We start from the raw sequence: 55,092 nt of genomic DNA on the forward strand, positions 1-55,092 counted from the left end.
CTTGATCAACTGACCTTTGCCCGGGACCACGGCCGCTTCGATGGTGAGCAACTCACCGCCAACTTGCGTCCAGGCCAGACCTGTAACCTGACCAATCTGATCCTGCTGCTCGGCCAGGCCGTAGCGGAATTTGCGTACGCCCAGGAAGTGCTCCAGCAGCTCGGAAGTGACCTTCACCGAGAAGCGTTTTTCCATGGCGTGCTCTTTCACCGCCTTGCGGCAAACCTTGGCAATCTGACGCTCAAGGCCCCGCACACCGGCTTCACGGGTGTAGTAACGGATGATGTCGCGTATCGATTCATTGTCGAATTCCAGCTCGCCTTTTTTCAGGCCGTTGGCCTGAATCTGCTTGGGCGACAGGTACTTGACCGCGATGTTGATCTTCTCGTCCTCGGTGTAGCCGGGCAGACGAATCACCTCCATCCGGTCCAGCAACGCTGGCGGAATATTCATCGAGTTGGAGGTGCACAGGAACATCACATCGGACAGGTCGTAATCGACTTCCAGATAATGGTCGTTGAAATTGTGGTTCTGCTCCGGATCGAGCACTTCCAGCAATGCCGATGCTGGATCGCCGCGCATATCACTGCCCATCTTGTCGATTTCATCGAGCAGGAACAGTGGGTTGCGCACCCCAACTTTTGTCATCTTTTGAATCAATCTTCCCGGCATCGAACCGATGTAAGTCCGTCGATGACCGCGAATTTCTGCCTCGTCACGCACGCCACCCAGGGCCATGCGCACAAATTTGCGGTTGGTGGCATGGGCGATCGACTCCGCCAGGGATGTTTTACCCACCCCAGGAGGACCCACCAGGCACAGTACCGGACCGCGAATCTTCTTCACGCGCTTTTGCACGGCGAGGTATTCAAGAATACGTTCTTTGACTTCTTCAAGGCCGTAGTGATCGGCGTCAAGAATGTCTTCTGCGCGCGCCAGATCAAGGCGTACCTTGCTCTGGGCTTTCCAAGGCACCTGGACCAGCCAGTCGATATAGGAGCGCACCACAGTCGCTTCAGCCGACATGGGCGACATTTGCTTGAGCTTGTTCAGCTCCGCCTGGGCCTTGGTCAGGGCATCCTTTGGCAAGCCCGCAGCATCGATACGTTTTTTCAGCTCTTCGATTTCGTTGTGACCTTCGTCACCGTCGCCCAGCTCTTTCTGAATGGCCTTCATCTGCTCATTCAGGTAGTACTCGCGCTGGCTGCGTTCCATTTGCTTTTTGACGCGGCCACGAATGCGTTTTTCAACTTGCAGCAGGTCGATCTCGGCATCCAGCAAAGCCAGCACGTGCTCGACACGGGCCGACAAATCGATGATCTCGAGGATTTCCTGCTTCTGCTCGATCTTCAACGCCATGTGCGCAGCCATGGTGTCTACCAGGCGGCTTGGCTCATCGATGCTGTTAAGGGACGACAGCACCTCGGCAGGGACTTTCTTGCCCAACTGCACGTACTGCTCGAACTGAGCCAGCAGGCTGCGGACAAAGACCTCCGATTCGCGCTCGGGAGCGTCGACTTCGTCGATCAGGGAAACTTCGGCACGGCAGTGGCCGTCCACTTCGCTGAAGCGTTCGACAGCGCCACGTTGCTCGCCTTCGACCAGTACTTTGACAGTGCCATCAGGCAGCTTGAGCAACTGCAGGACAGTGGCGATGGTACCTACGCGATAGAGTGCATCTTCACCGGGATCGTCATCAGCAGGGTTTTTCTGAGCTAACAGAAGAATCTGCTTGTCGCCCGTCATCGCGGCCTCGAGGGCTTCGATAGACTTCTCGCGCCCCACGAACAGCGGGATAACCATGTGCGGATAAACCACAACATCACGCAATGGCAAGAGAGGCAATTCGATGGTTGTCTTCATGATTTCGCCTCTACGGCGGCCATAAGGCCGTAAACAGATGGAAGTAAGCTTGAAACCAAGATGGGGGCTGCCTTGAAAAAAAACAAGCTCAAAGACAGCACTTTGACAGTAAAAACAAAGGGGCCCGAAGGCCCCCTCTTTTTAAGCAGCAGTGCGACGCTTACGCGTCTGGCGCCACCTTGGCTGCCGGCTCACTGTTCTCATAGATGTACAGTGGCTTGGACTTGCCTTCAATAACGCTCTCGTCGATCACTACTTTACTCACCTCGGACTGCGAGGGGATTTCATACATAGTGTCGAGCAGTACACCTTCCAGAATCGAACGCAAACCACGAGCACCGGTCTTGCGCTCAAGGGCGCGTTTAGCGACCGACTTGAGTGCATCGGTACGGAACTCCAGATCTACACCTTCCATCTCGAACAGCTTGGCGTACTGTTTGGTCAGGGCGTTTTTCGGCTCGGTGAGGATCTGAATCAAAGCAGCCTCATCCAACTCGTCCAACGTCGCCAGAACCGGCAGACGACCGACGAACTCCGGGATCAGACCAAACTTGACCAAATCGTCAGGCTCGACTTCACGCAGGGACTCGCCCACCTTCTTGCCTTCCTCTTTGCTGCGAACTTCGGCGTTGAAGCCGATGCCGCCGCGAGTGGAACGGCTCTGAATAACCTTTTCCAGACCGGAGAACGCACCACCGCAGATAAACAGGATGTTGCGCGTATCGACCTGAAGGAACTCTTGCTGCGGATGCTTGCGGCCGCCCTGTGGCGGAACGGAAGCAACAGTACCTTCAATCAGCTTCAGCAACGCTTGCTGCACGCCTTCACCGGAAACATCCCGGGTGATCGAAGGGTTGTCAGATTTGCGCGAAATCTTGTCGATCTCATCGATGTAGACGATACCCATCTGGGCTTTCTCTACGTCGTAATCGCATTTCTGCAGCAACTTCTGAATGATGTTCTCGACATCCTCACCTACGTAACCCGCCTCGGTGAGGGTGGTCGCGTCGGCAATGGTGAAGGGTACGTTCAACAGGCGCGCCAGGGTCTCTGCCAGCAGAGTCTTACCCGAACCTGTAGGGCCGATCAGCAAGATGTTGCTCTTGCCAAGTTCGACGTCGTCATTCTTTTTGTCACGCTGATTCAAGCGCTTGTAGTGGTTATACACCGCTACTGCGAGAACCTTTTTCGCACGCTCCTGACCGATTACATACTGATCAAGGATGCCGCTGATTTCTTTAGGCGAAGGCAATTTATGCGCGCTGCTTTCAGCCTGTGCTTCCTGCACCTCCTCACGGATGATGTCATTGCACAGGTCGACGCACTCGTCGCAGATAAAGACCGAGGGGCCGGCAATCAATTTGCGCACTTCATGCTGGCTTTTGCCACAGAAGGAGCAATAGAGCAGTTTGCCGTTGTCCTCGCCGTTGCGGGTGTCAGTCATTCGATCGATCCAAATCCGATAGGCTTGCAACACAAGATGAAGGCAATTGCGGGCTTTTTCAAGCCCGCAGGTGGCCAGTTACCCCAACCACCGACATTTGAGTTGCTTAGGCAGGCATTTGACGCTTGTTGATCACGGAGTCGATCAGGCCGTATTCCGCCGCACGCTCTGCGCTCATGAAGTTGTCGCGTTCGGTATCGCGCTCGATGGTTTCCAGGCTCTGGCCAGTGTGATGAGCCAGCAGCGAGTTCAGACGCGAACGGATGTGGAGGATTTCCTTGGCATGGATGTCGATATCCGACGCCTGACCCTGGAAACCGCCCAACGGCTGGTGAATCATCATCCGCGAGTTAGGCAGGCAATGGCGTTTGCCCGCAGCGCCGCCGGCGAGCAGGAAAGCACCCATGCTGCAGGCCTGGCCAATGCAGATGGTGGAAACGTCGGGCTTGATGAACTGCATGGTGTCGTAGATCGACATGCCTGCAGTCACCGAACCACCTGGTGAGTTGATATAAAGATGGATGTCCTTGTCCGGGTTTTCCGCTTCAAGGAAGAGCAATTGCGCCGCCACCAGGTTGGCCATGTAATCCTCTACCGGGCCAATCAGGAAGATCACTCGCTCCTTGAGAAGGCGCGAATAGATGTCATAGGCGCGTTCGCCACGGGCGGACTGCTCGATAACCATCGGGACCAGGCCGCCTGCGGCCTGGATGTCAGAGCTCTGCTGATAATAAGAATTGCGGGACATGTCCTGCAGTCACTCCCAAATAGTCATGTCTTGAATACGCATAAGCCAGCGCGAAGGCTGGCTTATGGTGTGTATTTTCGAACGAGTAAAAAATCAGTCGGCTTGTGGTGCTTCTACCGGCTTGACCGCTTCTTCGTAAGAGACCGATTTGTCGGTCACGCTAGCTTTCTGCAGAACAGTATCCACAACTTGCTCTTCCAGCACAACCGAACGGACTTCGTTCAGTTGCTGGTCGTTCTTGTAGTACCAAGACACAACCTGCTCAGGCTCCTGGTAGGCCGAGGCCATTTCCTGGATCAGCTCGCGAACACGATCTTCGTCTGGCTTGAGGTCGAACTGCTTGACCACTTCAGCCACGATCAGGCCCAGCACAACGCGGCGCTTGGCTTGCTCTTCGAACAGCTCGGCCGGCAGCTGGTCAGGCTTGATGTTGCCACCGAACTGCTGAACAGCTTGTACGCGCAGGCGGTTGACTTCGTTGTCCAGCAGCGCCTTAGGCACTTCGATCGGGTTCGCTTCCAGCAGACCGTCCATGACCTGGTTCTTGATCTTGGATTTGATCGCCTGACGCAGTTCACGCTCCATGTTCTTGCGAACTTCGGCGCGGAAACCTTCCAGACCGCTTTCCTTGATACCGAACTGAGCGAAGAACTCTTCGGTCAGCTCTGGCAGCTTAGGCTCGGACACAGTGTTGACGGTAACGGTGAACTCGGCAGCTTTGCCGGCCAGGTCCAGGTTCTGGTAGTCCTCAGGGAAGGTGAGGTTCAGAACGCGCTCTTCACCGGCTTTGGCGCCAACCAGGCCGTCTTCGAAGCCAGGAATCATGCGGCCGGAGCCCAGAACCAGCTGAGTGCCCTTGGCGGAACCACCAGCGAATACTTCGCCGTCAACCTTGCCAACGAAATCGATGTTCAGTTGATCTTCGTTCTGTGCGGCACGATCGACCGACTCAAAACGAATGTTCTGCTTGCGCAGGATTTCCAGCATGTTGTCCAGATCGGCATCAGCCACGTCAGCGCTCAGGCGCTCAACGGCGATGGACTCGAAACCGGCAACAGTGAACTCAGGGAATACTTCGAACGTTGCGACGTATTCCAGATCCTTGCCCTTCTCCAGCACTTTAGGCTCGACCGAAGGTGCGCCAGCCGGGTTCAGCTTCTGCTCAACCACTGCTTCGTAGAAGGAAGCCTGGATCACATCACCCACAGCTTCTTGACGCGCATCAGCTTCATAACGCTGACGGATAACGCTCATTGGAACTTTGCCAGGACGGAAGCCTGCAATTTTGGCCTTTTGGGCAGTCTGCTGCAGACGCTTGTTGACCTGGCTCTCAATACGCTCGGCCGGCACGGTGATGCTCATGCGGCGCTCAAGAGCAGAAGTATTTTCAACAGAAACTTGCATGGATATTCCTCGTTGCACAGACGTTAGCCGGCCGTTTCCGACCCCAGAATCAAGGGCATGCATTCTAGTGGGTCAAACTCAAGAAGTCACCCTACTGAAAACGGGTAAAAAACAGCTGGCAATTTAAAGGCGGGGACAAACGGTTGAGCCTCACCCACAGAGCAAATACAGCGAATCAAACCAGCGCCTCTAAACCGTCCCTCTATATATAGAAGAGACCAGTCGTCAGCCGCCTGGCCGCCAGACCTCGATGGCCCGGCAGATCAACCCGAACATCCAGTGACAAAAAAAGACGAACACTTCGCCAACTCATTCAGCCCACTACCGGCAGCCGCACTGAAAACCCGAACTTCTGAAACGAAAACGGCGCAGCCCTTTTCAGGTGCTGCGCCGTTATCTGCTATTAAATAGCTACTTAATTGGTGCGGACGAAGAGACTCGAACTCTTACACCTTGCGGCGCTGGAACCTAAATCCAGTGTGTCTACCAATTCCACCACGTCCGCGTATCAAGCCTTTTAAAGCAAAGGCGCCAGACTATTAATCTGGCGCCTTTTCGAAATATGGGGTGGACGATGGGGATCGAACCCACGACAACAGGAGTCACAATCCTGTGCTCTACCAACTGAGCTACGCCCACCATATTGCGTTGTTGCGTTACTTGTGCCAAAGCTGCCTAATGGCGCACCCGGCAGGACTCGAACCTGCGACCATCCGCTTAGAAGGCGGATGCTCTATCCAGCTGAGCTACGGGCGCCTTATTAATCTGTATTCTTTAACGATTACAAACTAAGTGCTTTCAGTCGTTGTGAGTTAACCATCAACTCTGCCCGACCTTCTTAACCAGTGCTAGGCTGTGCCCGACAAGTGCGACGAATGTTATAGGTGGTCGCTAAGGTCGTCAACTCTTTTTTGAAAAAAATTCATTTAATTAAAGGGGTTAGGGGAATTTGCTGACCAAGCGCCTTTGCCCTCACGTCCCGACATGCGAGAATACGTTCTCTTTTTCTCTCCCTCTCGATGGTTAATCACGCGTCATGACTGCACAACTAATCGACGGCAAAGCGATCGCCGCTAGCCTGCGCCAGCAGATCGCCAAACGTGTCGCCGAGCGTCGCCAGCAAGGCCTGCGCCCCCCCGGCCTCGCGGTGATCCTGGTCGGCAGCGACCCAGCGTCTCAGGTTTATGTCTCGCACAAGCGTAAAGACTGTGAAGAGGTCGGCTTTCTTTCCCAAGCCTATGACCTGCCCTCCGACACCACTCAAGACGATCTGGCCAGCCTGATCGATCGCCTTAATGATGACCCGAACATTGATGGTGTTCTGCTGCAATTGCCTTTGCCCGAACATCTCGATGCCTCCAAATTGCTGGAACGCATTCGCCCGGATAAAGATGTGGATGGCTTCCATCCTTATAACGTCGGTCGTCTGGCACAACGCATTCCACTGCTGCGACCCTGCACCCCCAAAGGCATCATGACCCTGCTGGAAAGCACCGGGGTCGATCTTTACGGCCTGGATGCAGTGGTGGTCGGCGCCTCTAATATTGTCGGGCGCCCGATGGCCATGGAGCTATTGCTCGCTGGCTGCACCGTGACCGTCACCCATCGCTTCACCAAGGACCTGGCAGGCCACGTTGGCCGCGCCGACCTGGTGGTGGTTGCCGCCGGCAAGCCGGGTCTGATCAAAGGTGAGTGGATCAAGCCGGGCGCCATCGTTATCGACGTGGGCATCAACCGCCAGGGCGACGGCAAGCTGGTGGGCGATGTGGTCTACGAGACGGCCCTGCCCCGCGCCGGCTGGATCACTCCCGTACCGGGTGGCGTTGGGCCGATGACCCGTGCCTGCCTGCTGGAGAACACACTGTACGCGGCGGAAACCCTGCATAGCTAAACCAGGAAGTGCATCTGTTCCGCTAACAAAGAACCCCGCCATTGGCGGGGTTCTTTGTTTATGGGGTATGCCGGACTAGCTGCGCTCCGCCAGCGCCGCGCTGACCTGGGCGCGATACGCCACTTTCTGCAGGCGTTTTTCCAGGTCGAGCATCACCACCCGATCGCTTCGCCCGCTTTCCAGCTCATCGACCAGGGTTTGGGCGAGGAGGCGCAGGTCATGGATGATGACAATCCGCTCATCGTTAACATCGCGTTTGTGGGACTCGAACACGCGGTGCAAAAAATCCTCGATATTGCGCTGACAACGATGACGATCAGTGGCCCGCAAATGCGCCAGATTGGCTCCAATACGCCCCAACAACTCCAGCAACTCCAACGTGAAGTAGTGCAGGCGTCGGCCATACCCCACATTGCGCTCACGCAGTTGAGCGCGTTGCGCAGCAAACTCCTGCCGCCGTTGAATAGCGGGAACGGCAATGGCCACCATTAAACCCACTATCAGCCCGACTGCCTGGATCCAGCCATACCAATCAGCCGACTTGGGGAAAAACGCGAACGCCAGCAACAGCACCGCCACCATTCCCGCCCACACCACCATGGGCAGATACTCTTTGCTGATAAAGCTTTTCGGCATTGCCCGACTCCCGTTTATTCCAGGGTGATATGCAGCAAAAAAGGCGATGCTAATCCCCGCCCGGGTGGCGCACCATGTTTATTAAGTACCGGCCCGGATACCAAAGCGCCATCACTCGGAAAATACCTGTTTTTTCTTAGTTCTTAGGGGGTTTCATCGACCATTGGAAGAACAATCGACAGTTCTTCAGCCATACTCATAAAATGTAACGTTTTTTTCGAAAACGACCCGTTGCCAAACGGCATATCCATACTTTTTTCGAGTCCGCCCGCGTGAAAATTCGTCTTTCTATCCTGAGCCTATTTTTTGCTGTTACAGGCACCTTCATCACGCAGACCGTCGTTGCCGGCGAAACCACCGCCGCGCCCCGAGACACTTCACAGTTGCATATCGCTTCGGGCAGCGCCTTGCTGCTCGACCTGCAGACCAACAAAGTCATCTATTCCAGCAACCCGGACGTGGTGGTACCCATTGCGTCGGTGACCAAGCTGATGACCGGCCTCATCGTGCTGGAAGGCAAACAGTCGATGGATGAATACATCTCGGTGTCGATCAGCGACACCCCGGAAATGAAAGGCGTGTTCTCCCGGGTCAAGCTCAACAGTGAGCTGAGCCGCCGCGACATGCTGCTGATCGCTCTGATGTCATCGGAAAACCGCGCCGCCGCGAGCCTGGCCCATCATTATCCGGGCGGTTACGCGGCCTTTATTGCGGCGATGAACGCCAAGGCCAAAGCATTGGGCATGACCAGCACCCACTATGTGGAACCCACCGGGCTGTCGATTCACAACGTGTCCACGGCTCGTGACCTGAGCAAGCTGCTGCTGGCCGCACGCAAGTACCCGATGCTCAGCGAGTTGAGCACCACCAAGGAAAAAACCGTGGCCTTCCGCAAACCCAACTACACCCTGGGTTTTCATAACACCGACCACCTGGTGAACAGGGCCAACTGGGATATCAAGCTGACCAAGACCGGCTTTACCAATCAGGCTGGTCATTGCCTGGTGCTGGTCACCAGCATGGGCAATCGCCCGGTCGCGCTGGTGATTCTCGATGCCTTTGGCAAATACACCCACTTCGCCGATGCCAGCCGCATCCGCAACTGGGTCGAGACCGGCAAAAGCGGCTCGGTGCCGGATGCAGCCTTGCGCTACAAGGCCGACAAGAACCTCAAGGACCGCCAGAGTGGCGTCGCCCAGCGCAGCCAATGAGTCCTCTTTAAATGAAAACGGCGCCTCAGGGCGCCGTTTTCACATCTGCTCAGATCAGTTGCCAATGGCCTTGACCGCCTTGGCTGCTGCCTGTTCCTGACCGGCCTGGGCCAGTTCATCCGCTGCCCGCAACCAGCGTTGGCGATCGACCTTGGCTGGCACTTGGTTCGGCGCTTGGATCAACACCGCCCAACTCCCGGCATTCTTCCAGGCTGACTCAAACGAACTGAAGCTCATCAACATCCGCCGATTCTGCCCCGCACGCAGCAGCACCGTCTGCTTGTCGCGGTTGTAGCCGGCCAACACCGCGTAACGCGGCTGCGACCAGAACGACGAACCTTCGGTAAAGCGCAGCATCACCGGAAAACCGGCTGCCACCTGGGTCAGCAAGGCTGGAAGGTTGTCGTCCAGGGGGTAGACCAGCATCCCGTACTCACGGGCGAGTTTCTGCATGTTCTGCTGCAACTGCGCCTCGGCGCCCGGCAGATGCAAGGGCTTGTCGAGCAGCCCGGGCGTGATCACCACACCTTGCTGGGACAGCATGCTGGCCAGGGCGCCGGGGCCACTCTGATAGATCTCGCCTCGAAAGAACGGCACACTGCTGAGCTCGACCCGCTCGGGCAGGCGCTGGATCTCCGGCTGCACACCCGTGGCGCAACCCGCCAGGCTCAGGACACAGGCGCTGGCCAGCAACGCCGTTCGAATTCGAGGAAATACCCGCACCATCTTCGCTCTCTTGATCAGACGCCGGCCTGACAGTCTTCCGGCTGGGGGCCTGATCATAGGGCCCTCTGGCTCAGTGGTATAGCGTTAGGTCGCAGTTAATTGCCGGCGATAGAGCGAAGCAGTCGATCACTCTCGACTATTGGTCAATTGTTTGAAACACGGCAACGACTAGACTGTCCATTGCAAAGAGTGTGTGCCCTGGACAGGGCAAAGAGGAGGCACGTATGAGCCTGACAACGACGATTTTCCTACTGATCTGTGGCTGGCTGGCCGTTGCCGGCGCCATGCTCTGGGGGGTGTTGCGGATCACCCGCCGGCATCACCACCCTCTCCCACCGCCAACCCCGGCAAAAGTCAGCAAACCGGCGCCACGTCCCGCGATCGCGCACTGAGTCATCCACCCGGCAAAAAAAAGCCGCCTGCATTCTTTCGAAGGCAGGCGGCCAAATGTCACGCAATCAATCAGGCATCGAGTTCACGCTTCTGCCGCGCCCGTCGCGCCAGCATGTTCAGGCTCTCGATAGCCGCCGAGAACGCCATCGCCGCATACACATAACCTTTTGGCACGTGGGCACCGAAGCCTTCGGCGATCAGGGTCATACCGATCATGATCAGGAAGCCCAGGGCCAGCATCACCACGGTCGGGTTGTCGTTGATGAACTTGGCCAGCGGCTCGGCGGCCAGCAACATCACCAGGACCGAGACCACCACCGCGATGATCATGATCGGCAAATGCTCGGTCATGCCAACGGCGGTAATGATGCTGTCGATGGAAAACACCATGTCCAGCAGCAGGATCTGGCCGATCGCAGCGGCAAAGCCGATGGACACACCCGCAGTGGCCTTATCGTCGTGCTGAGCCCGCGGGTCCATGCTGTGATGGATCTCGGTCGTGGCCTTCCACAGCAGGAACAGGCCACCCGCGATCAGGATCATGTCCTTCCAGGAGAACACCTGGCCAAACACGTCGATCACCGGCTCGGTCAATTGCACGATAAAGGCGATGGTGCTGAGCAACGCCAGACGCAGGATCAGGGCCATGCCGATCCCGATGCGTCGCGCCTTGGCTCGATGCTGCTCGGGCAATTTGTTGGTCAGGATCGAGATAAAGATCAGATTATCGATGCCAAGCACGATTTCCATCACCACCAGGGTGGCCAGGGCGACCCAGGCGGTGGGGCTGGCGGCGAGTTGTAAAAGGTATTCCATGGGCAATCCTGGCTCTGTGGTACGAAAGGGTTAGATTTCCTGCGACGACGGCTCTTTATTCTTGCTGTCGTCAGCGGGTTTTTCCTGTTTGCTGATCAAGCCACCGGTGGCGTCGCTGATGGCTTGCTCGGCCGCCTTGTGGGTGTCGTCAATCGCTTGCTTGGCCGATTCGGCAGCCTTGCCCATCAATTGCTGGGCGCTTTTTTCTGCTTGATCGCAGCCAGCCAGGCCCACTAATGCCAGCGCCAGCAGGGCTGCGGCGCCGATGTTTTGAATTTTCATGGTGTTGCCCTCGATAGAACAGACGGGCCCAACCGGCAGGCCGTCGATAGCGGGGGATTCTAAAGAGCTGGATACTTCAGGAAAATTCGTATTTTTTGCAGTTATAATTCGGTTTTTACGAAGTGAGATCGCCATGCTCAATTATCGTCAACTGCATTACTTCTGGGTCGTGGCCAAAACCGGCAGCATCGTGCGCGCCTGCGAGCAGCTCAACCTCACCCCGCAAACCATCAGCGGTCAGATTAGCCTGCTGGAGCAAACCTATGGCATCGAGTTGTTTCGCCGGGTCGGACGCCAGCTGGAACTCACCGAAGCCGGGCGCCAGACCCTGCCTTATGCCGAACAGATGTTTCAGCTGGGGGGCGAACTGGAAGCCATGCTCCGCGCCCAGCCCAATGAGCAGCAGATCCAGTTTCGGGTGGGGGTGGCCGATGTGGTGCCCAAATCCATTGTCTACCGGCTGATCGCGCCCACCATGGAGTTGAGTGAGCCGATCCGCATCACCTGCCGCGAAGACAAACTCGAACGGCTGCTGGCCGACCTGGCCATCCAGCGTCTGGACCTGGTGATTTCCGACAGTCCGATGCCGTCGCACCTCGACATCAAGGGCTACAGCCAGAAGTTGGGCGAGTGCGGCATCAGTTTTTTCGCCACGGCCAACCTGGCCCAGGCCTACGGCCAGGATTTCCCCCACAGCCTGCACGGCGCACCGATGTTGATACCGGGGCAGGAAACCGTGGTCCGCAGCCGCTTGCTGCGCTGGTTCGCCGAACAGCAGATTCAGCCGCGGATCATTGGCGAGTTCGACGACAGCGCGCTGATGCAGGCCTTCGGCCAATCCGGCAGCGGGATTTTCATCGCCCCCAGCGTGATTGCCGATGAAGTGAAGCGCCAATACGGCGTGGAGCTGATCGGCCAGACCGATGCAGTGACCGAGTCCTTCTATGCCATTTCAGTGGAGCGCAAGGTCAAGCACCCCGGCATCGTCGCGATTACCGAGGGTGCGCGCCGCGAGCTGTTCACCGCCCTGCCCGCCTGAGGTATCAGGCGCAAGCTCTGCGCGGCTTGGCGCCCATCAGCAGCAAGGCCAGGACAATCGACACCAGGATGAACCCGGCAGCGGCGAATCCCAGGCTGCCCAGGCCCAGGGTGTCGATCACCCGGCCACCGACCATGGCTCCCAGGCCGATCCCGAGGTTGGCCCCGGCGATGTTCAGGGACGCGGCAAAGGCCGGCGCTTCAGGTGCGGCCTTCATCAGCCGCACATGGCTGACCAGAAACAACGCCGCCTGGGTCACGCCCCAGATGCCCATGGCCGCCGCCAGCCCCAATGTCGAATGGATAGCCGGTACCAGGGCCACCATGCCGCCGATCATAAAGGCGCAGAACACCATCGACGCCATCAGCGGATGCCGGTCCACTGCCCGTCCGCCCAGGGAATTGCCGATCAACCCGACCGCACCAAAGCCCATCAGGCACCAGCCCACCACGGTGCCGTTGAACCCGGCCAGGCGCTCAAGGATGTCGGCGAGGTAGGTGTAGGCGGTGAACATGCCGCTGAACACCAGGATCGACAGCAGCACATGCCCCTGCATCAGCGGGCTGCGCAGGATCTTGAATTGCGAACCCAGGCTGACCTGCTGCTTATGCAGCTCGGTCTTCGGCAGGTAGATAAACAGCAGCAAGGCCTTGGCGAACGCCACCACCGCCAGGATCGCAAAGGCGCTGCGCCAGCCGAAGGCATCGGAAATCAGGGTCCCTACCGGAATCCCGAAAACCGTGGCACACACAATGCCGAAGCCGATTTTAGCGATGGCGCGCCCGGCGTAGTCCGGGCCGACAATGCCGACCGCAGTTTCACTGGCCAGGGCCCAGAACACCGGCAACCCCAACGCCGGGATCAACCGGGCCACAGCCATGACCCCGATATTCGGCGCCAGCGCCGCCAGGGTATTGGCCAGGCCGAACATCACCAGCACCGTCACAAACAGGCGCTTGCGTTCGAAACGGGCGAAATAGGCGGTGAGAAACGGCCCGAATGCAGCCACGGTGAAAGCGAACAGCGTCACCAGCAGGCCGGCCTGGGGCACGCTGACCTCAAGATCCCGGGCGATCGACGGCAGCAGACCGACGATGATGAATTCCGTGGTCAGCACGGTAAAACCCGCAGCCGACAACAGCAGGATGGGCAACAGCATGAATAACTCCAGAAACGACAACGCCAGCGCCAGCCCGAGGGCCCACTGAGGGGATATGAAAAAAGGATGGCGAATGTTAACAGAATGTTTGATCCGCCGCTGAAGCGCGGGCTGTGCGGCAGATCGTCATACACCTCCGGGGGACCACCGGCGCTGTGATAAAGTCCGCCCCCCTAAAAAACCCGGCACGGTCATCGTCTACCCTCGGTGATTCAGCGCAAAGCGTTGCTGCCGCGTACGGTGGGCAATCCTTGAGACAGTCGGCCGCGTCTATTACTGTCGCCCCATCCAATACCTCAAAAAAAACAGAGATACCGTTATGACTGCTTCGCCCCCTTCGCTTCTGCAAAAACTCAAGGGCATCAGCCTGGTCACGCAGATCATTATCGGCTTGCTCGCCGGGATCGCCCTGGCGCTGTTGCTGCCCGAAGTGGCCAAGTCCACCGCTTTTATCGGCAAGGTGTTTGTCGCTGCGCTCAAGGCCGTGGCGCCGATCCTGGTGTTCGTACTGGTGATGGCCTCCATCGCCAACCACAAACATGGGCAGCAGACCCATATCCGGCCGATCCTGGTGCTGTACCTGCTGGGCACCTTCGCCGCGGCCGTGGTCGCGGTGATCGCCAGCAGCCTGTTCCCGTCGGCGCTGGTGCTGTCCACCCACGACGTCGCCATCAGCGCCCCCGGTGGCATCGCCGAAGTCCTGCAAAGCCTGTTGCTGAGCGTGGTCGAGAACCCGGTCAGCGCGCTGATGAATGCCAACTTCATCGGCATCCTGGCCTGGGCCATCGGCATGGGCGTCGCCATTCGCCATGCCGGTGAGACCACCCGCACTGTGCTCGGCGACCTGTCCAACGGCGTGACCCTGATCGTGCAGGTGGTGATCCGCTTCGCCCCGCTGGGGATTTTCGGCCTGGTGGCCTCGACCCTGGCCACCTCCGGCTTCGGTGCGCTGCTGGGCTATCTGCACCTGCTGGCGGTGCTGATCGGCTGCATGCTGTTTGTGGCTCTGGTCATGAACCCGGCCATTGTCTACTGGAAAATCCGCCGCAACCCCTTCCCGCTGGTGCTGATGTGCCTGCGCGAAAGCGGGATTACCGCGTTTTTCACCCGCAGTTCGGCGGCCAACATTCCGGTCAACCTGGAACTGAGCAAGCGCCTGGGCCTGCATGAAGACACCTATTCGGTATCGATCCCCCTGGGCGCCACCATCAACATGGCCGGCGCGGCGATCACCATCACCGTGCTGACCCTGGCGGCGGTGCACACCCTGGGCATCAGCGTCGACCTGCCGACTGCGGTGCTGCTCAGTGTGGTCGCGGCGATCTGTGCCTGCGGCGCCTCGGGCGTGGCCGGTGGCTCGCTGTTGCTGATTCCCCTGGCGTGCAGCCTGTTCGGCATCCCCAGCGAGATCGCGATGCAGGTGGTGGCGGTCGGCTTCATCATCGGCGTGCTTCAGGACTCGGCGGAAACCGCCCTCAACTCCTCCACCGATGTGCTGTTCACCGCAGCCGCCTGCATGGCCCAGGACGATCCGGTCCAACCGACAGCCTGAGCGGCACAGCCTTCGACGCGGCCCTGAACGCCGCGCACAAAAAAGCCCGGCAAGGCTCACACCTTGCCGGGCTTTTTGCAGCGTGGGGCTTAGAAAGCGCCCATGTAATCGCGCTTGCCGACTTCAACACCGTTGTGACGCAGCAAGGCGTAGGCGGTGGTGACGTGGAAGAAGAACTGCGGCAGGCCGTAGGTCAGCAGGTAGGACTGGCCGCTGAAGCGCTTCTCTTTCGGCGTGCCAGGGCGGGTGACGATTTCGATGCCTTCCTTGCCATCGATCTGCGCGGGCTGGATCCCGTCGATAAAGGCCAGGACCTTGGCGATCAGGGCTTGCAGGTCGGCGAAGGTGACTTCGCTGTCGTCGTACTTGGGCAGTTCGACCTCGGCCAGGCGGGCGCTGACGCCTTTGGCGAAGTCCACGGCGATCTGCACCTGCCGTACCAGGGGGAACATGTCCGGGTACAGACGGGCCTGCAGGAAGGCATTGGGGTCGATGTTCTTCGCCGTGGCATGGGCTTCGGCCTTGTTCAGCACATCGCTCAGGGCAGTGAGCATTTGCTTGAAGACAGGAACGGAGGCGGCGTACAGGGAAATAGTCATGACAGTCTCGACATGGGTGGCAGAAATACAGCGTGGCGCGATTATAGACATCCTTGCGCTCGGCGGGCGGCTTGTCTTTTCTTGCGCAAGGATTAGGCTAGTCGCCTTCCATAGCATAGGGAAAGCGCGATGAGCACTGAGCAAGAGACCTCCGTTGATGAACTGCGGCTCAACAGTACGGAAATCCGTATTCTTGGCTCCTTGATCGAAAAACAGGCCACCAGCCCGGAAACCTATCCCCTGACCCTCAATGCCCTGGTGCTTGCCTGCAACCAGAAAACCAGCCGTGAACCGGTGATGAACCTGAGCCAGGGCCAGGTTGGGCAAAGCCTGCGCGCGCTTGAAGGCCGAGGCTTTACCCGACTGGTGATGGGCAGCCGCGCCGATCGCTGGGAGCATCGCGTGGACAAGGCCCTGGAGCTGGTGCCGGCCCAGGTGGTGCTGAGCGGCCTGTTATTTCTGCGTGGCCCGCAAACCGTCAACGAGCTGCTGACCCGCAGCGGGCGCATGCATGATTTCGAAGACGCCGAGCAGGTGGTGCATCAGCTGGAACGCCTGATCGCCCGTGGCCTGGCACTGCTGATTCCGCGCCAGGCGGGACAACGCGAAGACCGCTATATGCACGCCCTGGGGGATCCGGCGGATATCGAGGCGATTCTGGCCGCACGCCAGAATCCGGTTGAGCGCAGCAGCGGCAGCGGTGTATCCGCCGAACGCATCGAAGAACTCGAAGCCCGCATCGCCGCCCTCGAAGAGCGCCTGGCAAAACTCGAAGGCTGACACCTCCTCCCCGGCCGCGGCTACACACTGTAGCCGCGGCCGCAGTCTGCGCTGGCCCTATCGGCCCTTCCCTTTACCTGACCTTCTACCCCCGCGCAAATGCCACCGCTTGCTGGAATTGCGCTTCGCTCGGGCGGACGCCGGTGTACAGCACAAATTGCTCCAGGGCCTGGATCGCAATCACTTCCAGGCCGGTGATCACTTGCTTGCCTTCGGCCCGACCGCGCAGGATCAACGGGGTTTCCGCCGGGATCGCCACCACATCGAACACTGTCTGTGCCTCGGTGATCGCTTCGGCCGGGAACGCCAGCTGGTCGGCTTCGGCACCGCCAGCCATGCCGATCGGCGTGACGTTGATCAGCATCTGCGCCCGCACATCACCCAGCTCGGCCTGCCACTGATAACCCAGGGAGTCCGCCAGCGCGCGCCCGGCGCTCTGGTTGCGCGCAACGATAATGCCGTTGCTGTAGCCACCGTCGCGCAAGGCGCTGGCCACGGCCTTGGCCATGCCGCCGCTGCCACGCAGGACAAAACTCGAGGCCTGGGGCACCTGGTGCGCGGCCAGCAATTGGGCAATGGCGATGTAGTCGGTGTTGTAGGCCTTGAGGTGGCCATTGGTGTTGACGATGGTGTTGATCGAGGCGATGGCCTTAGCCGACGCGTCCAGCTCATCCACCAGCTCGATACTGGCCTCCTTGAACGGCATCGACACGCCGCAACCGCGAATTCCCAGGGCCCGGATCCCGCCAATGGCGCCGGGCAGATCCTGGCTGCTGAAGGCCTTGTAGTAAAAATTCAGGCCCAACTGTTCATACAGATGGTTATGAAAGCGCAGGCCGAAGTTCCCCGGACGCCCTGACAATGACATGCACAACTGAGTGTCTTTGTTGGGGTTCATTTGCATGTGAATCTCCTCGCAAGGCACTTTCGGATAGACGGATTAACCCGCCGCACGACTTGTGCCTGATCATATCGACGCCAAGTTTGAAGGTGGCATTACCGCCCAGGGATGACGGTAAAGAAGCCGGTACAGACCTTACACAATATTTACTCAGCGGCTGTGCAGTTTTTGCCAAAACCGCTGTCTTAGAAGTATCCCCGCGACAGTCCTTGAGTCTATTGCAGACCACAAGCCCGGGGTTGAACCGAGGAACTACCATGATTTCCAGAATCCCCAAGATAGCCTTGCTCATTGGTGCACTCGCTGTCGCTGGCCAAGCCTCCGCCCATGGCGGCAATTGGGCCGGGCCGGCCGTGTTGGGTGCTGTCGTAGGTGCTGCGGTAATGGGCTCCGTCATGTCCAACCAGGAACGTCCGGTGTACGTGCAACAGCAACCGGTGTACGTACAACCACAGCCGGTGTATGCCGCACCGCCTCCGGTCTACTACCAGCCGCAACCGGTGTATGTCGAAGCAGCGCCGGTCTACTACCGCCCGGCACCGGTGTACTACGGCCCGCCCCGTGGCTACTACGGCCCGCCTCGCCACTACTACGGCCCTGGCCGCTGGTAAGCAGCCCGCTCCATCCTGACAGGCCCCGCCCTCAAAGCGGGGCTTGTTGCATTTTGCCATCATCCAAATGTCTGAATATCCCAATCCCAGGTCGCTGACGGAACAGTAATTGCCTGTAAATCCGGCAATAGTAAGGCCGTCACCGCGCACCCATCGTGCATACGACGGTCATATATCTGTCATGCCAGGTCCGCAAGATCGGATCTGTCCATGCCAACAGGCTCATAAAAACAAGGACGAACCCTATGCCCACGCAAAACCCGCACCGCATCGCCGGCCTCTGTACCTCAAGCAAGGTCTACAGTGCGCTGACCGAACTCAAACACCTGGAGGGCCATCGCAGCGCCAAGTTTCTTTCGCTGCTGGCAGAAAACCTGGTGCGCAAAGGCCTGCTCAACGATCAGGAAGTGCTGAACATGCTCGACCAGGTGGTGGACTGAAACCACGCGAAGGACCACAACCGCCGTCGTTGCCATCAATGTCGACTATCGAGCGTGGTGATTTTTCGTAACACCCTGAGCTTTGTAAGGTAGCCCCACTGATTGATGGAGGCACTTATGCACAAGGTTCAGATCATGTCCGTTATCGGCAGCGCCGTTCCCGCACCGCTCAGAGAGCTAGGATTGCTCGCCTGTTGGTACCTGGTACGGGACGGCGAACCGATCAGCGGCCCGCTTACCTCGCTTCCCGCCGCGCAGGCACTGTCGCTGAAGTTCGAGCAGCCGATGCTGGTCGCTTAAGGCAACTGCACCCGCGGCCGGGTTTCGACGAACAACGCCCAACTCGACATGAACAACGCCGCGATCAGCGGACCGATGACAAAGCCGTTGAGCCCGAAGATCGCCAGACCACCCAGGGTCGAGATCAGGATCAGGTAATCCGGCATCTTGGTGTCCTTGCCCACCAGGATCGGGCGCAACACGTTGTCCACCAGTCCGATCACGAAGACCCCGAACAACCCGAGCACCACCCCTTGCCAGATCGCCCCGCTGAGCAGGAAGTACGCGGCCACCGGGGCCCAGACGATCCCCGCGCCCACCGCCGGCAACAACGACAGAAAAGCCATCAGTACCGCCCAGAGCAAGGCGCTGGGGATGTCGAGAAACCAGAAAATCACCCCGCCCAGCGCCCCCTGGGTCACCGCCACCAGCACGTTGCCTTTGACGGTGGCGCGCACCACTCGGTTGAATTTGAGTTGCAGGCGGCGCTTCTGATGTTCCGCCAGGGGCACCGCCGTGCGGATCTTGCGCACCAGTTCGGCGCCATCGCGCAGAAAGAAGAACAGCAGGTAGAGCATGATGAAGAAGCTCACCACAAACTCGAACGTGCCCTGGCCGAAGCTGAACGCCTGGCTGGCCAGGTACTGGCTGCCCTGCATCGAACTCTTGACGATTTTCTCGCGCAGGCCGTCGAGCTCGCCCATGCCGAAGCGGTCCAGCAGGTGCTGGAAATACGGCGGCAACGCGTGCTTGAACTGCGCCAGGTAGCCGGCGATGTCCAGGTGCCCGCTCTCGATGTTCTTGTAGACGTTGGTACCTTCCTGCACCAGCAGCACGCTGGTGATGATCACCGGCAGGATCGCGATCACCAGGCAGATGCCCAGGGTGCACAGTGAAGTCAGGTTGCGTGGCCAGCCGAACTTCAATTGCAGCCGGCGTTGCAGCGGGGCGAAGACGATGCCGAGGATCACCGCCCAGAACACCGCGCCGTAGAACGGCAGGAGGATCCAGATGAAAGCGACCGTCACCAGTACCAGGAGTACCAGCAGGCTTTTGTTTTGCAGGTTGGTTTGATTCATATCCGATCCAGTTCGATAAGCCGCAGGACGCTGACGGGCGTCCAGAGGCTTAGTCAACCGCTGTGCGTCCAAGTGCCATCTTTTGTGCATTGAGCATAGATCCAGATCAATAAACCCCGGAGCGCACTGCTTTACCCTCGCGACCTTTTGCGACCGACAGCCCCATGACGCTCCTCGCCCGACCCGAACTGCTCGCTCCCGCCGGCACCCTGAAAAACATGCGCTATGCCTTTGCCTACGGCGCCGACGCGGTCTACGCCGGGCAGCCGCGCTACAGCCTGCGGGTGCGCAACAACGAATTCGACCACGCCAACCTGGCCCTCGGCATCCAGGAAGCCCAGGCCCAGGGCAAGCGTTTCTACGTGGTGGTCAACATCGCCCCGCACAACGCCAAGCTCAAGACCTTTCTCAAGGACCTGGAGCCGGTGATCGCCATGGGCCCGGATGCGCTGATCATGTCCGACCCGGGCCTGATCATGCTGGTGCAGCGACACTTCCCGCAGATGCCGATCCACCTCTCGGTGCAGGCCAACACGGTGAACTGGGCCAGCGTCGAGTTCTGGCAGGAACAGGGCCTGAGCCGAATCATCCTGTCCCGCGAGTTGTCGCTGGAAGAGATCGCCGAGATCCGCCAGCAGGTGCCGGGCATGGAGCTGGAGGTGTTTGTCCACGGCGCGCTGTGCATGGCCTATTCCGGGCGCTGCCTGCTGTCGGGCTACATGAACAAGCGCGATGCCAACCAGGGCAGTTGCACCAACGCCTGCCGCTGGAAATACAAGGCCCAGGAGGCCACCGAAAATGCCGCCGGCGATATTGTCCAGCTGTTCGAACCGACCGCCGAGCCGACCCTGGGCCTGGGGGCGCCCACCGACCAGGTGTTCCTGTTGCAGGAGGCCAACCGCCCGGACGAACTGATGCCGGCATTCGAAGACGAACACGGCACCTACATCATGAACGCCAAGGACCTGCGCGCGGTGCAGCACGTCGGGCGCCTGACCCAGATGGGCGTGCATTCGCTGAAGATCGAGGGGCGCACCAAGTCGCACTTCTATTGCGCACGCACCACCCAGGTCTATCGCCGGGCCATCGATGACGCGGCGGCCGGACGCGAGTTCGACCGCAGCCTGATGAACGACCTCGAATCCCTGGCGCAGCGCGGCTACACCGAAGGTTTCCTGCGGCGCCATGTGCACGATGAGTACCAGAACTACCAGAACGGCAGCTCAGTTTCGGAGCGCCAGCAGTTCGTCGGCGAACTGACCGGCGAACGCCGCGACCGGCTGGCCGAGGTCAAGGTGAAAAACCGCTTTGCCCTGGGCGACCACATGGAACTGATGACCCCCAAGGGCAACTTCCACTTCGACTTGCATCAACTGCAAAACGCCAAGGGCGAAGCCATCGAGGTCGCCCCGGGTGACGGCCACACCGTGTACCTGCCGATTCCCGACCAGGTCGACCTGCGCTACAGCCTGCTGATGCGCGATATCACTGTCTAAGCCGCCAGTAGCCGCGGGCTCGTCAGCGGCTACAGGACGGTCGAGGGGTTAGCCTCAGATTCGGAACTGCCCTACCAACTTGCCCAAACGCTGGCCCAGGTCCGCCAGGCTGCGGGAGGTCTGGGCGCCGAGTTGGGTTTCGTCGGCGACGCTGTCCACCGCCACGGCAATCTGATGCACGCTGCGGTTGATCTCTTCGGCGACCGCAGTCTGTTCTTCGGCGGCACTGGCAATCTGGGCGTTCATCGAATTGATGGTGCCGATCAACTGCGCCATGGTGTCCAGCGACGCACCCGCCTCGTTGGCCTGGGCCGAGGTGCCATCGCCGGCATCGCTGGAACGGCGCATGGCTTCCACTGCCGTCCGCGTGCCCTGCTGCAGCCGGTCGATCATGCCCTGGATCTCCTGGGTGCTCTGCTGGGTACGACTGGCCAGCGCCCGCACCTCGTCCGCCACCACCGCAAAACCACGCCCGGCCTCCCCGGCACGTGCCGCTTCAATGGCCGCGTTCAACGCCAGGAGGTTGGTCTGCTCGGCAATCGAGCGGATCACGTCCAGCACGCTGACAATCGATGCCACGTCCTTCTGCAAACTGTCGAGGGAAGTACCGCTGCTACGGATATCGCTGACCAGCGCATGGATCTGGGCGATGCTGCCATCCACCACGCGCTTGGCGGCCTGGCCTTCGGCGTCGGTCTGTTGCGCGGCCACCGCCGCCCCCTGGGCACTGCGCGCCACTTCATGGGCGGCCGAGGACATCTCATTGATCGCGGTCGCCACCTGATCGGTCTCGTGGCGCTGACGCTCCATCGCCTGTTCCGAACGCTGGGCCTGATCGGAAACCTGGGTCACCAGGCCGGTCAACTGACTGGTCATCTCGGTGATCTGCCGCACCAGGCCATGGATCTTGTCGACAAAGCGGTTGAACGACCCGGCCAGGTCACCCAGCTCGTCCTGGCTGGTAATCGCCAGGCGCTTGGTCAGGTCGCCATCGCCGGCGGCGATATCGTCGAGGCTGACCTTCATCAGTTGCAGCGGACGCAGCATGGTGTTGGCCACCAGCAGGCCCAGCGCCGCGATCACCAACAGCACCACCACGGCAATCCCGACAATGCTCAGGACCATGCCTTCCATGCGCTGGTTGATGCTGGCCTCGACCGCCGCCACCTGGGCATCGATACCGTCGAGGTTGACCGAGGTGCCGAGCACCATGTCCCACTTGGGCAGGTATTCGGTGTAGCCGAGCTTGGGCACCAGCACATCGCTGCCCGGCTGGGTCGAGCTGTATTGCACGTAGTGGCTGCCGTCCTTGCCGACCCGCACCAGTTCGCGGTTGACGTACACGCCATTGGGGTCGCGGTTGTCCTTGAAGCTCTTGCCGACGCCGTCCGGGCTGTTGCCCTTGAACAGGCGCACGGTCTCGGAGTCGTAGCCGAAGAAGTAGCCATCCTTGCCGTACGTGATGTTCGACAGCAGCTTGACCACCTCGGCCCGCGCCGCCTGGTCGCCGTTGGCCGCAGCGTCATACAACGGCTTGACGGTGTTGAGCGCCACCTCCACGTAACTCTGCAAGGTGGCCTTGGCCTCGCCCAGCAGGCGCTGGCGGGTCTCTTCGACCTCTTTGCTGGCCTGCTGCTTGAGCATGAATACCGTGGTCAGGCTGATCACCAGCGCAAACAGCAACACCGGGAGTACCGCGAGGGACAGGACTTTGGCCTTCAAGCTTAGGCGCATAGGTATTCACTCTTGATTTTATTGGCGTGGTTAAGCCGTTAACGGCACGCCGGATCAAAAGTTGAGCCCCCGCGGGCCTGTGCGCGGGGGCTAAAGCAGGCCACGGGCAGCCCGGCAACGCCGGACCATCGGCTCAGTGGTTCAGAGCACCATTGCCGCCACCCAACCGAACGCCAGCAACGGCAGGTTGTAGTGGAGGAAGGTCGGAACCACGGTGTCCCAGATATGGTGATGCTGGCCATCGATGTTGAGGCCGGAGGTCGGCCCCAGCGTCGAGTCCGAGGCCGGCGAACCGGCGTCGCCCAGGGCCCCGGCCGTGCCGACGATGCAGACGATGGCCAGGGGACTGAAGCCCAGTTGCACACAGAGCGGGACAAAGATCGCGGCCAGGATCGGCACCGTGGAAAACGACGAGCCGATGCCCATGGTCACCAGCAGCCCCACCAGCAGCATCAACAGCGCACCCACGCCCTTGCTGTGGCCGATCCAGCTGGCCGAGGTTTCCACCAGGGTCTTGACCTCACCGGTGGCCTTCATCACCTCGGCAAAACCCGAGGCGGCAATCATGATGAAGCCGATCATGGCCATCATCTTCATGCCTTCGGTAAACAGGTCGTCGGTTTCGCGCCAGCGCACGATGCCCGACACCGAGAAGATCAGAAAACCGGCCAAAGCCCCGATAATCATCGAATCCAGCAGCAACTGCACCACAAACGCCACCACGATGGCCAGGCCTGCCACCAGCAAGGTGCGCGGGTTGTATTGCACCGACACCTGTTCGACTTTCTCGATCTTTTCCAGGTCATACACGCGCTTTTTGCGGTAGCTGACAAAGGCCATCAACAAGCCGAAAACCATGCCCAGGGCTGGGATGCCCATGGCGTGGGTGACGTTGATCTGGCTGATGTCGACCCCGCTGCGGGCGACGTTGGCCAAGAGGATTTCATTGAGGAAGATGTTGCCGAAACCCACCGGCAAAAACATATAGGGGGTGATCAGGCCGAAGGTGATGACGCAGGCGATCAGCCGGCGGTCCAGTTGCAGCTTGGTCAGCACATATAACAGTGGCGGTACCAGCAGCGGGATAAAGGCAATGTGGATCGGCAGGATGTTCTGCGAAGCGATCGCCACCACCCACAGCAGGCCGATCAGCAGCCATTTGACCTGGCCGCCGCCGTGGGCGTCCTGGCGGTCCACCAGCAGCAGGATCTTGTCTGCCAGGGCGTGGGCCAGGCCGGACTTGGCAATCGCCACCGCAAAGGCGCCGAGCAAGGCATAGGACAACGCCACGGTCGCACCACCACCCAAGCCGCTGTTGAACGCCTTGAGCGTGGCCTCGATCCCAAGGCCGCCAGTGAGTCCACCCACCAACGCGCCAATGATCAGGGCGATCACCACATGCACGCGGGACAGGCTGAGCACCAGCATGACGCCGACCGCGGCAATTACTGCATTAATCATCGTTACCTCATTACTGCGCCGCTGAAAATGGCGCAAAAGCATGTGACCGACCAGAAGGCAGGGGGCTGCCGACATCGAATGGAAAGAGGGTCTTATTAGAGGGCGCGCACTGTGCAGCAGCGGGCGCGGCTTGTCAAAACCCGGGGCGGAGAAAGCGCTTCCTCGCCGGTGGTGGAGCAGCAGGTTCGGGCTGCGTTTGGATGCTGGCCCTGTTTCAACTGGAATAAGTGGGTGTCGGTACAGGCCAGCGTCCGAACGCGGCCCTAGCCTGCGGCAGCGGCTACAGGTGGAGGTGGGGGTTATTTCGAACAAGCGTTTAAAGAATCGGTTTCGGCGGCCGTTACAGTGCAAAGTCTCAGATATTTATCGAATAAGGACGCCCCATGTCGCTTAGACAACTTTCCATCCAATGGAAAATCACCCTGCTGGCCGGACTCTGCCTGCTGGGTATCGTCACCTTGCTGGTGGGCCTCTCGCTCTATCGCATGGAGCACAACTCCGAGCTGGTGAAAGCCTCCAGCATGGACATGCTCAATGAAGCCGCCCAGGCGCGGATCGAGGCTCAGGGCGAGGTGCAGGCGCTGGGGATTCGCCAACAATTCATGGACGCCTATCAATACGGCCATGGTTTTTCACGCCAGGTGCTGTTCCTGCGGGAGCAGGCCGAGAAGCGCTTTCTCGACGCCTTCGACCTGCGTGAAGACCTGACCCGCCAGGTCAAGTCGGCACTGCAGGCCAACCCGCAGTTGCTCGGCCTGTCCCTGGTGTTCGAAGCCAACGCACTGGACGGCAAGGACTCACTCTTCACCGGCCAGGAAGAATTGGGCAGCAACGACAAGGGGCGTTTTGCCTTGTACTGGTCCCAGCCCACGCCCGGCAAGCTGACCTCGATGTCGCTGCCCGAAAGCGACATGAGCGACACCCGCAGCGGCCCCAGCGGCGAGCCGGCCAACGCCTGGTTCACCTGCCCGCGCAGCACCCTCAAGCCCTGCGTGATCGAACCCTACTTCTACGCAATCGACGGCCAGCAGGTGCTGATGACCAGCATCGTCTTCCCACTGATGGTCGAAGGCAAAGTCATCGCCTCGCTGTCGGTGGACATCAACCTCAACAGCCTGCAGGCCACCAGCCAACAGGCGAGCAAGAAACTCTACGACGGCCAGACCAACGTCAGCATCATCAGCCCGGTCGGGCTGCTGGCGGCCTACAGCCCGGACGCCAGCAAGCTGAGCCAGCGCCTGGACCAGGTCGACAAGGCCAGCGGCAGTCAGTTGATCAGCCTGCTGGCGAGCGGCACCCAGACCCGCAGCCTGCACAGCGACAGCGTGCTCAAAGTGCTCGCGCCCTTCTCGCCGATTCCCGACGGCAAACCCTGGGGCGTGCTGCTGGATGTACCGGAACACGTGCTGGTGGGCCCGGCCACTGCGCTGCAAGGCGAGCTCGACGAGCGCAACAGCGCCGGCACCCTGATCGAACTCAGCCTCGGCCTGCTGGCTGCGATAATCGGGCTGTTGCTGGTGTGGCTGATGGCGCGCAGCGTGACCCGGCCGATCCTCGGCGTGGCGCACATGCTGGAAGACATCGCCAGTGGCGAAGGCGACCTGACCCGGCGCCTGGCCTACGACAAGCAGGATGAACTGGGCCAGTTGGCCGGCTGGTTCAACCGTTTTCTCGACAAGTTGCAGCCGATCATCGCCGAGGTGAAACGCTCGGTGCAGGACGCTCGCGGCACCGCCGACCAGTCTGCGGCCATCGCCACCCAGACCAGCGCCGGCATGGAGCAGCAATACCGCCAGGTCGACCAGGTGGCCACCGCCTCCCATGAAATGAGCGCCACGGCCCAGGACGTGGCCCGCAGCGCCGCCCAGGCCGCCCACGCCGCGCGCGATGCCGACCAGGCGACCCGCGAAGGCCTGACGGTGATCGACCGCACCACCACCAGCATTGGCCACCTGGCGGCCGACATGAGCATCGCCATGACCCAGGTCGAAGGCCTGGCCGCCAACAGCGAAAAAATCGGTTCGGTGCTGGAAGTGATCCGTGCCATTGCCGACCAGACCAACCTGCTGGCGCTCAACGCCGCCATTGAAGCGGCCCGTGCCGGGGAAGCCGGGCGCGGTTTTGCGGTGGTCGCCGACGAAGTACGCAACCTCGCCCGCCGCACCCAGGAGTCGGTGGAAGAAACCCGCCTGGTGATCGAGCAACTGCAAACCGGCACCCAGGAGGTGGTGGGCTCGATGAACAACAGCCACCGCCAGGCCCAGGGCAGCGTCGAGCAGGTTGGCCAGGCCGTCACCGCCCTGCGCCAGATCGGCGACGCAGTGACCGTCATCAGCGACATGAACCTGCAAATCGCCAGCGCCGCCGAAGAACAGAGCGCGGTGGCCGAAGAGATCAACAGCAACGTGGAAACCATCCGTGACGTCACCGAATCCCTGGCCGAACAGGCCAATGAATCGGCGCGGGTCAGCCAGTCCCTGAACAGCCTGGCCAACCAGCAGCAAAGCCTGATGGACCAATTCCGCGTCTGAGCCCTATATCCCCGTAATCCCTGTAGCCGCAGCCTTGCGGCGCTCGGCAGCGGCTACAGGTTGCCTTCGTGCGGACGGGGTGCGAGGCAACTAGCGCCCAGGCAGGTGGATTTCAACGCGCAGGCCGCCCAGGGCGCTTTCCTCCAGGCTCAGGGTGCCACCCCAGGCATCGATGATGTCGCGCACGATGCCCAGGCCCAGGCCGTGGCCATCGGTCTGTTCATCCAGGCGCGTGCCGCGGCTGAACACCTGTTCGCGCTGCGCCTCGGGGATGCCCGGGCCGTCGTCGTCCACCGCCAGGCAAAAACCCCGGGGGCTTTCCCCGACACTCAAGCGGACTTCCGCATCCGCCCATTTGCAGGCGTTATCCAGCAGATTACCCAGCAACTCCAGCAGGTCCTCACGGTCCCAGGGCAGTTGCAGCCCCGGCGGCGCCTGGTAACTCAGGGCCAGGTGTTCGCCGTGGATCATGTTCAAGGTCGCCAGCAACCCCGGCAGTTCGCCATCGCAATCGAACAGGGCACCGGGCAAGGCATCGCCGGCCAGGCGCGCCCGGTTGAGCTCGCGGTTCAACCGCTGCTGCACCTGCTGCAACTGTTCCTGCAACACCTTGCGCACTTCGGGGTGGGCATCCAGCTTGGGGTTCGACGCCAGGCTGAGCAGCACCGCCAGCGGTGTCTTCAACGCATGCCCCAGGTTGCCCAGGGCATTGCGCGAGCGCTTGAGGCTGTCTTCGGTGTGGGCCAACAGGTGGTTGATCTGCGCCACCAGCGGTTCCAGCTCCACGGGCACCTGGTCGTCCAGCTGCGAACGCTGGCCCAGCTGCAACTGGGCGATCTGCTCCCGGGCCTTTTCCAGGGGCCGCAGGGCGCGGCGCACGGTCAGGCGTTGCAGCGTCAGGATCAGCAGCAGCCCCGCCAGCCCCAGGCCCAGACCGATCTGGCGCATGCGTTGAAAGCTCTCGCGCACCGGAGTGTAGTCCTGGGCCACGCTGATGGAGATCGACTGCCCCAGGCGCCGATAGTCCGAACGCAACACCAGCAGTTGCTGACCCTCCGGCCCCAGTTGCAGGTTGCCTTGCAGGCCGGCGCTTGCCAGTTGCGGCAGGTCCTGGTCCCACAACGAACGCGAGCGCCAATGGGTGTCGGCAAAGTCGATGCGAAAGTAGTGCCCGGAAAACGGCCGCTGATACGCCGGCGACAAGCGCCGCTCATCCAGCTGCAAGCCCTGGGGCCCACGTACCAGCGCCACCAGCAGGTTTTCACTGTCGTTGCGCAGGCCGGCTTCGAGGTAGCGCTGCAAGCCCACTTCGAACAGCCAGAGACTGGTCTGGGCCAGCACCAGGCCGACGATCAGCATCACGCTGATCAAGCCCAGGCTCAGGCGTCGCTGGATCGACCTCACGAAGCCTGGGCGCCAAACAGATAGCCCTGGCCGCGCCGGGTTTCGATCACCGTGCGTCCCAGCTTGCGCCGCAGGTGATTGACGTGCACTTCCAGCACATTGGAGTCGCGCTCGGTCTCGCCGTCATAGAGGTGCTCGGCGAGGTGGCTTTTGGAGAGGATCTGCTGCGGGTGCAGCATGAAATAACGCAACAGGCGAAACTCGGCGGCGGTCAGCTGGATATCCAGGCCATCGCGCACCACGCATTGGCGGCTCTCATCCAGGTGCAGGCCGGCGGCCTGGAGGGTTGGCTGATTGGCCTGGCCGTGGGAGCGACGCAACAGCGCCTGGACCCGCAAGTGCAGCTCTTCGGGGTGAAACGGCTTGGTCAGGTAATCGTCGGCCCCGGCCTTGAGCCCTTCAATACGCTCGGCCCAGGAGCCCCGGGCCGTGAGGATCAGCACCGGGGTCGAAAGCCCGCCGGCGCGCCATTGGCTGAGCACCTCCAGCCCCGGCAAGCCCGGCAGGCCGAGGTCGAGGATGATCAGGTCATAGGGTTCGCTGCTGCCCTGATACACCGCATCGCGGCCATCGGCCAGCCAATCCACGGCGTAGCCCTGGCGATTGAGGCCTTCAAGCAGTTCATCGGCCAGGGACACATGGTCTTCCACCAGAAGCAGGCGCATCAGTCATCTTCCTTGTCTTTCAACAGGCGGCCGGTGGCGGCCTCCAGGTCCAGTTCGCGGACCACGCCATCGGCGGTCAGCAACTCGACTTCATAAATGTAGACGTCATGTTTTTCTTCCAGCTCGGCCTCCAGCAGCTTGGCCCCGGGGTAACGGTCCAGGGCCTGCTGCAGCAGTTGTTCGAGCGGCAGGATCACCCCTTGCTGACGCAGGCGCAGGGCTTCGTCCTGGTCCAGGTCACGGGCCAGTGCCAGCGAGCAGAACGCTGCCAGCACCAGGGCCCATCGACTGCAACGGCGCAGATTGCACTTCATTACGTATCCTGATGATCCTTGAGTACCTGGCCACTGACGGCGTCCAATTCCAGGTCCCACTTCAGGCCCTGGGCATCGCGCAGTTCGACCTGGTAGATGTACTTGCCGTACTCCTCTTCCAGCTCGGTTTCATGGATGGTGGAGCCCGGGTGCCTGGCCAATGCGGTGGCATTGAGTTTTTCAAAGGAGACAATGGTACCAGCGTCGCGCAACCTCAGGGCTTCGTCGGGGCCCAGGTCACGGGCGTGGGCCAGGCTGGCGGTGATGCCGATCAAGCTGGCGGTCAACAGGGCAGTCAGGGTTTTCATGGAATATCTCCGTATTCGTCAGGTGTTGCCTAAGGCGCCGAAGATACCCAACTGAACTTAATTGAAACTGAATGGCCAGTATCGCCAGGGCCCAACTTTCATTCGGCCACCGCGCCACCACTCCTTATACTCACCTGCTCGCCTGCGACTGAGACCGGTATGACTGCTATCCACATCAAGTTCCCCGCCCTGACCCTCAAGGCGGGCCCGCGAGCGTTCGCACGCATCCGCGAGAGCGGCCTGCGCGCCGCCGAAGTCGGTACCCTGCCCGGCGCGGCAGGTGGGCCCAAGGCCCTGGGGATTCAAGGCCTGGACCTGGCGCTGTTCGGTGACTGGCTGCCGGCGGCGCCACGGGAGCGTTCGTTGATTGGCGCCTCGGTGGGCTCCTGGCGCTTTGCCAGTGCCTGCCTGGCGGACGCCGCCGAGGGCATCCGCCGCCTGGGGCTGCTGTACAACGCCATGAGTTTTGCCAAGGGGGTGAACATGGCGCAGATCAGCCACAGCTCCCAACGCATGCTCGACGATTTGCTGGACGGCCAGGACGCAAGCATCCTCGACAACCCGCTGTATCGGCTGAACATCATGGTGGTCAAAAGCCACGGCCTGCTCGCCGACGATCATCGCGGGCGACTGGGGCTGGGGCTGTCGTCGGTGATCGCCGACAACCTGCGCGGCCGCTCGCGCCTGGCCCGGCATTTCGAACGGCTGGTGCTGCACGATCCGCGCCTGGCGCCGCCGCTGCTGGCACTCAACGACTTCCCTTCGCGCTTCGTCGCCCTGGACCTGGGCAACCTGCGCCAGGCGCTGCTGGCCTCGGGTTCGATCCCGATGGTGATGCAGGGCGTGCGCGACCTGCCCGGCGCCGGCGCAGGTACGTTCCGCGACGGCGGCCTGCTGGATTACCACCTCGACCTGCCCTACAGCGGCGACGATATCGTGCTCTACCCACACTTCACCGACCGGGTGATCCCCGGCTGGTTCGACAAAACCCTGCCCTGGCGCCGGGCCAGCACCGAGCGCCTGCAAGATGTGCTGCTGCTGGCGCCGTCGCGGCAGTACCTGGAGCGCCTGCCCTACGGCAAACTGCCGGACCGCAGCGACTTCAAGCGCTTCATGGGCGATGACGCCGGGCGCCAGAAGTACTGGCGCAGCGCGATGGACGAAAGCCGGCGCCTGGGGGACGAGTTTCTCGACCTGGCCGCCAGCGGCCGCCTCGGGGAAAACCTGCTGACCCTTTAGTCAGGGTTTTCCCGCAGCGCCAAAGCCAAGCTGTTAAACTCGCCGCCTGCCCCAACCGCCCCCCGGCGATAGCCACCTGCCAGAGCTGACCGATACTGTGGAAATCTTCAAAGAATTTACTTTCGAATCCGCCCACCGCCTGCCCCACGTACCCGAGGGCCACAAATGCGGGCGCCTGCACGGGCACTCGTTCAAGGTGGCGATCCACCTCAGCGGCGACCTCGATCCGCACACCGGCTGGATTCGTGATTTCTCGGAAATCAAGGCCATCTTCAAGCCGCTCTACGAGCGTCTGGACCACAACTACCTGAACGACATCCCCGGTCTGGAAAACCCCACCAGCGAAGTCCTGGCCAAGTGGATCTGGAACGAACTCAAACCCCTGCTGCCGGAACTCAGTGCGATCCGCATCCACGAGACCTGCACCAGCGGCTGCATCTACCGCGGCGAGTAAGCCCGCGCAGCCGGTTCAATCGCCCTTGGCGAACAGCGGAGCAGCGCCCATGCCCCCACGCATCTACCTCGCCGGTTTCGATGTGTTTCGCCAAGACGCCATCGAACACGGCCGACACTTGAAAGACCTCTGCGCCGCCCAGGGCCTGGAGGGCCTCTACCCCTTCGACAACCAGGTGCCCGACGGCCTGACTCCCGAGGCCACGGCGCGGCTGATCTGCCAGCACAACCGGCAAATGATCCACGACTGCGACGCCGTGCTGGCCAACCTGAATGCCTTTCGCGGGCTGGAACCGGACTCCGGCACCTGCTTCGAAATCGGCATGGCCGTGGCCCTGGGAAAACCGGTGTGGGCCTATTTCGACGATGCCCCGACCTTGCGCCTGCAAGTGCCCCATGACGCCGGCGGGCATAATGCCCAGGGCTTTGTGGTGGAAGACTTCAACCTGCCGCGCAACCTGATGCTGGCCTGCACCTGGGCCGGTCACAGCCGCGATGCCGCCAGCGCCGTGATCGCCCTCGCGCACTGGTTGCGCCAGCCCGAGCACGTCCCTCTCGCGCCTTGATCGGCCGACCCTTCAACCAGGAGATCACCATGGAAAACACCTGGCTGGCCCATGCCAAACGCCTGCAGGCCATCGCTTCCACCGGCCTGCATTTCTGCAAGGATGAATTTGATCGCGAGCGCTATCAGCAAGTCGCCGATATCGCCCACGGCATGCTCGCGCAACTGGGGGATGTGCCCCTGGAGCGCATCACCGGCCTGGTCAGCGACTTCGCCCAGCGCTACTCGACGCCCATGGTCGACGTGCGCGGTGCGCTGATCGAGAACGAGCGCATTCTGCTGGTCCGCGAGCGCAACGACGGCTGCTGGGCGCTGCCGGGCGGCTATGCCGATATCGGCCTGTCGGCGGCGGAAAACATCGCCAAGGAAATCCACGAGGAAGCTGGCCTGCACGTCTCGGTCAGCGCCCTTTACAGCCTGCGCCACAAGGCCAAGGGGCCGTTCAAGCCCGACACCCGGGACTTCTACAAGCTGTACTTCATGTGCGAGCGCGACGACCGACAAGCGCCGTTGGCCGGGGCCGAAGTCAGCGACGCGGCGTTTTTTGCCCTCGACGCCCTGCCCGAGCTGTCCCGGGGCCGCACCATAGAAAGCGACATCACGGCGGCCTTTACCTTTCACCGTGGTGAAACCCGCGCGACCCTGTTCGATTGAACCCCGGGCCGGTGATCCACTTTGTATCACTGGCGCACTGCTTTTGTGCCTGATTGGGCAAGGCGACCAATCAATCCGGCAAAATCCGTCGATTTGGCTATAAATCCTGTGCAGGTTGCACAGTTGCACCTGTGCGTCTGTCACCGTTCGGCCGTTGGCACGCTGGCTGCAACGGGTCTGCATCCACAGACCAGACACACCAGGGGAAGGCTCATGACGCAGAACGATCCAGGCAACGACTACCCACTCAGTGAAGTGCCGATGCACGCCCGCAAAGGGCTGGCCTCCACGGCCATGGTGCTGCTGGGGTTCACCTTTTTCACCGCCACCATGTTCGCCGGGGGCAAGCTGGGGGTGGCTTTCAGCTTTGGCGAAATGCTCGGGGTGATTGTGCTGGGCAATCTGCTGCTGGGGATCTACGCCGCGGGTCTGGGTTACATCGCCTTCAAGAGCGGTCTGAATTCGGTGCTGATGGGGCGTTTCTGTTTTGGCGAAGTGGGCAGCAAACTCAGCGACCTGATCCTGGGCTTTACCCAGATCGGCTGGTACGCCTGGGGCACCGCGACCGCCGCCGTGGTGCTCGGCAAATACTTCGAGTTGAGCCAGGGCAGCGTGCTCGGCCTGATGGTGCTGTTCGGCATGGTGTTCTGCGCCACCGCCTATGTCGGCTATCGCGGGCTGGAAATCCTCTCTTACATTGCGGTGCCGGCCATGGGCGTGTTGCTGCTGCTGTCGATGTGGGTGGCCACGGTCAAGGTTGGCGGCCTGCAGGGCCTGATGGCCGTGGTGCCGAGCACCAGCCTCGACCTGTCCACCGCCATCACCCTGGTGTTCGGCACCTTTGTCAGCGGCGCGACCCAGGCCACCAACTGGACGCGCTTTTCGCGCTCGGCCAGGGTCGCGGTACTGGCGAGCCTGATCGGCTTCTTTGTCGGCAATGGCCTGATGGTGCTGATCGGGGCCTACGGTGCCATCGTCTACCAGCAACCGGACGTGGTCGAAGTGCTTCTGCTGCAAGGCTTCGCCATGGCGGCCATGGCCATGCTGCTGTTGAATATCTGGAGCACCCAGGACAACACCATCTACAACTTCGCCGTGGCCGGCTGCAATCTGCTGCGCACCGGCCGGCGCAAGACCGTGACCCTGGTGGGCGCAGTGATCGGCACCCTGCTCGCGCTGCTGGGCATGTACGACATGCTGGTGCCGTACCTGATCCTGCTGGGCACGGTGATCCCGCCGATTGGCGGGGTGATCATGGCGGACTTCTTCTACCGCTACCGGGGCCAGTACCCGCGCCTGGCCGAGACCCGGCTGCCGACGTTCAACTGGGCCGGCCTGGGCGCCTACGCCATCGGCACGGTGACCGCGTTCAGTTCGCCCTGGGTCGCGCCCCTGGTGGGGATTGCCGCTGCCGCCCTGAGCTACATCCTGCTCAGCAGCCTGCTCGGCGCCCGCAGCAGCGCCGTGGCAGACGTCCAGGCATGAGCCTGACGGTCGACGATGTACTGGCCCTGCCCGGGCTGGAGTCCATGCGCCTGCGCGCCGGCGCGGTCGGCCTCGGCAATCCGGTGCGCTGGCCCTATGTCGCGGAGAACAGCGGGATTGCCGAGTGGGTGCTCGGGGGCGAACTGGTGTTCGTCACCGGCATCAACCACCCACGGGATCAAGCCAACCTGTTGCAGTTGCTGGACGAAGCCGTCGAGCGCCAGGTCGCCGGCCTGGTGATACTGACTGGCGCGGCCTATATCCAGGCGATCCCCGAGCGCCTGCTGGCCGCCGCCGACGCCGCCGGCATGCCGCTGATCGAGCAGCCTTACTCGTTGAAAATGGTGCTGGTGACCCAGGCCATCGGCTCGGCGCTGGTCCAGGCAGAGCAGGTCGGACGCTCGCGGCATGACGTGCTGGAGCGCCTGTTGAGCGGCGAGTACCAATCCCTGGAGCTGCTGCTGCATCGCGCGCGACAGCTGAGCATGCCCATGGACGGCCAGTGGCAGGTGGCCCAGTTGCAACTGGAAGGCGGCGAGCCGCTGTTTGCCCTGGGCCATGCGGAACAGGTCGAGGCCCAACTGGCGCAGCACCGCGACCGTATCGCTCTGGGCCTGCGCCACTTCGCCCGGGAGCATCCACCGGCCCTGCCGGTGCTGGGCCGTGCCGGACAATGGAGCCTGCTGCTGCCTGCCGTCGACGCAGCGGCAGCTCAGCTCAACCGGCAACGGCTGGCGACCTGGCTGAAAAACTTCAGCCCCAGCCTGCTGCCGCTGAAACTGTTTATCGGCCTCAGCGCTGCCGCCCACCCGCCGGCGCGCCTGGCCCGGGCCCAGGATGAGGCGCTTCAGGCCCTGGGCGCCGCGCGGCGTTTCAGCGAACGGGCCGGGCTCTGCGTTTATGACGAGCTGGGAGTGCTCAAACTGCTCAGCGGCGTGCGCGACCAGGCGTTGCTCGACCAGTTTCTGCATGAACGGCTCGGCCCCTTGCTGCACCATGACCAGCACCACGGTGCGTGCCTGATGCCGACCCTGGAGGCGTGGTTCCATGAAAATGCCAACCTGGTGGCCGCGGCCCAGCGCCTGGCGGTACACCGCAATACCCTGACCCATCGTGTGCAGCGCATCGAGGCCCTGTCCGGCCTGGCGCTGGACAACCCCAATGACCGTCTGGACATCGGCGTCGCGCTGATGATCTGGCGGCTGTCAGCCTGACTGCCTGATGAACCTGAACAAGGAAACTGCCCCCATGCTTATTACCAATGCCCGTCTGCGCCACCGTGAAGGCCTGCACGCACTGCACCTGGAAAACGGCCGCATCGCCCGCATCACCCCCCAAGCCGAAGCCCAGGGCCAGCCGGCCGGGCCGGATGACCTGGACGCCGGCGGCAATCTGGTGGTGCCGCCCTTTGTCGAACCGCACATTCACCTGGACGCCACCCTGACCGCCGGCGAGCCGCGCTGGAACATGAGCGGCACCCTGTTCGAAGGCATCGAATGCTGGGGCGAACGCAAGGCCACCATCACCCAGGAAGACACCAAGACCCGGGCCAAAAAAACCATCCGCACCCTGGCCGCCCACGGTATCCAGCATGTGCGGACCCACGTCGATGTCACCGACCCGGACCTCACTGCCCTCAAGGCACTGCTGGAAGTGCGTGCCGAAACCGCGCACCTGATCGACCTGCAGATCGTCGCCTTCCCCCAGGAAGGCATCGAAAGCTACCGCAACGGCCGCGAACTGATGACCGAGGCCATCGCCCTGGGTGCCGATGTGGTGGGCGGGATTCCGCATTTCGAGTACACCCGCGACCAGGGGGTGAGTTCGGTGAAGTTCCTGATGGACCTGGCCGAACGCACCGGCTGCCTGGTGGATGTGCACTGCGACGAAACCGACGACCCGCATTCGCGCTTTCTCGAAGTGCTGGCCGAAGAAGCCCGCAGCCGTGACATGGGCTCGCGGGTCACCGCCAGCCACACCACGGCCATGGGCTCTTATGACAATGCCTATTGCGCCAAGCTGTTCCGCCTGCTCGGGCATTCCGGGATCAGCTTTGTCTCCTGCCCCACCGAGAGCATCCACCTGCAAGGGCGCTTTGACAGCTTCCCGAAACGCCGCGGCGTGACCCGGGTCAACGAGTTGCTGGAGGCCGGGATGAACGTGTGCTTTGGCCAGGACTCGATCGTCGACCCCTGGTACCCCCTGGGCAACGGCAACATCCTGCGCGTACTCGAAGCAGGCCTGCACATCTGCCACATGCTCGGTTACCGCAACCTGCAAAACGCCCTCGACCTGGTCACCGACAACAGCGCCAAGGCCCTGGCCCTCGGCGAGCGCTACGGCCTCGAACCCGGGCGCCCGGCCAACCTGCTGATCCTCTCCGCCGACAGCGACTACGAAATGATCCGCAGCCAGGGCCTGCCGCTGTACTCGATCCGCCACGGCCAGGTGCTGATGCAACGGCAAATGGCCCAGGTGCAGTTGGTGGGTGAATAGCCCTAGCCGCTGCCGAGACACGAGGCTGCGCTGGGCCTAAGCCGCGCCGTGCAAACACCTGACACCCCACGGCGCCTGTCCCGGCCAGCGTCCGAACGCGGCCCGAGCCTAGCGGCAGCGGCTACAACGGGGCTTGCACTACTGCGGTGCCGAACAGGCTGACGCGGGTCAGTTCGCCGGCGGTTTCTTCCAGCAGCAGGGGCGCGGTGCCACCGGGCATGCTGACTTCGACGCGCCCGGCCTGGACCCAGCCGACCCGCCAGGCCGCGCTGGCCACGGCGCTGGCGCTGGTGCCGGAAGACGCGGTGGGGCCTTCGCCGCGCTCGAAGACCCGGGCCGCAATGCGCCCTTCACCTTCGCGCGTGGCCCATTGCAGGTTGACCCCGGCCGGGCACGGCTCGCCGCTGCCGACGGGTGGGGCAAACGCGGTGCGGGTCAGGCCCTCGAGCAGCGGCGACTCAAGCATCTGCCGATTGCTCGGCAAGGCGCTGGCGTCCTCCACCAGGGTCACGCAGTGGGGGTTGCCGATCCGCACAAACTGGCTATGCCCCCACAACGGGTTCAACCCGACCAGCGCCGGCACCCGGCTCAGTGGCCGCCCATTGATCTGCGTGCCTTCCACCCCCTGGGCCGCCACTACCTGGGGCCCGAACTCCGGTTGCCCCAGGTCCAGCCAAAAGCCCTGGACCCCATCGACCACCGCCGGCAGCACCGCCGTCGCCACTGGCGACACCCCGCCCTGATCGTGATGCACCCGCAGCACCGTCTCGCCCGCGCCAGGCAACAGACCTTGCTGGCTCAAGGCCTGGGAAAAAATCGTCAGGCCATTGCCGCTGCGCTCGGCCAGGGTGCCGTCGGTATTGACGATCAGCACATCAAACGGCGGCGCCGCCTGAAACGGCCCCACCAGCAAACCGTCGCTGCGATGCTCCTTGGCCCCCGTCGGACGCTGGCCCGGCGCCCAACTGCACAAGGCCTCGATGGCCGCGCCCGCCCACTCCTGGCGTGCCAGGGCGGCATCGGCCGCAGTGGCGGGCAAGGCAATGCCCCATTCAGCCAGGGCGGCGGGAGCCACCACGCCGTAGATATTGCCGCGCGCATCGAAGAAACAGGCCATCACAGGGATTCCAGAAAAAACCGGGGCGCTGACATTACTGTGAATGCAGCGCCCCGGCCAAGCGCTGTCGGCAGTCGCTCACGTGCTGCCGGGCAACGCCCAGTGCTCACTGATGCACGCAGCCCTTCAGTTCGCGAGGACCGCCGTCGCCTCGATCTCGAACAACATGCCGTCCAGGGCCAGGCGCGGCACCGGGATCAATGTGCAGGCCGGCTTCGGCGCATCGCCCCACAGCCGATGCAAGGCCGCGCCGAAGATCTCCAGGCGCTCATGGCTGTGATCGACGATCAATACCGTGAGCTTGGCCACCTGGCTGACTTCGGCACCGCCCGCGCGCAGGGCGATCTGCAGATTCTCCAGGGCCTGGTTCACCTGCTCGGCGAAGTCGCTCGAGAGCTGACTGTCGGCGTTTTCGCCACCCTGCCCGGCGATGAACAGCAAGCGCGCGCCGGCAGCGACCCGGGCCACGTGGGAATAGCCATTGGCGGTGGGGTCGTACAGGCCGGCGGGGTTGGACAGTTCGAGCAAGGGTTGTTTCGCGGACATGGGGCGCTCCAGACAAGCCATCAAGGGGCGAGCAGTTGAGCACACAACAGCGAAGAGTTGCAGCGCCACGATGGACATGCCCATGGCATTGAGTGGTTTTTCAGGGATAATCGCGCCCTTGATTGCTCGATATTCAACCAGGGAGAAACAATATGGATGTGTTGGCAGCCATGCGTACCTTTCGCCGGGTGGTGCAGCGAGGCAGCTTCAACCTCGCCGCAGTCGACCTGCAACAGTCCACCGCCGCCGTGAGCAAGCAGGTGCGACAACTGGAAGAGCGCCTGGGCAACCTGCTGATCATCCGCACCACCCGCAGCATGAGCCTGTCGGAAGCCGGCCAGGCGTACTTTGTTGAATGCTGTCACCTGCTCGATGAATTCGACGCCCTGGAACGCGCCACCCAGGTCGGGGCCAACGCCCCCAGCGGCCGCCTGCGGATCAATGCGCCGCTGTCGTTCGGGCTCAAGGTGCTGTCGCCGATCCTTGCCGGTTTTATGCAGCACTACCCGCAGTTGCAGGTTGAGCTGAGCCTGGGCGACCGGGTGCAGGAGGGGGTGGGCGAAGGCTTCGATGTGTCGCTGCGCATTCGCAGCCAGTGGGCCGACTCGGCGTTGATCGCCCGGCGCCTGGGGGAAGTCGGGCAGGTGATCTGCGCCGCCCCGGCCTACCTCCAGGCCCACGGCACCCCGCAAACCGTCGACGACCTGCGCCAACACGCCTGCCTGGCCTATCGCCAGGCCGAACACCCCGGCATCTGGCCACTTGAGGGCCAGGACGGCGCCACCCGCCTGGAACTGCCGGTACGCCTGGCGGTGGACAACAGCCTGCTGCTCGCCGACATGCTGCTGGCCGGCCTGGGCATCGGCGCCCTGCCCTCGTTTGTGGCCAAGCCCCTGCTGCACAGCGGGCAATTGCTGCAAGTGCTGCCGGAACAGGCACTGGCTCGTACCCAGATCTACGCCCTGTTTGCCAGCAATCGCCATGTGCCGCAGAAAATCCGAGTCTTTGTCGACTACCTGGCCCAGGCGCTGGGCGGGGAAACGCAGGGGGAACTTCAAGTCGCAAGCGGCCAGCTTCAAGCTCAAGACTTGCTTGCCGGTGGCGAGGGAGTCTCCTCCCACTCGGTAACGAAGCGGCCGTAAACCTCAATCCGCATTGCAACAGCCTGCCCCTGCGCCGGCTTCTGCGCTTGCAACCTTCGGCGGCCTGTCGGGTCACAACTGCCATGCCCCTTCCTGGTGCTCGCCTGCCGGATGCGGTGTCGCCGCCCTCGCGGCAGCGCGTTCGATGTGCAAGGATGTGGCGGCTTTTCGGCGTGGGCCTGTTGCGCGCACGCTTTTTTCTGTTAACCCGCATCACAGGTGTATCGGCAATGGGTCGTGAATTCGGCGCATCGGCTAACCCGGCAGCAACGGCATCAGGTGCTGCCCCGGGTCACCGCCAAGGACTTTTATGACAGCCAGCAACCCCCATACCCAGGCCGCTCCCGGCCGCCTCGAACAGATGTCGACGCGCATCGCCTTTTTTATCGCCGGTTTCGGCATCGCCGCCTGGGCGCCGCTGGTGCCTTACGCCAAGGCCCGCGCCGGGCTGGATGAGGGCACGCTGGGCCTGTTGCTGCTGTGCCTGGGGGTGGGCTCGATCATTTCGATGCCAATCGCCGGCGCCCTGGCCTCGCGCTTCGGCTGCCGCCGAGTCATGGCCGGGGGCACGCTGTTGATCTGCCTGGCCCTGCCGCTGCTGGCCACGGTGACCTCGATCCCGCTGCTGGTGGGGGCGTTGTTTATGTTTGGCGCCGGCCTGGGCTGCGTCGATTCCACGGTCAACCTGCAAGCGGTGATCGTCGAGCGGGCCAGCGGCAAGACCATGATGTCGGGCTTCCATGGCCTGTTCAGCCTCGGCGGGATCGTCGGCGCCGCCGGGGTCAGCGCCTTGCTCGGCCTGGGCCTGGCGCCGCTGGGCGCCACCCTGGTGGTGGTGCTGTTGATGCTGGTCGCACTGTTCAAGGCCGCGCCGCACATGCTGCCCTACGGCAGCCAGAGCAGCGGCCCAGCCTTTGCCATCCCCCATGGCGTGGTGCTGTTTATCGGTTGCCTGTGCTTTATCGTGTTTCTCGCCGAGGGCGCGGTGCTGGACTGGAGCGCGGTGTTCCTCACCGCCGAGCGCAACCTCGACGCCGCCTATGCCGGCCTCGGTTATGCCGCCTTCGCCCTGACCATGACGGTCGGCCGCCTGACCGGCGACGCCATCGTGCACAAGCTGGGGGCCAGGCGGGTGATTGTGTTCGGTGGCCTGACCGCCGCGGCCGGCCTGCTGCTGGCCACCCTGGCCCCGGCCTGGGAAGCGGCGCTGGTGGGCTATGCCCTGGTCGGCGCCGGTTGCTCGAACATCGTGCCGGTGCTGTATACCGCCGTGGGCAAACAAACCGTCATGCCCGAAAGCATCGCGGTCCCGGCCATCACCACCCTGGGTTATGCCGGGATTCTCGCCGGCCCGGCCGTGATCGGTTTTATCGCCCACGGCAGCAGCCTCAGCATTGCCTTCGCCCTGATCGCGGTGATGCTGCTGGGGGTGGCGGCCAGCGGCAAAGTGCTGAAAGTGTGAACACCCCAACCGCTTGCCCTGCGGCGTGGCGCTGGCCATGAAGCTCAACTTCGAGCTCGACATCCTGAAGATGCGCATCGCCGACCCCGCGTTGCACACCCTGGAGTTGCGCGTGCGGGTACAGCGCGCCTTGCGCCAGCTGATCCTGGACGGGGTGCTGCCTCCCGGCTGCCGCCTGCCCGCCACCCGCAGCCTGTCCAGCTCGCTGAACCTGTCCCGCGATACCGTGGAAATGGCCTACGTCCAATTGCAACTGGACGGCTACATCTGCCGGCGTCCGGGGTCGGGCAGTTACGTTTCGAGCAAGATCGGCCCCGACCTGCACGGCCAGCCACAGAAAAAACGCCACGCCGGCGCGCCTCGATCGACCCCGGCGGCGGTGGCCCCGGCACTCAGCCAGCGCGGCGCACAGATCCTCGCCAGCGGCGGCGTGACCGACCAGCAGAGGGTCCAGGCCTTTGTCACCGGGCTACCGGAAACCCGCAGCTTCCCGATGGCGCTCTGGGAGCGCCTGCAACGCCAGGCCCAGAAGGATTGCCGACACAGCGGCATGCTGCATGGCGACCCCCAGGGCGCCGAGCCCCTGCGCCAGGCCATCGCCGGCTACCTGAACCTGGAACGCGGGGCGCGGGTCGATGCCGACCAGGTGCTGGTGCTGAGCAGCACCCGCCAGGCCCTGTATCTCTGCGCCCAGGTGCTGGTGGATGCCGGGCAACCGATCCTGATGGAAGACCCGGGCTATTTCGGCGCGCGCAAGGCCTTCGAGATGGCCCAGCTCAAGGTGGTGCCGATTGCAGTGGATCGCCACGGCCTGAACACCGAGCAGTTGCAGGCTGATCGCAGCGGCGCCAACACCCTGTATGTGACGCCTTCGCACCAATACCCCACGGGCGTCACCCTGGCCCTGGAACGGCGACTGGAACTCACCGCCTGGGCCGCCGAGCGCCAGGGCTGGATCATCGAAGACGACTACGACAGCCAGTTCCACTACGAAGGCCTGCCCACGGCCTGCGTCCAGGGCCTGGACCGCCACCAGCGCACCCTGTACGTGGGCACTTTCAGCAAGTCGCTGTACCCCGGCCTGCGCATGGGGTTCGTGGTATTGCCCCGGGAGCTGGTGGCGCCCATGACCTACGCCCGCAGCATCCTCGATGGCCACACGCCGCAGATCGCCCAGTTGACCCTGGCCCGGTTTATCGACGGCGGCCATTTCGGCGCCCATGTGCGGGCCATGCGCAAGATCTACGCCGTGCGCCGCGAGGCCATGGCCGCAGCCGTTGGCCGGCATCTGGCGGGTATCGTCCAGGCCCAGTTGCCCCCCGGCGGCCTGCAGATGCCTTGCCTGCTGGCCAAAGGCTGGAACGAGGCCGAGACCCTCACCCTGGCCGCCCGCGCCGGCCTCCAACTGCCCGGGCTGAGCCGCCTGTATGCCCGTCCGCCGGCCAATGGCGGCTGGCTGCTGGGGTTTTCCGCACTGACGCCCCACGAGATCGACAGCGCCATGCAGCGCCTGGCCAAGGCCCTGCAACGCTAGGGCCTATCCTCGGCAAAGTGGTCTGCTGCACTTGGCGAAACCGGACTGATTGAAACCACCATTGCCCACCTAAGCTAGCGCTCTTCAACGCCAGGGCCGCAGCCGCCTGCTCACGCAAGCCCGCGGCCCCCTCAGCCAGGAACGAGCCCATGCCCCACACCGCCCTACGCCCCAGCGACTTGCTGGCCCCCATCCTTGCCGCGCTGATTTCCGTCATCGTCAATTACGGCGGCACCTTTGTCCTGGTGTTCCAGGCCGCGCAATTGGGCCACCTGAGCCCGGCCCAGACCGCGTCCTGGGTCTGGTCGGTGAGCATCGGCGTCGGCCTTACCGGCGCCTGGCTGAGCTACCGCTACCGCGAGCCGATCATCACCGCCTGGTCGACGCCGGGGGTGGCCTTCCTGGCGACGATCATGCCCTTTACCCCCTACGGCGAAGTCATCGGCGCCTACGTGATCAGCGCCATCGGCTTTATTCTGCTGGGCCTGTCGGGGGCCTTCGAGCGCCTGGTACGGCTGATCCCCGGGGGCATCGCCGCCGGGCTGCTGGCCGGGATCCTGCTGCAATTCGGGATCAATGCCTTTGGCGGCGCGAGCGCCGACCCGTTGCTGGTGATTGTGCTGGTCGTGGCCTACGCGCTGTTGCGGCGCTTCACCTCACGTTTTGCGGTGGTCGGGATCCTGGCGATCGGCATGGCCCTGTTGCTGCTTCAGGAGCGCGTCGACCTGCACAGCGTCCACCTGAGCCTGGCAGCGCCGGTGTTTGAACGGCCGCAGTTCTCCATGGGCGCATTCCTCGGGGTGGCCCTGCCGCTGTTCGTCATCACCCTGACCGGCCAGTACATGCCCGGCATGCTGGTGCTGCGCAACGATGGCTTCAAGACCAGCGCCAACCCGATTCTCGGCATCACCGGCCTGGGGTCGCTGCTGATGGCGCCTTTCGGGGCCCATGCCTTCAACGTCGCTGCCATCACCGCTGCCATCTGCACCGGCCCGGATGCCCACCCGCAACCCGCCAAGCGTTACATCGCCGGCCTGGCCTGCGGCCTGTTCTATGTGCTGGTGGGGGTGTTCGGAGTGACCCTGGCGAGCCTGTTCATGATCCTGCCACGCACTTTTGTCACGACCCTGGCCGGCCTGGCATTGCTCGGCGCCATCGGTGGCAGCCTGGCCAACGCCATGGCCGAGGTGCGGACCCGGGAAACCGCGCTGATCACTTTCCTGGCCACCGCGGCCAATGTGACCTTGCTCGGTGTCGGCGGCGCCTTCTGGGGGTTGGTGGCCGGCCTGGTGGCGCACCTGCTGATGCACGGTGGGCGCCAGGCAGCGACGCCCGGCACTGCCACCCGCTGACAGAACAGCCCGGCACCCACCCGGGTGCCGGGCACGGGCATCAGAAGCCGACGCTGGCCTGGACGAAGAAGGTCCGTGGGGCGCCGACATAGAGCCCGGAGTTGTTGTCGCTGGAGCGGGTGTAGTACTGGCGGTCGAAGATGTTTTTCACCCCGGCGCCAAGCTTGAGGTTCGACAACTGCGAACCGAAGTCATAGCCGCCCCGCAGGTTCCAGGTCACGTAGCCGGGGATATCACCGTACCGCCCGTCCGCCGTGCCTTCGGTGATGTAGTTGCTGTTGAAGCTGCCATTGGTGTTGACCATGCTCCCCGGCGAACGCTGCCTGGACTGGGCGAACGCATCGACGTTATAGGTCCAGCGGTTGATGTCGTAGCGCAGGCCCAGGGTCGCCACCTGGCGCGAATAGAACGGCAGGTCGCGGTCCTTGAAGGCGTCGCTGCCGCCCTGGTACGTGGCCCGGGTGTAGGTGAAGCCGGCATTCGCGGTCAGGCCGTCCAGCCGTGGGTCGAGCGTCCCCAGCTCGTAATGCACCGAGGCTTCGAGGCCTTGGTGCTTGGTGGCCCCGAGGTTGGTCCAGCCCACGTCGTTGCTGATGTATTGCAGCTCGTCGGAGAAGTCGATGTAGAACGCCGTCAGCTCCCCGCCCCACACGTCATCGTTGTAGCGCGTACCGATTTCGTAGGTCTTGGCCTTCTCCGGGTTCAGGCCGTTGGCGGTCTGGTCGCCGACGCCGCCCTGGCCCAGCTGGAAATACTGCAGGCTGCCGAACGAGGTCTCGTAGTTGGCGAACAGCTTCCAGGCATCGGACAGGTGATACATCACGCTCAGGGCCGGCAGCGGCTCGTTGCTGTTGATCTCGCGGCGCTTCTCCGGCACTCGCGTGCCCGTGGTGCCCTGGTCGCCCAGGACCGGGCGGTCGTGCCATTCGGTACGGATGCTCTCGAAGCGAATGCCCGGGGTGACGGTCCAGTTGCCGACATCGATCTTGTCGTCGAGGTAGAACGCATTGGCCTCGGTGCCGCCGGTGCGGTCCTGGTACACATGGCCGTCAGCCTTGGCGGTGGCCACCGGCTGGTTGTTGATCAGCTCCAGGGCACTGGCCTGCTCATGCATGCCTTCCTTGAGGTAGCGATAACCGACGCTGGCTTCCTGGGTGGTCGGCCCCAGGTCGAACACATGGGACAGCCGTGGCTCGACGCCGAAGGTGTAGTAGGTGCGCGGGTAGGACACCAGGGTCTTCTGGTCGCGCGCGGCGATGTTGCTGCCACGGAAACTGTCGGAGTAGTAGGTCAGCACTTCGAACTGGGTGCGGTCGTCGATCTGGCGCAGGTACTTGAACGACACATCCTTGCGCCGGCCGCTGAAGGTGTCCCAGTCGCGGTCGGACTGGTAGGGATCGGCGTCGTACTGCTTCTGGGTCAGGCCCCCGGGCATGTCGGCGGTGGCGTCGTAGTAGTGGAAATTCAGCGAGAAATCGTCCTGATCGGTCGGCGCCCAGTGGGTCTTGAGGATCACATCGTCGATGTCGTTATCGTTATTGCTGCGCCGGTAGCCATTGCCGTTGACCCCGGAATACAGCAGCGCCACCCCCATGCCGTTGTCGGCGGTGCCGCCCAGGAAGGCGCTGTCGATGTGCTTCCAGCCACCACTGCGAGAGGTTTCCAGGGTGGTGCCGATTTCTCCGGTGGCGTGCTCGGGAATGGCGCGGGTCACGAAGTTGATCACCCCGCCGACGTTCTGCGGCCCATAGCGCACGGAACCGGCGCCCCGCACCACGTCGACGCTGTCGAGGTTGCCGGTCGAAATCGGCGCCATGGACAACTGCGGCTGGCCATAGGGCGCGAACGCTGCGGGCACGCCATCGATCAGCACCGTGGAGCGCGGCGACAGGCGCGAGGTCAGGCCGCGCACCCCGACGTTCAGGGAAATATCACTGCCGCCGGTGCCGTTGGCGTCCTGCACCTGGACCCCGGGTACCCGGCGCAACACATCGCCGACATTCATCGCCCCCTGCTCGACCATGGCTTCGCGGCGGATCACCGTGCGCGCCCCCGGGTGGTTTTGCACCACGGCGGCGTTGGCATCCCCCAGCCAGTCCCCCACCACCTTGATGTCGGTGACGCCCAGCTCCAGCGGAGCATTGGCCACAGGTGCCGGGCTCAGGGTCACCGAACTGCCGTCGATCTGGTAATCCAGGCCGCTGCCCTGGAGCAACTGGCGCAGGGCCTGCTCCGGCGACAGGCTGCCCTGCACCGCCGGGGCCTGTTTGCCGGCCACCAGCTCGGGGCTGAAAAACACCTGCAGCGAAGTCTGCAAGCCCAACTGACTCAGGGCCTGGGCCAGGGGCTGGGCCTGGATGTGAATCGCACTCGGTGCCTGCTCGGCATGGGCCTGGGACAGCCCGGCGCTGACCGCCAGGGCCAGAGCCAGCGGCAGCCAGCGTGACGTCGGCAGGGCACGGTTGGGGTTCTTGAGATCGAGGTTATTCACGTCGCAGCTTGTCCTGTTGAGCGCAAAGAAGTGCGGCTGTTAATGCAAACCAGTTGCAGTTGGACAAGAAGACGAAGAACTCGAAAAAAACCTGAATCTAACGCGCAATTATTTCCTGGCTGCCATCGGCATGGGTCTGCACCGCCACTGGCAGGATGCTGGGCAAGGCCTTGAGCAGGGCGTCGGTGTCGTCACAGCGGAACACACTGGTCAAACGCAGATTGGCCACCGCCGGGTTGTCGACGCGCAGCGGTTGCTGGCGATAACGCGACACTTCAGCCGCCACGTCAGCCAGGCTCGCGTTGTTGAACACCAGCTTGCCGTTGCGCCAGGCCGTGAGTGCCTCGGGGTCGACCGCATGGGCCGCAGCCACCGTGCCGTTGCTGTCGATCCGCGTGCCGAGGCCGGCGGTGAGGCTGACAAAATCACCTTCAGCAGCGTCGCGGCCCTGCACCTTGACCGTGCCCTGCTCCACTGCAACCCGGGTCTGGCCGGCGTCGCGGCGCACATCGAAGCGGGTCCCGGTGACCGTGACCTTGCCCGGCCCGGCGGCCACCACAAAGGGCCGGCTGCTGTCGTGTTCGACGCTGAACATGGCCTCGCCTTCGCTCAATTCGATATGGCGCTGGCCTTTTTCGTAGCGCACCTGCAACCGGCTGCGGCTGTTGAGGTCGATCTGCGAACCGTCCGGCAGCGCCACATGGCGGCGCTCGCCCAGGGCGGTGGCAAACTCCGCGCTGTAGGAGGCCGGCTGGTTCAGGCCACTGAACAACCCCAGCCCCACGGCCACCGCCAGCACGCTGGCCGCCAGGGCGTAACGCAACATCGGACGGCGCCGGGCAGGTGGCGCCGGGTCCTTGCACAAGGCCTGCAAACGTTCCCGTGGCAACAGGTCGGTGGCGCTCCACAGGGTCTGCAGCAGTTGAAATTCATCCCGGTGCTGCGGGTGCTCGGCCAGCCAGGCGTCGAACCCCTGCCGCTCTTCAGCGCTCAGCGCGGGCTCTTGCAGACGCACGAACCATAGCGCCGCCTCATCGCGCACCGTCGCCGGTCCGCACGCGCAATCACGGCTATCCATCATGGAAGTTCCTGTTTGGCAGAGGGTGAAAAGTCTCGGCGGCTCATGGCATCGGCCCGTCCAGGCGGTCACGCAGATGCCGCAGGGTGCGGATCATATACTTTTCCACCATGTTTTTTGACAGGCCCAGGCGCTCGGCGATTTCCGCCTGGGTCAGGCCTTCAATCTTCTGCCAGACAAACGCCTTGCGGCAGTTCAGCGGCAACTCGGCAAGGGCCTGTTCAATGGAGTCAGCAAGCTGGATCGCGTGCATGAAATGCTCCGGGTCGCCGGTCGGCGGCGTGCTGTGATGAATCGCTTCCAGTTCCATGGCCCCGCGCCGGTCTTCGCGACGATAGCCGTCCACCGCAATGTTGCGTGCGGTCTGGTGCAGATAGGCCCGTGGCTGCTCGACCTTGTCCGGGTCCGACTCCAGCACCCGGACAAAGGTGTCGTGGGCCAGGTCTTCAGCCTGCTGACGGTTTTTCAGCCGACGCGTCCAGGTGCCGATCAACTCTTCGTAGTACTCGAAAAAGCCTGGTCTGCGGGGCGGCTGGGGAGTCATCGCGGTGTGCTGGGGGACTGGGGGCGTGAATAGTAATGCTTCTTATTAAACCCAGCAATTGATTAGAAGGGCGCCCATGCTGGAAGTACTGGCCAGCCCTCGGAACATCATCGATTTCGACGGACGCTGGATCACCGGGCACACCGCAGCAGATGAGGTGTTCGGCCTGCCAGGGAGTGCCGGCCATGCACGTCCGTCGCAAAGTCGTCTAAATCGCGGGACGAGGCCTAATCTAGAGCGTGATACATCTCGTTTCCGGGATGAGTCATTCCACTCGGCAGCAGGGACACTCGACCGCCGAGCTACCACCCCTTCAAGTACACAAGGAACAGGGAGTAAGGAATAACCCGGCAAGGCCGCAGGCTTTGCTATCGGAGCGCGTCACCATGAACAGCACCCGAGACAGCATGGTTCTCACCCTCAAGATCATTGCGATCTTTGTCATCCTGATCAGCAGCGCCCACCTGGTTCTGATCCCGCTGTTGGCCCCAGGCATGAGGAGCGGCTGCATCCTTATCGCCGGCGCCGCAGCCGCAGCCCTGTTCGGGGCCTCCATCGGCTATAGGGCGGTCGATGACATGCTGCTGGTCAAGCTCGGCTTGAGTGCCTGCTACGCCGCCATCACCACCCTGCTGGTGCTTTTACTATCGGTATTTATAATGCGCCACGGCGTAACGGTCTGAGGGTTGCCAGGCGCGTTCAGCCAACCCGGGACTTGCCCCCATCACCGACTGTTCAAGCTCGATTTTCTACAAGGAACGTACCTGCATGCAGCGCATCCCTGGTCTGTGCGCCCTGCTCGGCCTGCTGCTGGCCAGCGCCAGCGTCGTGGCCGACAACGCCGCCGACGAACACTTGTATTACTCCATGGTTCCCGGCCATTACGCGCTGATCGGCCAGGCGCCCGACGGCGGCGCCGCCTACTCCGGCAGCGCTGAAATCACCTTCAGCAACGGCGCCCTGACCCTGGTCAAAACCATCAATGGCCAGACCACCACCGCCATTGGCAAGGTGGCGCGGGCGACCATGGCCGAGGCCGATGTGCTGGCATTCAGTTGGCCGGGGCACGGCGCCACGTGCCTGGTGCGCGGCGACCTGGATAACTACAGCCGCCTGAGCTGCTACTGGACCCGCAACGGCGTGGACCACCAGCAACCGGGCCTGGAGGCCTACTTCCCGACCGCGACCTGGCCCGCCAATCGCGACCGCTAGCCACTCGCGCTTTTTTGACCCACAACCCGAGCCCGCCCCATGAAAATCGAACTGCTGGACCAGCACATGATCGGCCACTGGGACGTCAACCCGAGCATCACCCAGTGCGAGTTCCAGTTCGCCACCACCCTGATCTACGTCGAGCACGCCAAGGGCCAGTCGCCCGCCGCACGCATCGCCCTGGCCCAGCAAACGGTCCAGGCCACCTGGGATGACCTGCCCGCCGCCCTGACATTTGCCGAGCAGGTCAGCCGGCCGCAGATGAGCGAGTTCTGGGCGCTGTATGCCCACAACCAACTCCAGGGCTCACCGCTGATGGTGTATTCGATCCACTACACCCTCGCCAGCCCATCCCCCGAGTACAGCCTGTCGTACAACCCGGATTTCCCCTGGGAGCTTGAAGTATTCGCCCCGGATGACCTGTTGCACGAGCGGCCGATCCCCCTGGAGCGCTACGCCCCGGCGGATGATGTGTGGTTTTCGGTATGGCGCCTGGGAGCGGGGCATTTTTGCAGCCAGGCCTGAACCCGACGTCCCTTGCCTGCGACCGGCGAGCGCCGGTGGATAATCGGCGCTGGAAAAAACCGCCACAAGGCCCATCCTCCGCGACTTTTTCAAACACGGCGTCGCCCTGGCGCCCCGACTTGCCAAGGATCATTGCCATGCCAGACCAACCCTTGAACGCCGCTGACTTCGACGTGATCGAGAACACCCTGCTGCAATACGGTGACGATCACTCGGTGCTCAACCCTTCGGAACTCGACGGCTACTTCACCGCCCTGGTTTCCAGCCCTGCTCGGGTCGACATCGCCGAGTGGTTCCCGGCCATCTGGGGCGGGCAGAACCCGGACTGGGACAGCCCGGAACAAGGCAAGCAGTTCATCGAACTCTGCGTGCGCCACATGAACACCCTGGCCAGCCAGCTGGCACTGGACGCCTCGGCCTTCAAGGCACGTTTTGAAACCACCGAACACCAGGGCCAGCCCCTGACCCTGGCCGAAGAATGGTGCTTCGGTTACCTGCGCGGCGTCGCCGTGGGCAACTGGCCGCAAATGCCGGCGCCCCAGGCCGCCCTGCTGCAATCGATCATCGAGTGCGCCGAACAGGACAACTTCGAACTGCCGGCCGACCTCAACGTGGCCCTGCACAATCAGCGCGTGGCAGCCATCGAACCGGCGGCGCGCAGCCTGCACAACTACTGGCTGGATCGGCGCTAGTCACTCACTAAACACTGATTTACAGGGATGAATCTTTCATATGCTCACATGGATCAAAGAACTGTTGAAGCTTAATAACCCGGCGCCAGAACAACCGCAGAACGTGGTGCAGAGCAGCCCGATCGCCCAGACGTTTGAGGAGTATCTGGGCGGTCTGGCTAACTGCGACCTGGAAAACCCTGCAGATTTCTATTACCGGACGGAGGCCGCCGAGAAGTGGAGCAAATACTTCTCAACCGAGTTCACCGTTACCTGCCGAAATAGCGCTGGCGCGAGCGGGACGCTACCCCAAGATCTAAAAATGAATGCTCCCATTAGAGCTGCTGCGGCCGGGAATCTGGTGTATGTGTTTTACTACTACGACTCGCTCGCCTTCGTAACAGAGAAAATCAACGACTATCACTTGAAAATCACCGACTCGGACACAGATCATTTTTCATCTTCTGCGAAATGGATGACTCTTTGCTTTCTCGCCCGATATAAAAGAAATACTCCTGCATTAAATGGCAAGCAAAGCTATGTCGACGGCACACAAAACTCCCCCGACTGCCGATACATCATCTGCAATAGCAACTGCATCACCATCCCCCGAGAGGATATTCAGATTCACCTGAATGGACATTGGTATTCGTTACCCGCAATCACTGATCCAACCCTCGGGGACTTCATGGTGCAGTGGGCGGCGGACGGAGAAATATCAGGCACCCGAGCCCAATCCTTACTGAGCGCACTTCAGGTCTGAGTAACAGCCCTGACGCAATAAGCATCAACTGCATTTTTCTGTAAATGCAGAGCAAAAACCGAACGGTGATTTGCCCTGCACTTTCCCTATAGAATTCGACGTCCTCTTACAGCGAGTCATGAAATGGATGTTCACTCGGTTTTGACCTACACCCTAGTCGCGGCAATCTCCATCGCCAGCCCTGGCCCGGCCACCCTGGTGGCCTTGCACAACAGCGTGGCCTACGGCGCGAAATCGACCCTGTGGTCGTCGCTGGGCAATGTCAGCGGCCTGTTTTGCATGTCCGCGGCGGCGATGCTGGGCCTTGGGGCATTGATCGCCAGCTCCGAAATCATCTTCAACGCGGTGAAAATCGCCGGCGCCGGCTACCTGTTTTACCTGGGCGCCAAGCACCTGTTGAAGAAGGAACCGGTGCTTTCGGCCAGCAGCGACGGGAGCCCCGAGGGCCAGATGCCGCCGCGCTCGAAGCTGTTCAAGTCGGCGTTCCTGACCGCCGCCACCAACCCCAAGGCGACGATTTTCTTCACCGCGCTGTTCCCGCAATTCATCGATCAAAACGCAGCGCTGGTGCCGCAGTTTTTCATCCTGACCCTGATCTTCATGGCCTTGTCGCTGATCTCCCTCAGCATCTACGCGCTGCTGGCCTCGCGGGCCAAGGGTGTACTGACCCGGCCGGCGTTTTCCAAGTGGGTCAACCGCGTGGTGGGCTCCACGTTCATCTTCTTCGGCAGCGCCATCCTGACCATGCGCCGGCAAACGGCGTAATCCGTTCAAGGGCGGCCTGCCGTGCAGCTGTGGCGAGGGAGTAAGCTCCTTCGCCACAGCTGAGCGAACATGGCCCCGCCCCAGACCGACCGTGTGTAGACCCCGCCCATGACTTTCTCCCTCGTCGCCAACGGCCACCTCATCCCCCCCACGCAACCCGACGCCGTCATTCCCTGGTGGAGTTTTACCAAGACCGTGCTCGCGGCGACCGCCCTGTCCCTGGTCCGTGACGGGTTGCTGACCCTCGACGAACCGCTGGCCGAAGGGCCGTTCAGCCTGCGCCAATTGCTCCGCCACGAAGCCGGGTTGGCCGATTACAGCGAGCTGGCGGATTACCACGCCGCCGTGGCCCGGCATGACACCCCGTGGTCGGCCGAGGAGATGCTGCAACGCCTGGATGCCGGGCGCCTGCGCTATCCACCGGGCAGTGGCTGGCGGTACTCCAACGTCGGTTATCTGTGGCTCACCCGGGTGATCGAGCGGGTCAGCGGCCTGGCGTTGCACCAGGCCCTGAGCCAGCGGGTACTGGCGCCCCTGAAGGTGTCGGATGTGCGACTGGCCCGTACTCGCGCCGACCTGGCAACAGTAGCGATGGGCGACTGCCCGGACTACGACCCGGGCTGGGTATACCACGGGCTGCTGGTCGGTCCCTTGGCGCAGGCGGCGCTGCTCCTCGAACGCCTGCTGAACGGGGATCTGCTGCCCCCGGCGCTGTTGCAGGCGATGCAGACGCCACGCCTGCTCGGCGGGCCGATTGCCGGGCGCCCCTGGACCGCGCCGGGCTACGGCCTGGGCCTGATGTGCGGCGCGGTGGCCGGCGGCTTGAGCTTGAGCGGCCACACCGGCTCCGGTCCCGGCAGCGTGCTGGCGGTGTATCACGCGGTGCATGGCAGCCACAGCGCCAGTTGCGCGGTATGGCAGGCCGGGGGCGATCAGGGCGCAGTCGAGGCCGAAGTGGTCGCCCGTTTGCAGGCTGAGCTGGGGCTGATTCCAGGTTGATTCGGCAAACGCGCCAACACTCATCTGCTTGACAACAGAAATTCCAAACGTCTATTGTCTGACAACCTGACTACCAAGGTTGTCTTATGCTTGAGCTCCAGCGCCCCGACTCTCTCGTGATGCGTGTTGTCAGCGTTATCCGCGCCGAGATCGAATCCGGGAACCTCGCTCCCGAGTCGCGCCTGCCCACCGAACAGCAATTGGCCGAACAGCTGAGCGTCAGCCGTTCGGTGATTCGCGAGGCCATTGCCCAGCTCAAGGCCGACGGGGTATTGATCGCCCGTCGCGGCCTCGGTTCGTTCATCTCCCAGACCCCGGCCGGGACGGTGTTTCGCTTCCCGACCCAGAACACTCGCCGGCCACAGCTGACGCAGATGTTCGAGATGCGCCTGTGGATCGAAACCCAGGCCGCCTCGATTGCCGCCCAGCGCCGTGACGAGCAGGACCTGCAACGCATGCAGCAGGCCTTGCAGGAAATGCACGACAAACGCAGCGATTTCGAAGCCGCCGCCCTGGCCGACGTGGCCTTCCACCGCGCCATTGCCGAAGCCAGTAAAAACGAATACTTCGTGGCCTTTCATGACTTCCTCAGAAGCCAGTTGGCCACCGCACGCAAAACCGCCTGGGAAAACTCGGCGTCGCGCTTTGTCGGCGGTTCGGCCGATGCGACCCAGGAACACCAGGCTATGTACCAGGCCATCGCCGCTGGCGACCGGCAAGCTGCAGCCGCCTGCGCCGATGCGCACTTGCGCGCCTCCGCCAAGCGCTTGCAACTTGAGTTGCCAGCCACCGACTGAGCCCATGAACCCCTGAATATTGAGCGCGTGCTGCGGCACGCCGACTTTTGCCACATGCATTAGTCTGACAACCTGATAACTAGACCTGCTGATCCAAGGTAACCCTCACAATGATTTATGATTTTTGCATCATCGGCGGCGGCATCGTCGGCCTGGCCACCGCGATGGAACTGCTCAAGCGCCAGCCCGGCGCCTCCCTGGTCATCCTGGAAAAAGAAGGCACCCTGGCCAAACACCAGACCGGGCACAACAGCGGCGTGATCCATGCCGGCATCTACTACGCACCGGGCAGCCTCAAGGCCGACCTGTGCAAGCGCGGCGCCGAGGCCACCAAGCAGTTCTGCACCGAGCACGGGATCAAGTTCGAGGTCTGCGGCAAGCTGCTGGTGGCCTCCACGCCACTGGAGGTGGAGCGCATGCAGGCGCTGTACGCCCGCTCCCAACTCAATGGCATGAAGGTCGAACGCCTCGATGCCGATGAACTGCGCCAGCGCGAGCCGAATATCGTCGGCCTGGGCGGGTTGTTTCTCGACGCCACCGGCATCGTCGACTATCGCGAAGTCTGCCAGACCATGGCCCGGGTGATCCGTGCCGGCGGCGGGGAAATCTGTCTCGACCGCACCGTGACCGCCATCCAGGAAAGCCTCGACCACGTCAGTGTCAGCACCCATGACGGCACCTGGCAGGCGAAGAAACTGGTGGTCTGCGCCGGTCTGCAATCCGACCGCCTGGCGACAATGTCCGGGATCAGGATCGAGCACCAGATCATCCCGTTTCGCGGCGAATACTTCCGCCTGCCGGCGTCGAAAAACAACATCGTCAACCACCTGATCTACCCCATCCCCGACCCGGAGCTGCCGTTCCTCGGGGTGCACCTGACACGGATGATCGACGGCAGCGTCACGGTCGGGCCCAACGCGGTACTGGGCCTGGGGCGCGAGAACTACAAGAAGTTCTCGATCAACTGGCGCGATGTGGCGCAGTACGCGAGCTTCCCCGGGTTCTGGAAAACCATCTGGCAAAACCTCGGTTCCGGCAGCGTTGAGATGAAGAACTCGCTGTTCAAGTCCGGCTACCTGGAGCAATGCCGCAAGTATTGCCCGTCGCTGAACATCGACGACCTGCTGCCCTACGAAGCCGGTATCCGGGCCCAGGCGGTGATGCGTGACGGCAGCCTGGTGCATGATTTCCTGTTCGCCCAGACCTCGCGCATGCTCCATGTGTGCAATGCGCCCTCACCGGCCGCGACTTCGGCCATTCCCATCGGCGAGATGATTGCCGACCGCATGTTCCAGCACCCCTGATCCGCCCACGGCACTGCCCGAGTCACCACCCGGGCGGCCGCGTCGTGCTCGCACCACGGCTTCGGCCAGGTGCACGTACCCAGCCTGCGGGCCCGAACAGGGCCTGCGGAGCGCAATAAGTGTCCATTTGAA

At 62.5% G+C, this 55,092-nt stretch carries 54 protein-coding genes, 3 tRNA genes and 2 pseudogenes (1 of these 59 running past the window's edge); 32 read left to right on the forward strand and 27 right to left on the reverse strand.

Annotated features, from left to right (window positions below; translation table 11 throughout):
- The 7 genes from lon to JFU57_RS29300 form a co-directional block, all read right to left on the reverse strand.
- Window positions 1-1,863, reverse strand: partial view of an endopeptidase La gene (gene lon, locus JFU57_RS29270; protein WP_020296820.1) — the 5' portion only. The gene continues 534 nt to the left of window position 1, outside the view; only the first 1,863 of its 2,397 coding nucleotides appear in the window; it begins with the start codon at window positions 1,861-1,863; the stop codon falls past the left edge of the window.
- Window positions 1,864-2,023: 160 nt separating this feature from the next.
- Entirely contained in the window at window positions 2,024-3,307 is a 1,284-nt protein-coding gene (gene clpX, locus JFU57_RS29275; protein WP_020296821.1) for an ATP-dependent Clp protease ATP-binding subunit ClpX, read from the reverse strand.
- A 106-nt stretch (window positions 3,308-3,413) separates the two neighbouring features.
- Window positions 3,414-4,055 carry an ATP-dependent Clp endopeptidase proteolytic subunit ClpP gene (gene clpP, locus JFU57_RS29280; RefSeq protein WP_016965272.1) on the reverse strand — a complete coding sequence of 214 codons (642 nt, stop codon included), beginning with the start codon at window positions 4,053-4,055 and terminating at the stop codon, window positions 3,414-3,416.
- A gap of 93 nt (window positions 4,056-4,148) precedes the next feature.
- Complete coding sequence (gene tig / locus JFU57_RS29285; protein ID WP_020296822.1) at window positions 4,149-5,459, reverse strand: trigger factor; 1,311 nt, start codon at window positions 5,457-5,459, stop codon at window positions 4,149-4,151.
- A 420-nt stretch (window positions 5,460-5,879) separates the two neighbouring features.
- A tRNA-Leu gene (locus JFU57_RS29290) sits at window positions 5,880-5,964 on the reverse strand.
- Window positions 5,965-6,022: 58 nt separating this feature from the next.
- Window positions 6,023-6,098 (reverse strand) — tRNA-His (locus JFU57_RS29295).
- A gap of 40 nt (window positions 6,099-6,138) precedes the next feature.
- Window positions 6,139-6,215, reverse strand: a tRNA-Arg gene (locus JFU57_RS29300).
- A gap of 280 nt (window positions 6,216-6,495) precedes the next feature.
- On the opposite strand from JFU57_RS29300, the gene folD reads away from it, so the two are divergent.
- The gene (gene folD / locus JFU57_RS29305; protein WP_201131681.1) at window positions 6,496-7,350 is read left to right on the forward strand and encodes a bifunctional methylenetetrahydrofolate dehydrogenase/methenyltetrahydrofolate cyclohydrolase FolD; all 855 of its coding nucleotides are present in this window, start codon (window positions 6,496-6,498) and stop codon (window positions 7,348-7,350) included.
- A 75-nt stretch (window positions 7,351-7,425) separates the two neighbouring features.
- On the opposite strand, the gene JFU57_RS29310 is transcribed toward folD, so the two are convergent.
- On the reverse strand, window positions 7,426-7,986 hold the full coding sequence (locus JFU57_RS29310; protein WP_078473267.1) for a hypothetical protein: 561 nt from the start codon (window positions 7,984-7,986) through the stop codon (window positions 7,426-7,428).
- Between the two features lie 272 nt (window positions 7,987-8,258).
- Here JFU57_RS29310 and pbpG point away from each other — a divergent pair, with 272 nt between their 5' ends.
- Window positions 8,259-9,197: a D-alanyl-D-alanine endopeptidase gene (gene pbpG / locus JFU57_RS29315; RefSeq protein ID WP_078473268.1), complete on the forward strand. Its 939-nt coding sequence runs from the start codon at window positions 8,259-8,261 to the stop codon at window positions 9,195-9,197.
- A 54-nt stretch (window positions 9,198-9,251) separates the two neighbouring features.
- Here the strand turns inward: pbpG and JFU57_RS29320 are convergent, their stop codons facing one another.
- The gene (locus JFU57_RS29320) at window positions 9,252-9,980 is read right to left on the reverse strand and encodes a PA2778 family cysteine peptidase (protein WP_201131682.1); all 729 of its coding nucleotides are present in this window, start codon (window positions 9,978-9,980) and stop codon (window positions 9,252-9,254) included.
- 167 nt (window positions 9,981-10,147) lie between these two features.
- On the opposite strand from JFU57_RS29320, the gene JFU57_RS29325 reads away from it, so the two are divergent.
- Window positions 10,148-10,315 carry a hypothetical protein gene (locus JFU57_RS29325; RefSeq protein ID WP_201131683.1) on the forward strand — a complete coding sequence of 56 codons (168 nt, stop codon included), beginning with the start codon at window positions 10,148-10,150 and terminating at the stop codon, window positions 10,313-10,315.
- A gap of 70 nt (window positions 10,316-10,385) precedes the next feature.
- Here the strand turns inward: JFU57_RS29325 and JFU57_RS29330 are convergent, their stop codons facing one another.
- Together JFU57_RS29330 and JFU57_RS29335 are read right to left on the reverse strand one after the other, a co-directional pair.
- A complete protein-coding gene (locus tag JFU57_RS29330; protein ID WP_201131684.1) occupies window positions 10,386-11,132 on the reverse strand; it encodes a TerC family protein in 747 nt (248 codons plus the stop codon).
- A 30-nt stretch (window positions 11,133-11,162) separates the two neighbouring features.
- Window positions 11,163-11,414: a hypothetical protein gene (locus JFU57_RS29335; RefSeq protein ID WP_201132228.1), complete on the reverse strand. Its 252-nt coding sequence runs from the start codon at window positions 11,412-11,414 to the stop codon at window positions 11,163-11,165.
- Between the two features lie 133 nt (window positions 11,415-11,547).
- Here JFU57_RS29335 and nhaR point away from each other — a divergent pair, with 133 nt between their 5' ends.
- Window positions 11,548-12,453 carry a transcriptional activator NhaR gene (nhaR, locus tag JFU57_RS29340; RefSeq protein ID WP_020296829.1) on the forward strand — a complete coding sequence of 302 codons (906 nt, stop codon included), beginning with the start codon at window positions 11,548-11,550 and terminating at the stop codon, window positions 12,451-12,453.
- Window positions 12,454-12,457: 4 nt separating this feature from the next.
- On the opposite strand, the gene JFU57_RS29345 is transcribed toward nhaR, so the two are convergent.
- Complete coding sequence (locus JFU57_RS29345; RefSeq protein WP_201131685.1) at window positions 12,458-13,612, reverse strand: MFS transporter; 1,155 nt, start codon at window positions 13,610-13,612, stop codon at window positions 12,458-12,460.
- Between the two features lie 319 nt (window positions 13,613-13,931).
- Here JFU57_RS29345 and sstT point away from each other — a divergent pair, with 319 nt between their 5' ends.
- Window positions 13,932-15,164, forward strand: a complete 1,233-nt coding sequence (sstT, locus tag JFU57_RS29350; protein ID WP_201131686.1) for a serine/threonine transporter SstT — start codon at window positions 13,932-13,934, stop codon at window positions 15,162-15,164.
- A gap of 89 nt (window positions 15,165-15,253) precedes the next feature.
- Here sstT and JFU57_RS29355 read toward each other — a convergent pair whose 3' ends face one another.
- Window positions 15,254-15,763: a DUF1993 domain-containing protein gene (locus tag JFU57_RS29355; RefSeq protein WP_078473274.1), complete on the reverse strand. Its 510-nt coding sequence runs from the start codon at window positions 15,761-15,763 to the stop codon at window positions 15,254-15,256.
- Between the two features lie 129 nt (window positions 15,764-15,892).
- Between JFU57_RS29355 and JFU57_RS29360 the strand changes: the two genes are divergently transcribed.
- Window positions 15,893-16,543, forward strand: a complete 651-nt coding sequence (locus tag JFU57_RS29360) for a YceH family protein (RefSeq protein ID WP_020296833.1) — start codon at window positions 15,893-15,895, stop codon at window positions 16,541-16,543.
- A gap of 85 nt (window positions 16,544-16,628) precedes the next feature.
- On the opposite strand, the gene JFU57_RS29365 is transcribed toward JFU57_RS29360, so the two are convergent.
- Window positions 16,629-17,447, reverse strand: a complete 819-nt coding sequence (locus tag JFU57_RS29365; RefSeq protein ID WP_201131687.1) for a shikimate 5-dehydrogenase — start codon at window positions 17,445-17,447, stop codon at window positions 16,629-16,631.
- Between the two features lie 254 nt (window positions 17,448-17,701).
- Here JFU57_RS29365 and JFU57_RS29370 point away from each other — a divergent pair, with 254 nt between their 5' ends.
- From JFU57_RS29370 to JFU57_RS29380, 3 genes are all read left to right on the forward strand, one after another.
- Window positions 17,702-18,055 (forward strand): hypothetical protein, encoded by a 354-nt coding sequence (locus JFU57_RS29370; RefSeq protein WP_043229212.1) that lies wholly within the window; start codon window positions 17,702-17,704, stop codon window positions 18,053-18,055.
- A gap of 245 nt (window positions 18,056-18,300) precedes the next feature.
- Window positions 18,301-18,495 (forward strand): hypothetical protein, encoded by a 195-nt coding sequence (locus JFU57_RS29375; protein ID WP_020296836.1) that lies wholly within the window; start codon window positions 18,301-18,303, stop codon window positions 18,493-18,495.
- Between the two features lie 117 nt (window positions 18,496-18,612).
- Window positions 18,613-18,795: a hypothetical protein gene (locus JFU57_RS29380; protein ID WP_020296837.1), complete on the forward strand. Its 183-nt coding sequence runs from the start codon at window positions 18,613-18,615 to the stop codon at window positions 18,793-18,795.
- On the opposite strand, the gene JFU57_RS29385 is transcribed toward JFU57_RS29380, so the two are convergent.
- Entirely contained in the window at window positions 18,792-19,853 is a 1,062-nt protein-coding gene (locus JFU57_RS29385; RefSeq protein WP_078473277.1) for an AI-2E family transporter, read from the reverse strand. The two genes, JFU57_RS29380 and JFU57_RS29385, sit on opposite strands and share 4 nt — an antisense overlap.
- Window positions 19,854-20,017: 164 nt before the next feature.
- On the opposite strand from JFU57_RS29385, the gene trhP reads away from it, so the two are divergent.
- Window positions 20,018-21,349: a prephenate-dependent tRNA uridine(34) hydroxylase TrhP gene (trhP, locus tag JFU57_RS29390; RefSeq protein WP_201131688.1), complete on the forward strand. Its 1,332-nt coding sequence runs from the start codon at window positions 20,018-20,020 to the stop codon at window positions 21,347-21,349.
- A gap of 54 nt (window positions 21,350-21,403) precedes the next feature.
- Here trhP and JFU57_RS33745 read toward each other — a convergent pair whose 3' ends face one another.
- From JFU57_RS33745 to JFU57_RS29400, 3 genes and pseudogenes are all read right to left on the reverse strand, one after another.
- The gene (locus JFU57_RS33745; protein ID WP_371106522.1) at window positions 21,404-22,225 is read right to left on the reverse strand and encodes a methyl-accepting chemotaxis protein; all 822 of its coding nucleotides are present in this window, start codon (window positions 22,223-22,225) and stop codon (window positions 21,404-21,406) included.
- 84 nt (window positions 22,226-22,309) lie between these two features.
- Window positions 22,310-23,083, reverse strand: a pseudogene (locus JFU57_RS33750) (cache domain-containing protein); the annotation flags it as partial.
- A 141-nt stretch (window positions 23,084-23,224) separates the two neighbouring features.
- On the reverse strand, window positions 23,225-24,541 hold the full coding sequence (locus tag JFU57_RS29400) for a Na+/H+ antiporter NhaC family protein (RefSeq protein WP_201132229.1): 1,317 nt from the start codon (window positions 24,539-24,541) through the stop codon (window positions 23,225-23,227).
- Window positions 24,542-26,070: 1,529 nt separating this feature from the next.
- On the opposite strand from JFU57_RS29400, the pseudogene JFU57_RS33755 reads away from it, so the two are divergent.
- Both JFU57_RS33755 and JFU57_RS33760 read left to right on the forward strand, forming a co-directional pair.
- Window positions 26,071-26,217 (forward strand): annotated as a pseudogene (locus tag JFU57_RS33755) (HAMP domain-containing protein); the annotation flags it as partial.
- Window positions 26,218-26,319: 102 nt separating this feature from the next.
- Entirely contained in the window at window positions 26,320-27,075 is a 756-nt protein-coding gene (locus JFU57_RS33760; protein WP_421549298.1) for a methyl-accepting chemotaxis protein, read from the forward strand.
- A 90-nt stretch (window positions 27,076-27,165) separates the two neighbouring features.
- Here JFU57_RS33760 and JFU57_RS29410 read toward each other — a convergent pair whose 3' ends face one another.
- Genes JFU57_RS29410 through JFU57_RS29425 form a run of 4 tightly spaced genes read right to left on the reverse strand, consistent with a single transcriptional unit; the run spans window position 27,166 to window position 29,766 of the window.
- Entirely contained in the window at window positions 27,166-28,479 is a 1,314-nt protein-coding gene (locus JFU57_RS29410) for an ATP-binding protein (protein ID WP_201131689.1), read from the reverse strand.
- Window positions 28,476-29,144, reverse strand: a complete 669-nt coding sequence (locus tag JFU57_RS29415) for a response regulator transcription factor (protein ID WP_020296844.1) — start codon at window positions 29,142-29,144, stop codon at window positions 28,476-28,478. Before JFU57_RS29415 ends, JFU57_RS29410 begins: the two co-directional genes overlap by 4 nt.
- Entirely contained in the window at window positions 29,144-29,458 is a 315-nt protein-coding gene (locus JFU57_RS29420) for a PepSY domain-containing protein (protein ID WP_020296845.1), read from the reverse strand. The genes JFU57_RS29415 and JFU57_RS29420 overlap by 1 nt, the downstream gene beginning before the upstream one ends.
- Window positions 29,458-29,766: a PepSY domain-containing protein gene (locus JFU57_RS29425; protein ID WP_201131690.1), complete on the reverse strand. Its 309-nt coding sequence runs from the start codon at window positions 29,764-29,766 to the stop codon at window positions 29,458-29,460. The genes JFU57_RS29420 and JFU57_RS29425 overlap by 1 nt, the downstream gene beginning before the upstream one ends.
- A gap of 159 nt (window positions 29,767-29,925) precedes the next feature.
- Here JFU57_RS29425 and JFU57_RS29430 point away from each other — a divergent pair, with 159 nt between their 5' ends.
- The 7 genes from JFU57_RS29430 (at window position 29,926) to codA (ending at window position 36,658) form a co-directional block, all read left to right on the forward strand.
- Window positions 29,926-31,005, forward strand: coding sequence for a patatin-like phospholipase family protein (locus JFU57_RS29430; protein WP_201131691.1), 1,080 nt, complete (start codon window positions 29,926-29,928; stop codon window positions 31,003-31,005).
- A gap of 97 nt (window positions 31,006-31,102) precedes the next feature.
- The gene (gene queD, locus JFU57_RS29435; protein WP_003190259.1) at window positions 31,103-31,459 is read left to right on the forward strand and encodes a 6-carboxytetrahydropterin synthase QueD; all 357 of its coding nucleotides are present in this window, start codon (window positions 31,103-31,105) and stop codon (window positions 31,457-31,459) included.
- 49 nt (window positions 31,460-31,508) lie between these two features.
- Entirely contained in the window at window positions 31,509-32,024 is a 516-nt protein-coding gene (locus JFU57_RS29440; RefSeq protein ID WP_201131692.1) for a nucleoside 2-deoxyribosyltransferase, read from the forward strand.
- Between the two features lie 29 nt (window positions 32,025-32,053).
- Window positions 32,054-32,677 carry an NUDIX hydrolase gene (locus JFU57_RS29445; protein WP_201131693.1) on the forward strand — a complete coding sequence of 208 codons (624 nt, stop codon included), beginning with the start codon at window positions 32,054-32,056 and terminating at the stop codon, window positions 32,675-32,677.
- Window positions 32,678-32,890: 213 nt separating this feature from the next.
- Window positions 32,891-34,162, forward strand: a complete 1,272-nt coding sequence (gene codB, locus JFU57_RS29450; RefSeq protein ID WP_201131694.1) for a cytosine permease — start codon at window positions 32,891-32,893, stop codon at window positions 34,160-34,162.
- Window positions 34,159-35,376, forward strand: coding sequence for a PucR family transcriptional regulator (locus JFU57_RS29455; RefSeq protein WP_201131695.1), 1,218 nt, complete (start codon window positions 34,159-34,161; stop codon window positions 35,374-35,376). The genes codB and JFU57_RS29455 overlap by 4 nt, the downstream gene beginning before the upstream one ends.
- 34 nt (window positions 35,377-35,410) lie before the next feature.
- Window positions 35,411-36,658 (forward strand): cytosine deaminase, encoded by a 1,248-nt coding sequence (codA, locus tag JFU57_RS29460; protein WP_201131696.1) that lies wholly within the window; start codon window positions 35,411-35,413, stop codon window positions 36,656-36,658.
- Between the two features lie 121 nt (window positions 36,659-36,779).
- Here codA and JFU57_RS29465 read toward each other — a convergent pair whose 3' ends face one another.
- Entirely contained in the window at window positions 36,780-37,775 is a 996-nt protein-coding gene (locus JFU57_RS29465; protein ID WP_201131697.1) for a diaminopimelate epimerase, read from the reverse strand.
- A 126-nt stretch (window positions 37,776-37,901) separates the two neighbouring features.
- Window positions 37,902-38,321, reverse strand: a complete 420-nt coding sequence (locus JFU57_RS29470) for a RidA family protein (RefSeq protein WP_078473291.1) — start codon at window positions 38,319-38,321, stop codon at window positions 37,902-37,904.
- A 152-nt stretch (window positions 38,322-38,473) separates the two neighbouring features.
- On the opposite strand from JFU57_RS29470, the gene JFU57_RS29475 reads away from it, so the two are divergent.
- The 4 genes from JFU57_RS29475 to JFU57_RS29490 all read left to right on the forward strand — a co-directional run bounded on the left by JFU57_RS29475 (window position 38,474) and on the right by JFU57_RS29490 (window position 43,811).
- Window positions 38,474-39,463 carry a LysR family transcriptional regulator gene (locus JFU57_RS29475; protein ID WP_201131698.1) on the forward strand — a complete coding sequence of 330 codons (990 nt, stop codon included), beginning with the start codon at window positions 38,474-38,476 and terminating at the stop codon, window positions 39,461-39,463.
- 310 nt (window positions 39,464-39,773) lie between these two features.
- Window positions 39,774-40,925 carry an MFS transporter gene (locus tag JFU57_RS29480; RefSeq protein WP_078473293.1) on the forward strand — a complete coding sequence of 384 codons (1,152 nt, stop codon included), beginning with the start codon at window positions 39,774-39,776 and terminating at the stop codon, window positions 40,923-40,925.
- A 37-nt stretch (window positions 40,926-40,962) separates the two neighbouring features.
- Window positions 40,963-42,459, forward strand: coding sequence for a MocR-like pyridoxine biosynthesis transcription factor PdxR (pdxR, locus tag JFU57_RS29485; protein WP_201131699.1), 1,497 nt, complete (start codon window positions 40,963-40,965; stop codon window positions 42,457-42,459).
- A 149-nt stretch (window positions 42,460-42,608) separates the two neighbouring features.
- Window positions 42,609-43,811 carry a benzoate/H(+) symporter BenE family transporter gene (locus JFU57_RS29490; RefSeq protein ID WP_201131700.1) on the forward strand — a complete coding sequence of 401 codons (1,203 nt, stop codon included), beginning with the start codon at window positions 42,609-42,611 and terminating at the stop codon, window positions 43,809-43,811.
- Window positions 43,812-43,851: 40 nt separating this feature from the next.
- Here JFU57_RS29490 and JFU57_RS29495 read toward each other — a convergent pair whose 3' ends face one another.
- The 3 genes from JFU57_RS29495 to JFU57_RS29505 form a co-directional block, all read right to left on the reverse strand.
- Window positions 43,852-46,302: a TonB-dependent siderophore receptor gene (locus JFU57_RS29495; protein ID WP_201131701.1), complete on the reverse strand. Its 2,451-nt coding sequence runs from the start codon at window positions 46,300-46,302 to the stop codon at window positions 43,852-43,854.
- A 97-nt stretch (window positions 46,303-46,399) separates the two neighbouring features.
- Window positions 46,400-47,383, reverse strand: a complete 984-nt coding sequence (locus JFU57_RS29500; RefSeq protein WP_078473301.1) for a FecR family protein — start codon at window positions 47,381-47,383, stop codon at window positions 46,400-46,402.
- A 40-nt stretch (window positions 47,384-47,423) separates the two neighbouring features.
- Window positions 47,424-47,924, reverse strand: coding sequence for a sigma-70 family RNA polymerase sigma factor (locus JFU57_RS29505; protein ID WP_078473302.1), 501 nt, complete (start codon window positions 47,922-47,924; stop codon window positions 47,424-47,426).
- Window positions 47,925-48,310: 386 nt separating this feature from the next.
- Between JFU57_RS29505 and JFU57_RS29510 the strand changes: the two genes are divergently transcribed.
- From JFU57_RS29510 to lhgO, 9 genes are all read left to right on the forward strand, one after another.
- Window positions 48,311-48,607, forward strand: coding sequence for a hypothetical protein (locus tag JFU57_RS29510; protein ID WP_078473303.1), 297 nt, complete (start codon window positions 48,311-48,313; stop codon window positions 48,605-48,607).
- A gap of 85 nt (window positions 48,608-48,692) precedes the next feature.
- Window positions 48,693-49,136 (forward strand): hypothetical protein, encoded by a 444-nt coding sequence (locus JFU57_RS29515; protein WP_201131702.1) that lies wholly within the window; start codon window positions 48,693-48,695, stop codon window positions 49,134-49,136.
- A gap of 39 nt (window positions 49,137-49,175) precedes the next feature.
- Window positions 49,176-49,661: a hypothetical protein gene (locus JFU57_RS29520; protein WP_201131703.1), complete on the forward strand. Its 486-nt coding sequence runs from the start codon at window positions 49,176-49,178 to the stop codon at window positions 49,659-49,661.
- A gap of 137 nt (window positions 49,662-49,798) precedes the next feature.
- On the forward strand, window positions 49,799-50,353 hold the full coding sequence (locus tag JFU57_RS29525; protein ID WP_078473306.1) for a UPF0149 family protein: 555 nt from the start codon (window positions 49,799-49,801) through the stop codon (window positions 50,351-50,353).
- 40 nt (window positions 50,354-50,393) lie between these two features.
- A complete protein-coding gene (locus tag JFU57_RS29530) occupies window positions 50,394-51,095 on the forward strand; it encodes a hypothetical protein (protein ID WP_201131704.1) in 702 nt (233 codons plus the stop codon).
- Window positions 51,096-51,218: 123 nt separating this feature from the next.
- Window positions 51,219-51,860 carry a LysE family translocator gene (locus JFU57_RS29535; protein WP_078473307.1) on the forward strand — a complete coding sequence of 214 codons (642 nt, stop codon included), beginning with the start codon at window positions 51,219-51,221 and terminating at the stop codon, window positions 51,858-51,860.
- A gap of 108 nt (window positions 51,861-51,968) precedes the next feature.
- Entirely contained in the window at window positions 51,969-52,859 is an 891-nt protein-coding gene (locus tag JFU57_RS29540) for a serine hydrolase domain-containing protein (RefSeq protein WP_201131705.1), read from the forward strand.
- Between the two features lie 86 nt (window positions 52,860-52,945).
- Window positions 52,946-53,656: a FadR/GntR family transcriptional regulator gene (locus JFU57_RS29545; protein WP_020296139.1), complete on the forward strand. Its 711-nt coding sequence runs from the start codon at window positions 52,946-52,948 to the stop codon at window positions 53,654-53,656.
- Window positions 53,657-53,766: 110 nt separating this feature from the next.
- Complete coding sequence (gene lhgO / locus JFU57_RS29550) at window positions 53,767-54,960, forward strand: L-2-hydroxyglutarate oxidase (RefSeq protein ID WP_201131706.1); 1,194 nt, start codon at window positions 53,767-53,769, stop codon at window positions 54,958-54,960.
- The last annotated feature ends 132 nt before the right edge of the window (window positions 54,961-55,092 follow it).

This window comes from Pseudomonas sp. TH07 (assembly GCF_016651285.1).
Classification (GTDB): Bacteria; Pseudomonadota; Gammaproteobacteria; order Pseudomonadales; family Pseudomonadaceae; genus Aquipseudomonas.

What these genes read in the sequence shown, in the direction of transcription:
- clpX (WP_020296821.1), bottom strand. Translation starts at nt 3,307, where the DNA reads ATGACTGACACCCGCAACGGCGAGGACAACGGCAAACTGCTCTATTGC.
- clpP (WP_016965272.1), bottom strand. Translation starts at nt 4,055, where the DNA reads ATGTCCCGCAATTCTTATTATCAGCAGAGCTCTGACATCCAGGCCGCA.
- tig (WP_020296822.1), bottom strand. Translation starts at nt 5,459, where the DNA reads ATGCAAGTTTCTGTTGAAAATACTTCTGCTCTTGAGCGCCGCATGAGC.
- folD (WP_201131681.1), top strand. Translation starts at nt 6,496, where the DNA reads ATGACTGCACAACTAATCGACGGCAAAGCGATCGCCGCTAGCCTGCGC.
- JFU57_RS29310 (WP_078473267.1), bottom strand. Translation starts at nt 7,986, where the DNA reads ATGCCGAAAAGCTTTATCAGCAAAGAGTATCTGCCCATGGTGGTGTGG.
- JFU57_RS29320 (WP_201131682.1), bottom strand. Translation starts at nt 9,980, where the DNA reads ATGATCAGGCCCCCAGCCGGAAGACTGTCAGGCCGGCGTCTGATCAAG.
- JFU57_RS29325 (WP_201131683.1), top strand. Translation starts at nt 10,148, where the DNA reads ATGAGCCTGACAACGACGATTTTCCTACTGATCTGTGGCTGGCTGGCC.
- JFU57_RS29330 (WP_201131684.1), bottom strand. Translation starts at nt 11,132, where the DNA reads ATGGAATACCTTTTACAACTCGCCGCCAGCCCCACCGCCTGGGTCGCC.
- JFU57_RS29335 (WP_201132228.1), bottom strand. Translation starts at nt 11,414, where the DNA reads ATGAAAATTCAAAACATCGGCGCCGCAGCCCTGCTGGCGCTGGCATTA.
- nhaR (WP_020296829.1), top strand. Translation starts at nt 11,548, where the DNA reads ATGCTCAATTATCGTCAACTGCATTACTTCTGGGTCGTGGCCAAAACC.
- JFU57_RS29345 (WP_201131685.1), bottom strand. Translation starts at nt 13,612, where the DNA reads ATGCTGTTGCCCATCCTGCTGTTGTCGGCTGCGGGTTTTACCGTGCTG.
- sstT (WP_201131686.1), top strand. Translation starts at nt 13,932, where the DNA reads ATGACTGCTTCGCCCCCTTCGCTTCTGCAAAAACTCAAGGGCATCAGC.
- JFU57_RS29355 (WP_078473274.1), bottom strand. Translation starts at nt 15,763, where the DNA reads ATGACTATTTCCCTGTACGCCGCCTCCGTTCCTGTCTTCAAGCAAATG.
- JFU57_RS29360 (WP_020296833.1), top strand. Translation starts at nt 15,893, where the DNA reads ATGAGCACTGAGCAAGAGACCTCCGTTGATGAACTGCGGCTCAACAGT.
- JFU57_RS29365 (WP_201131687.1), bottom strand. Translation starts at nt 17,447, where the DNA reads ATGCAAATGAACCCCAACAAAGACACTCAGTTGTGCATGTCATTGTCA.
- JFU57_RS29370 (WP_043229212.1), top strand. Translation starts at nt 17,702, where the DNA reads ATGATTTCCAGAATCCCCAAGATAGCCTTGCTCATTGGTGCACTCGCT.
- JFU57_RS29375 (WP_020296836.1), top strand. Translation starts at nt 18,301, where the DNA reads ATGCCCACGCAAAACCCGCACCGCATCGCCGGCCTCTGTACCTCAAGC.
- JFU57_RS29380 (WP_020296837.1), top strand. Translation starts at nt 18,613, where the DNA reads ATGCACAAGGTTCAGATCATGTCCGTTATCGGCAGCGCCGTTCCCGCA.
- JFU57_RS29385 (WP_078473277.1), bottom strand. Translation starts at nt 19,853, where the DNA reads ATGAATCAAACCAACCTGCAAAACAAAAGCCTGCTGGTACTCCTGGTA.
- trhP (WP_201131688.1), top strand. Translation starts at nt 20,018, where the DNA reads ATGACGCTCCTCGCCCGACCCGAACTGCTCGCTCCCGCCGGCACCCTG.
- JFU57_RS33745 (WP_371106522.1), bottom strand. Translation starts at nt 22,225, where the DNA reads ATGACCAGTCAGTTGACCGGCCTGGTGACCCAGGTTTCCGATCAGGCC.
- JFU57_RS33760 (WP_421549298.1), top strand. Translation starts at nt 26,320, where the DNA reads ATGGAGCAGCAATACCGCCAGGTCGACCAGGTGGCCACCGCCTCCCAT.
- JFU57_RS29415 (WP_020296844.1), bottom strand. Translation starts at nt 29,144, where the DNA reads ATGCGCCTGCTTCTGGTGGAAGACCATGTGTCCCTGGCCGATGAACTG.
- JFU57_RS29420 (WP_020296845.1), bottom strand. Translation starts at nt 29,458, where the DNA reads ATGAAGTGCAATCTGCGCCGTTGCAGTCGATGGGCCCTGGTGCTGGCA.
- JFU57_RS29425 (WP_201131690.1), bottom strand. Translation starts at nt 29,766, where the DNA reads ATGAAAACCCTGACTGCCCTGTTGACCGCCAGCTTGATCGGCATCACC.
- JFU57_RS29430 (WP_201131691.1), top strand. Translation starts at nt 29,926, where the DNA reads ATGACTGCTATCCACATCAAGTTCCCCGCCCTGACCCTCAAGGCGGGC.
- JFU57_RS29440 (WP_201131692.1), top strand. Translation starts at nt 31,509, where the DNA reads ATGCCCCCACGCATCTACCTCGCCGGTTTCGATGTGTTTCGCCAAGAC.
- JFU57_RS29445 (WP_201131693.1), top strand. Translation starts at nt 32,054, where the DNA reads ATGGAAAACACCTGGCTGGCCCATGCCAAACGCCTGCAGGCCATCGCT.
- codB (WP_201131694.1), top strand. Translation starts at nt 32,891, where the DNA reads ATGACGCAGAACGATCCAGGCAACGACTACCCACTCAGTGAAGTGCCG.
- JFU57_RS29455 (WP_201131695.1), top strand. Translation starts at nt 34,159, where the DNA reads ATGAGCCTGACGGTCGACGATGTACTGGCCCTGCCCGGGCTGGAGTCC.
- codA (WP_201131696.1), top strand. Translation starts at nt 35,411, where the DNA reads ATGCTTATTACCAATGCCCGTCTGCGCCACCGTGAAGGCCTGCACGCA.
- JFU57_RS29465 (WP_201131697.1), bottom strand. Translation starts at nt 37,775, where the DNA reads ATGGCCTGTTTCTTCGATGCGCGCGGCAATATCTACGGCGTGGTGGCT.
- JFU57_RS29470 (WP_078473291.1), bottom strand. Translation starts at nt 38,321, where the DNA reads ATGTCCGCGAAACAACCCTTGCTCGAACTGTCCAACCCCGCCGGCCTG.
- JFU57_RS29475 (WP_201131698.1), top strand. Translation starts at nt 38,474, where the DNA reads ATGGATGTGTTGGCAGCCATGCGTACCTTTCGCCGGGTGGTGCAGCGA.
- JFU57_RS29480 (WP_078473293.1), top strand. Translation starts at nt 39,774, where the DNA reads ATGACAGCCAGCAACCCCCATACCCAGGCCGCTCCCGGCCGCCTCGAA.
- pdxR (WP_201131699.1), top strand. Translation starts at nt 40,963, where the DNA reads ATGAAGCTCAACTTCGAGCTCGACATCCTGAAGATGCGCATCGCCGAC.
- JFU57_RS29490 (WP_201131700.1), top strand. Translation starts at nt 42,609, where the DNA reads ATGCCCCACACCGCCCTACGCCCCAGCGACTTGCTGGCCCCCATCCTT.
- JFU57_RS29500 (WP_078473301.1), bottom strand. Translation starts at nt 47,383, where the DNA reads ATGATGGATAGCCGTGATTGCGCGTGCGGACCGGCGACGGTGCGCGAT.
- JFU57_RS29505 (WP_078473302.1), bottom strand. Translation starts at nt 47,924, where the DNA reads ATGACTCCCCAGCCGCCCCGCAGACCAGGCTTTTTCGAGTACTACGAA.
- JFU57_RS29510 (WP_078473303.1), top strand. Translation starts at nt 48,311, where the DNA reads ATGAACAGCACCCGAGACAGCATGGTTCTCACCCTCAAGATCATTGCG.
- JFU57_RS29515 (WP_201131702.1), top strand. Translation starts at nt 48,693, where the DNA reads ATGCAGCGCATCCCTGGTCTGTGCGCCCTGCTCGGCCTGCTGCTGGCC.
- JFU57_RS29520 (WP_201131703.1), top strand. Translation starts at nt 49,176, where the DNA reads ATGAAAATCGAACTGCTGGACCAGCACATGATCGGCCACTGGGACGTC.
- JFU57_RS29525 (WP_078473306.1), top strand. Translation starts at nt 49,799, where the DNA reads ATGCCAGACCAACCCTTGAACGCCGCTGACTTCGACGTGATCGAGAAC.
- JFU57_RS29530 (WP_201131704.1), top strand. Translation starts at nt 50,394, where the DNA reads ATGCTCACATGGATCAAAGAACTGTTGAAGCTTAATAACCCGGCGCCA.
- JFU57_RS29535 (WP_078473307.1), top strand. Translation starts at nt 51,219, where the DNA reads ATGGATGTTCACTCGGTTTTGACCTACACCCTAGTCGCGGCAATCTCC.
- JFU57_RS29540 (WP_201131705.1), top strand. Translation starts at nt 51,969, where the DNA reads ATGACTTTCTCCCTCGTCGCCAACGGCCACCTCATCCCCCCCACGCAA.
- JFU57_RS29545 (WP_020296139.1), top strand. Translation starts at nt 52,946, where the DNA reads ATGCTTGAGCTCCAGCGCCCCGACTCTCTCGTGATGCGTGTTGTCAGC.
- lhgO (WP_201131706.1), top strand. Translation starts at nt 53,767, where the DNA reads ATGATTTATGATTTTTGCATCATCGGCGGCGGCATCGTCGGCCTGGCC.